Raw genomic sequence first — 56,319 nt, 5'->3', positions numbered from 1 at the left:
ACGAGTGGATCCGACGCCGAACCGGCATCGTCACGCGGCGCCGCGCCCCGCGCGACGTGCTCGTGCAGGATCTCGCCGAACAGGCCGGCGCCGCGGCGCTCGAAGCCGCCGCGGTCGATCCCGATGACATCGACGCGGTCATCGTGGCCACGACTTCGTGGCTGCAGCCGACACCTGGAATGGCGCCCGTCGTCGCCGCACGGCTCGGAGCGTCGCCGTCGGCCGCGGCCTACGATGTCAACGCCGGTTGTGCAGGATTCTGCTATGGCATCGGTCAGGCGGACGCGATGATCCGAACCGGCCTTGCGCGGCACGTGCTCGTGATCGGCGCGGAGAAGCTCTCGGACTTCAGCGACCCGACGGACCGCACGATCTCGTTCATCATCGGCGACGGCGGCGGGGCGGTCGTCCTCGGGCCGTCCGATGTGCCTCGCATCGGGCCGACGGTGTGGGGCTCCGACGGGACGCATGCGGATGCGATCACGGTCACGCACTCCTGGCTCGACTACAAGTACGCGGGCGACGAGCCTGTCGAATGGCCGACGGCCCGGCAGGAGGGGCCCAGCGTCTTCCGCTGGGCGACCTCGGTCGTGCCGCAGTTCGCCGCGCAGGCGATTGAGGCCGCCGGGGTGCGCCCGGAGGACATCGACGTGTTCATCCCGCACCAGGCGAACCTGCGCATCATCGAGTCGGTGACCGCCGCGCTCGGACTGCGCGACGACGTCGTCATCGCGCGGGATGTCATCGACACCGGGAACACCTCCGCCGCCTCGGTGCCACTCGCGATGGAGCGGCTGCTGCGCGAAGGCGCCGCACGGGGCGGGCAGCTGGCATTGCAGTTCGGGTTCGGAGCGGGGCTGTGCTACGCCGCCCAAGTCGTGGAGCTGCCGGAGTCGGTCGGCGGAGACGGCGAATCGCGCTAGAGGCGTAGCATTTCGAGGTCGGGAACCACTCCCGAACACCACGCAGAGCGAGGTATAGCAACTACACCACCGCAACCGAGGGAGGGCACGTACTCATGACCATGAACACCAGTCAGACCGCTCAGCCGCATGACCTGGGTCCGCACACTGCGGCAGATCGTGACAGGTACTACGCGGAGGGATGGTGGCAGGACCGCGTACTGTACGACTTCCTGGATGCGGGGGCGGCGCAGCATCCGGAGCGCGTGTTCGTCTCGGACGGCACATCGACGGCCACCTACGGCAGTCTCCGCGACGACGTCGTGCGACTCGCGACCGGCCTGAGGTCGCTTGGCGTCGAACGTGGTGACCGCGTCGCTGTGCAGCTGCCCAACTGGGTCGAGTTCGCGACGATCATGCTCGCCTTGTCCCGCCTCGGCGCGGTCCTCGTGCCGATCATGCCGATCTTCCGGCAGGAGGAGGTCGGCTACATCCTGCGCCACTCGGAGGCGGTCGTCGTGATCGGCCCGGCGTTCTTCCACAAGTTCGCCTACGGCGCGCTGTATCAGGAGCTGCTTCCGAGCGCGCCGGCGCTGCGCGATATCGTGCTCGTGCGTTCGGACGACCCCGTGCTTGCGGACGACTTCATCGCGTTCGACACCTTGTTCGCCGACGGCGACGTCGGAGAGCTGGATGCGGCGCTCGGTGGCACGGCGACGGCCGACGATGGATTCCTCCTCGTCTACACCTCCGGCACGACCTCCCGCCCGAAGGGGTGCTATCACACGTTCAACACGATGCACGCGGCCGCGAGAGGGATCATCGACCTGCTCGGGATCACCCCGGACGACGTCGCCTTCAACCCGTCGCCGGTGGCGCACTCGACGGGTCTGGAGACCGGGATCGTCTTGCCGCTGATCGCGGGCGCCGGGACCCATTTCCAGCCGGAGTGGAACGCCGAGGAGGGGCTGCAGCGCATCGAACGGTACGGCTGCACGTTCACCTTCACCGCGACGACCTTCCTGAGCACGGCGATGGAGGCCTATCAGGAGGGTCGGCACGACGTCTCGACCATGCGCTACTGGGTCTGTGCGGGCGCGCCGATCCCCGGCCCGGTCGTGCAAGCCGCGCGCGCGTTGTTCCCGACGATCTCGGTCCTGAGCCTGTACGGGCGCTCCGAGAACTTCGCCACGACGATGTGCGGGCCGGACGATGCGCCCGAGCGCTCGGTGACCTCGGACGGCCGCGTCGTTCCGGGCGGGGTCCTGAAGGTCGTCGGCCCCGACGACACCGAAGTGCCGATCGGCGAGGAAGGGGACCTCGCGTTCCGTGGTCCCTCGCTCATGCTCGGCTACTACCGGGAGCCCGCTGAGACCGAACTCACCTACACGCCCGACGGGTTCTCGAAGTCCGGCGACCTCGGCTACGTCGACGAGGCCGGATACGCGCGGGTGAGCGGCCGTGTGAAGGACATCATCATCCGCGGCGGTCTGAACATCAGCGCTCGCGAGGTCGAGGATCTGCTCAGCGGCCACCCGGGGATCCGCGCGATCGCGGTCGTCGCGATGCCGGACCCGCGGGTGGGCGAGAAGGCGTGCGCATTCATCGTCGTGAACGAGGGCCACGATCTGACGCTCGAAGTGGTGACCGGCTTCCTGCTCGAGCGACGTGTCGCGGTGCAGAAGCTGCCCGAACGTCTGGAGATCGTGGACGCTCTGCCCATGACCGCCGTCGGCAAGGTCCGCAAGAACGTGCTGCGCGAGGTGATCGCGGAGAAGCTCACGGTGGAGGGCGTCATCCGGGCCTGATCCGGCTCAGGTCGAGACGTCCACGACCACCTTGCCGATCGTCGTGCCGCGCTCGACGAGCCGTACCGCGTCGGCGGCGCGATCGAACGGGAGCCTCGCCCCCACGTGCGGGTGGAGCATCCCCGTGTCGAGGAGCCGCTGGACGGCGTCGCGGACCATGACGAGCGTGCCCGGATGCTCCCGGTCCATGGTGTCCGCCGAGATGCCGGTGATCGTGAGGTTGCGCAGCAGCAGGCGGTTCACGCGAACCTCGGGGATGCCTCCGCCGACGAATCCGATCACGACGAGGGTGCCGCCGATCCGCAGCGCACGCAGGGAGTCGGTGAATCGGTCGCCGCCGACCGGATCGAGCACCGCGTCGACGCCGCGCCCGCCGGTGAGTTCGCGCACCCGCTCGAGCCACGCGCTATCGCTGCGGACGACCGCCCACGCGCCGGCCCGCTCGGCGAAAGCCGCCTTCGCGTCACTGGAGACCACGGCGATGGCACGCGCGCCGAACTGCGCTGCGAGGTCGAGCGCCGCGGCACCGACGCCGCCGGCGGCGCCGTGGACGAGAACGGTCTGCCCGGGCTGGACTGCGGCGCGATGGTAGGCGTACCAGGCGGTCGAGTAGTTGAGGTACACGGCGGCGCCCTCGGCGAACGACACCGAGTCGGGCAGGCGGATCGTGTACTCGGGAGCGACGAGACAGCGCTCGGCGAGCGCACCCCAGAAGACGATGCCGGCGACCCGGTCACCCGGGGCGAATCCGGAGGCCGGATCCGCCTCCCGAACCACCCCGGCGGCCTCGCTCCCGGGCGTGTAGGGCGGCGGCGCGCCGTACTGGTAGGCGCCGCGCGACTGGAGCACGTCGATCGGGGACAGACCAGCCGCACGAACGTCGACGAGCACCCGCAGCCCGCCCGCCCGCCCGTGGCTGCCGGCCGGCTCGAGCACGTCGCCGACGTGGATCGCGTCGGGGCCGTCGAGTCGGTTGACGACGAACGCGCGCATCCCGCTCCTCCCTCGCCGTGCGGGGCCGGACGAACCTTCCCGGTCTGCCACCGCATAGGGTGATTGTATGCGAGTCGCGATCACCGGCTTCGGCGCGGTCACCCCAGTCGGCGGCGATGCCGCGTCCACGTGGGCCGCACTCCTCGATGGACGGTCGGGGGTGACGGAGCTCGACGAGCCGTGGGCGGAGCAGTTGCCGGTGCGGCTGGCGGCGACCGTCGGCGCCGAGGCGTTGGCCGGGCTCACCGTGCGCGAGCAGCGTCGCATGGACCGGGTCGAGCAGTTCGCGATCCTCGCGGGGCGCGAGGCCTGGCGGCACGCGGGAAGTCCGGAGGCGGACCGTGATCGTGTCGCCGTCGTGATCGGCTCGGCGATCGGCGGCCTGACGAGCATGCTCGAGCAGTCCGCGCGTCTCAGGGATGCCGGTCCGCGCCGGGTCTCGCCGCACACCGTGACGATGATGATGGGCAACGGCGCGGCGGCATGGCTCTCCATGGCCGTCGGCGCGCGGGCCGGCGCGCGCGCGCCCGTGAGCGCCTGCGCGTCCGGCTCCGAGGCCATCCTGATGGCGAGGCAGATGATCCTGGCGGGAGACGCCGACCTCGTGCTCGCGGGCGGCGCCGAGGCGTGCGTGACCGATCTCACCCTTGCCGCGCTCGCGCAGACCGGCGCCCTCTCCACGCGCAACGACGATCCGACGGCGGCCTCCCGCCCGTTCGCCGTCGGCCGCGACGGCTTCGTGCTCGGCGAGGGCGCCGGGGTGCTCGTGCTCGAACGGGAGGACCATGCCCGGGCGCGGGGCGTCCCCATCCATGCCTTCCTGGAGGGAGCCGCGCTCACCTCCGACGCATTCGACATCGTGGCCGCCGACCCGGAGAACCAGGCGCGCACGATGTCGCTCGCGCTGCGTTCGGCCGGGCTGGCCCCCGACGACATCGCGTTCGTGCACGCGCACGCAACCTCGACCCCGCTCGGCGACGCGAACGAGAGTCGCGCCATCGCGGCGGCGCTGGGCCGCACGACGGTCACCTCGACGAAGTCGATGGTCGGCCACCTGCTCGGGGCATCCGGCGCACTCGGTGCCATGGTCGCGGCGCAGGCGCTGCGCGACGGCCGGGTACCCGGGACGATCAACGCGGACGAGCTCGACCCGGAGATCGAGGTCGATGTCATCCGGAGCACGCGCGAGGGCGACTTCCCGGCGGCGCTCGTCAACGCGTTCGGATTCGGCGGCCACAACGTCTCGCTCGTGCTGACGCGGGCCTGACGGGCTCGGGGAAGCGCTCAGGCGGTCGCCGCGCCCAGACCCTGGTCGCGCTTCTCGGCGGGCGGGAATGCTGAGGCTTTGGTTGACTCGGTTCCGTCTGCCGCCCATGTGACGGCGTCCTTCATGATGGTCTCGAACTCGATGGGGGTCAACTTCCTGAGTCGGCGTTGTCGGCGGCGGCTATGGTAGCGGGCCTCGATCCAGTGCACGATCGCGAGCCTGAGTTGCTTGCGGGTGGCCCAGGAGTGCTGGTTCGGGACGTTCTTCTGCAGGAGTGAGGAGCCTTCCATCGCGGCATTGCCGGATGCTCGCAGGATACGCGGCGTACGCACGAGAAGCTCCGAGCGACACTCTTCCTGACTGAAATACCAGATGTGGGTGTCAAGCGAGGTATCGAGGTGTGCGGCGGCGCACCGGAGGCTGTGAATCACATGGAGTGCTTCGGTGTCGTTGGCTCCAGCCACGCAGCGGCTCTGTCAGGGTCCGATCGCTGCCAGCGCGGCACGGGCCTGCGCGGAGTCGGCCCCGTCGGCGACCGCGGCGAGAGCCTCCCGCCAGGCGGCTGCCAAGACACGGCCGAGCAGCGGGGACGTGCTGTGCGCGGCGAGCAGTTCGGTAAGCCGGTCGCGCTCCGCCCCGGCGGGTGGGGTGCCGAGCAGCCGTGGGAAGCCTTCGCGCACCGCGAAGTCGAAGCCGACGAGCAGTGCCGAGCGGACGCCTGCCGTCGGCTCGGCCGCGGCATCGGCCGCTCCCTCCATCCGGTCTAGCAGGCGCCGCTCCACATCCGCCCGCACGAACTCGTACAAGCCGAGCTTGCTGCCGAAGTGGTGGTAGATCGCTCCGGTTGTCACCCCAGCGTCAGCCGCGAGCGCGCCGACCGTGACCTCGTCGAACGAGCGCGTGCCGAACTGCCGCACTGCGGCCAGAGCGAGCCTGCCCCTCGGGGAAGTCGATATCGGAATCCACTCGCGCATGGTCACATAATGCCGTTATGCTCTCAGCATATCGAGTTACGACACGGAAAGGGTCCACCATGAAGCTCGAGTTCTTGTTCGTCCCGACCGCCGACCTCGGCGCCTCGCTGGCCCTTTATCGCGACGGGCTCGGTTTCACAGAGTTGTGGCGTGAGGGCGACACCACCGTCGCATTGGCCCTGCCCGGCTGTGAGGTTCAGATCATGCTCGACGCGAATGACCCGACTGCGCCGGTCGGCCCGATCTTCGTGGTCGAGTCCGTCGCCACGTTCCACGCCAACCGTCCGGGCGCCCTGGTCGTGGTCGAGGAACCGGCCGCGATTCCCGGCGGCTTCCAAGTGACCTACCGCGAACCGGGCGGGGCCACGATCCAGGTCATCGACCAGTCGACTGACGCGGCCTCAGAGTAGCGCCAACGTGGGCCCGAGCCAGGAGCGGGCTGGTTTTCGTCGGGCGACTCGCCGCCGCTCGCGTGGACGCCTGAGGATGTCACCGTGCGCGAAGTTCCGTCAGACGCCGACGATAGCCGCCTGGTGTGATCCCGGCGACGGCCCGGAAGTCGGCCGTAAGGTGGGACTGGTCGGCGTAGCCGAGTTCGGCGGCGATGGCTGCGAGGCTTGCATCGGGTCTTGTTGCGAGAGCGAGTGCGACTTCCTGAAGTCGGATGCGTCGGCTGATCCATTTCGGGCCGTGCCCGACCGTGTCCATGAGCGCGCGCTCGACGGTGCGCTCGCTGACGCCGAAGTGCTGCGGGAGCGTTGTCCCCGTCCGGTGGCGGACACGGGCGCGAAGCTCATCGAGCACCGCATTCGCGAGCAGTCCTTTCTCCGATACCGGCTGCTCGATCAGCAGGCCGGCGACTACTCGCTCGGCGGAGCGGGCGCGCTCGGCAGGGGTCGGCGTGGTCGCGACCTCCCGCATGAACTCGTACAGGCGCGCATCGAGCGAAGGGGTCACTGGGATCGTCGCGTCCCTTACTGATGAGGGAGCGAGGTCGCTGACGATCGCAAGCCCAGCCGGTCGCAGGCGGATCGCGAACACCCGCCCTCGGCCGTGGATCATGCGCCGCCAGGCGCCGGTCTGCACGCCGGTCACGACCAGCGGGGCGGGCGTGTCGCCGTCCTCGATGGTCACCGTAACGGCGGGCAGATCGATGATCCGCTGATCGGCGCTCTCGCCGTCAGGGAACGCCCAGGAGACGTGCCAGAACTGATCGACTACGGCGTCGACCTCCGCGGCCGGGGCGATCCAGTTCGCGGCATAGCGTTCGAGATTGTCGGGCAGCAGCACGCCGGAACGCTCGTCCGGCAGGATTGGGCGATCCTCGGCCTGTCGTGACGAGTGATCGGTCATGGCATCCAGCCTGTCGGAAATCTCCTAGCCCAGCACTCGCGCGTCCGCCATGTTCGAGGTATGGGCACCACGAACTACTCGAACACCTTCATCCAGGTGGCTGAGGACTGTCCAGTTCAGGAGGCGCAGGAGCCCCCGGTCGGCGGCGAGGCTCCGACGATCGCGGAGTTACAGCACCGGCTCATCGTCGATCACACCTATGAGTTCACCTCCGACGATGTGCTGTTCGCCGTGCACGCGATCCGCCAGGACATCCCAGACGACGCGAGAGCACGGGAACGAGAAGCGTTCTTCGCCAGGGATCAGGCGTGCCTGCGCTCGTCTCCATTGGGCAAGCGGTACGGATGGGGCGTCCACCACAACGACGACGGCCGGATCGCCCTCGTCCCGCTCGGCTCAGACGAGTACCTTGCTTTGGCCGCCGATCCTGGCGTGAAGCAACTCAAAGCGATGCGTTCCAAGCGCACCTGAGGTCGACCGCTCATGTTCGACGCCCTCGCGCAGCTCAACTGGCTCGCCATCGCACTCGCAACGCTCGCCTACTACCTCCTCTGACCCAGATCCGCGGGTAGTAACTACTCGCGGATCTGGGTCTGAGCAGTCTGGTTCTCCCCGCTGCTCGGCGAGGCGTGGGACCGGTCCATCGGATACGAACGAGCCCGGGGCAGCCGCTTCGGGCTCGCCCACTTCGTCGTCCCGCTGGGGAGCTCACTGCTCGTGTCCCCAGCGATGGCGATCCTCATCACCGTGCTCGCCCCCTCACCATCGCGGAATCACTTGCGCTCGGAGTCATTGTCGGCCTCGGCGTGGCAGCCGCGATATCGGTCAACAACGGCCTGACACCACACACGCCACGACCCTTTCTGTTCGGCGCCGTCACGGGCGGCTACCACCTCGTCGGGATCGTGATGGTCTCCGCGACCATCGGAGCCTTCGCCACCACTTGACCTGGCTTATCCGAACGACCGTCTTGGGTGCGAGTCCTCCGGTGCCTAGTCGCGTGTCGCTCCTAGTCCGTGAGGCCGAGCTACGCCGTGAGCCCGAGCGCGTCCATGCGACGCGTGTGGTCGGCGATGAGCTCGGTGAACACGGGCTCCACCTGCTCGCCGGTCCGCACCGAGGCATCCGCCCCGCTGAGCGCCGACCGCGCGACCAGGAGGGTGTCGCCCACGAGGCTGCGCCCCCAGAGGGCGAGCCGGTCGGCAAGGCCTGGATGGCCCTGGATCGCCGAACGCAGTTCGGATTCCAGCACCACCGACGCACCCTCCTCATCGAGGATGGCGCGCACGCGCGCGCCGAGCTCGACCGGCAGACCCTCTGCGAGGCGCGAGAAGAACGAGTCGAGCATGCCGGCGGTGATGTGGATGCCGAGCAGCAGCTCGTACCAATCGGCTCCCGCCGTCGCCTGGCGGAACCGGTCGGTGGCCGGCGCGAACGGCGCCATCACGTCGTCGGGTTCAACGTCGAGCCGGCGGAGCTCCGCGATGAGCGCGTGGTGCTTGCGCAGCGCGACGCCGGCGGCCGCGCTCAGCCCCTCCTTCGACGGCAGGGTCGGGGCGGTGGCCACGGCCTTCGCGAGCCCCTCGAAGAACTCGAGCTGGATGTAGGCGGCCTGCCCGAGGAAGGGCACGGGCTCCGGTACGAGCTCGTGGAAGTCGACGCGCGCGAGGTCGGTCGGCGCGACGCGCGGACGCTGGCGCGGCGTCTCGGGACGCGGGCCGCGTCGATTCGTCCGGAACACCACGGGCACAGCCTATCGGAGGCTCTCAGGGAGTCTCCGATAGGCTGGAGGTGCCATGCGGGCGTTGGACCCGCGGCCGTGCGCCTGAAGTCGAGACGAGGCGCACCCTCATCAGCGACATTCGACAGGCAGATCTTTGACCACTTTCAGTGACCTCGGCGTCGCGTCCGACATCGTCGACGCCCTCGCCGGGAAGGGCATCACCGATGCCTTCCCCATCCAGGAACAGACCATCCCCCTCGCCCTCTCGGGCCAGGACATCATCGGGCAGGCCAAGACCGGCACCGGAAAGACCTTCGGGTTCGGCCTTCCCATCATCCAGCGACTCGGCGACGACCCCGGACCCGGAGTCAAGGTGCTCGTCGTCGTGCCCACGCGGGAGCTGTGCGTGCAGGTCACCGAGGACCTCGAGCTCGCCGCCTCGAACCGCCCGACGAAGATCGTCTCGATCTACGGCGGCAAGGCGTACGAGGGCCAGATCGAGCAGCTCAAGGCCGGCGCGCAGATCGTCGTCGGCACCCCGGGGCGCCTGCTCGACCTCGCGTCGCAGCGCCTCCTCTCGCTGGCGAACGTCAGCGAGATGGTGCTCGACGAGGCCGACAAGATGCTCGACCTCGGCTTCCTCCCCGACATCGAGAAGATCATGGCGCAGACGCCGGGCACGCGTCACACGATGCTCTTCTCGGCCACCATGCCGGGTCCCATCGTCGCACTGGCCCGTCGATTCATGACCCGGCCGATCCACATCCGCGCGACCGATCCCGACGAGGGCCTCACCCAGGCGAACATCAAGCACCTCGTCTATCGGGCGCACTCGCTCGACAAGGACGAGGTGATCGCGCGCATCCTGCAGGCCGACGGCCGCGGCAGGACCGTCATCTTCACGCGCACGAAGCGTGCGGCGGCCAAGCTCGTCGAGGAGCTGAACGACCGCGGCTTCAATGCCGCGGCGGTGCACGGCGACCTCAACCAGGACCAGCGCGAGCGGGCCATGGCGGAGTTCAAGGCGGGCAAGAAGGACGTGCTCATCGCCACGGATGTCGCGGCACGCGGCATCGACGTCGACGACGTCACGCACGTCATCAACCACACCATCCCCGACGATGACAAGGCGTACCTGCACCGCGTCGGCCGCACGGGCCGTGCGGGCAAGACCGGCATCGCCGTCACGTTCGTCGACTGGGACGACCTGCACAAGTGGGCACTGATCAACCGGGCGCTCGACTTCGGGCAGCCCGAGCCGACCGAGACGTACTCGTCGAGCCCTCACCTGTATTCCGATCTCGACATCCCCCAGGGCACCAAGGGCCGCCTGAAGCCCACGGCCACGGCCGCACCGGCGCGTTCGAGCGTCGCGGGCCGCAGCGAGGGCCGTGCCGAGGGCGACGCCGAGCGCGCGCCGCGTTCGCGTTCGCGCCGGCGCACGCGCGGCGGCGCGCCGACGGGCGAGCCGGTCGCCACGGGCGAGAAGGCCGACACGGCGGCGGTCGCGAAGGAGCCGGGTACCGGAACGCACGACGGCAAGGGCTACGAGCACCACGACGGCAACGCCGCGCCGCGCCGTCGCCGTCGTCGTCGCGGCGGTTCGGCCGGCGGGTCCGCGCCTGCGGCGTGACGCGCCGGGTGACGCCCGCCGGGTGACGCCCGTGGAGACCGGCTACCGCGCGACCGGCTCAGGCACGACCGGCGCCGCGCCGCGCCCCTCGCCGATGATCCGCTCGACCACCTCGGGTGCGGTGCGGCATTCGCCGAGCACGTTCGGCTTGCCCGCACCGTGGTAGTCGCTCGACCCCGTGACGGCGAGGCCGAACCGGCGCGCGAGCTCGCGCAGTCGCGGCTTCGCGTCCTCACGGTTCTCGGGGTGGTCGATCTCGAGGCCGAACAGGCCCGCGTCGACGAGACGCCTCAGTCGTTCGGGCGGCATGATCCGTTCGGCGCCACGCGTGCCGGGGTGGGCCAGCACCGGCACGCCACCGGCCGCGCGGATGAGCCGCACGCCCGTGAGCGGGTCGGGCGCGTAGTGCGGCTGCGCGTAGCCGGCGTCCGGATCCAGGATGCCGGCGAATGCCGCCGACCGCGTGGCCACGTGTCCGCGGGCCACGAGCGCGTCGGCGATGTGCGGGCGCCCGATGGTGGCGCCCTCCGTGGTCTGGGCGAGCACGTCGTCCCAGCTCAGCTCGTAGTCGCGGCCGATGCGGCGCACGATCTCCTCGGCACGCGTGAGCCGGGACTCGCGGATGTGGGCCGTCTCGGCGAGGAGCGCTTCGTCCAGCGGGTCGATGAGGTAGCCGAGCACGTGCACGCTCATGAACCCCTCGCGCGTGGAGAGCTCCATGCCCGGGATCAGCACCACGCCCGTCTCGGGCACGGCGGCCGCGGCCTCGGCCCATCCGCCCGTCGAGTCGTGGTCGGTGAGGCCGATCCCCCAGAGTCCCGCCGCCGCAGCCTGCCGCATCAGCGTCGCCGGCGACTGCGTTCCGTCCGAGACCGTCGAGTGCGTGTGCAGGTCGGCTTCACCGGCGGCGACGGGGGTCTCGGACACCCCTTCATGCTAGTCGCGGCATCCTCACCGCCGACTCCCAGCCGACCCGGGGCGAGGCCCCGGCCGGAGCAGGGCGTGCTCGCCTAGGGTTGGTGGAATGCTCCGCTTCCTCGGCTGGATGGTCGTCCTCGGCACGGCCGCGCTCGCCGCCGTGCTGGTGTGGCCGCAGGGCGTCGGGCTCCAGAACCAGTGGATCGCCGCCCACGTCGTCGCCCTGCGGGGCGCGGCCGCCGTGGGCGGCTTCATCTTCGCGGCGGCGTTCACGCTCTTCGCGATCCCGCGACCCACGCGCCGGTTCGGCATCGCCATGGCGATCGTCCTCGCGCTCTTCGCCGCGGGCAACGTCGCGGCGCTCGCCACGCGCGGCGCGAGCGGAACGGATGCCGCGGCCGGCGAGGCATCCGTCACCGTCATGTCCTGGAACACCCTCGGCGAGGTCCCTGACGCCACCGGCATCGCCGCGCTCGCACTCGAGGAGGGGGCGGACGTGATCGTGCTGCCCGAGACCACGGGCCCGCTCGGCGAGGAGGTCGCGATCGCGATGCGCGACGGCGGAAGCCCGATGTGGGTGCACACCGTGGCCTTCGACGAGGTCGCCAAGGCTCGATCGACGACTATCCTCATCTCGCCCGAGCTGGGCGACTACACCGTCACGTCGGAACTCGTGCCGGGTCCGCCCGGCAACACCAACACGCTGCCGTCGATCGTCGCCGACCCGGTCGACGGCGACGGCCCGCGCATCGTCGCCGTGCACGCCGTCGCGCCCATCCGCTGGGAGCTCCGCAACTGGCGCAGCGACCTCGACTGGCTCGCCGAGCAGTGCGCGGGCGAGAACGTCATCATGGCGGGCGACTTCAACGCCACCGTCGACCACTTCGCCGGCCGGGGCGTCGACGGCGGCGACCTCGGACGATGCCGGGATGCCGCGGTCGTGGCCGGCGCCGGGGCGATCGGCACGTGGCCGACGTTCCTGCCGAAGCTGCTCGGGAGCCCGATCGACCACGTCCTGGCGACGCCCGGATGGCGGGTCGACGCGTTCCACGTCATCGGCGAGGTCGACGGTTCGGGCAGCGACCACCGCCCCGTGGTGGCGACGCTGAGCCCCGCCGGGTAGCGCGCAACGGGCGGCATCCGCTCATCGGTGCGGTGCGAGAATGGACGGCATGGCGAACACGACCGACACGAGCACCTCGACCGCGCGCCCCTCGTTGGAGGACGACGAGCGGAACGCGAGCCGCTCGACGACGCCCTCGTCGGAGGGCTTCAAGCGGTACATCGGCGATGGCTGGGCCGAGCGCGACGAGTCGCTGCCGGCGGCGCGCGAGCAGGCGTCGTTCGCCGCGGCACGGCGCTCGAAGGTCTCGGCCGCGTTCACCGGGATCCGCCTGATCATCCCGGCCGGCGACATGAAGCAGCGTGCCAACGACACCGACTACCCGTTCCGCGCCCACTCGGCGTTCGCGCATCTCACGGGCTGGGGCGCCGACTCCGAGCCGGGCGCGGTGCTCGTGCTCGAGCCGAACGGCGACGCCCACGACGCCACGGTGTACTTCCGCGAGCGCGCCGGGCGCGACACCGAGGAGTTCTACGCCGACGCCTCGATCGGCGAGTTCTGGATCGGTCCGCGCCCCTGGCTCGCGCACGTCGCCGCCGACCTCGGCATCGCCACGCGCGCGATCGCCGACTTCGACCACGTGATCGACTCGGTCGACACCGCCACGCTCGTGCTGCGCGAGGCCGACCAGGCGGTCACCGACCGCGTCGACCGCGCGCGCATCCGGTACGCCGCCGAGGCGGCCCTGTCGACGAATGCGACGGATGCCCCGTTCTCGCTCGAGGTCGGCGCCCAACACGAGCCCGACGCCGAGCTCGCGCGCGTGCTGTCCGAGCTGCGACTCGTGAAGGACGGGTTCGAGGTCGCCGAGCTGCGCGCCGCGATCGACGCGACGGCGCGCGGGTTCACCGAGGTGCTCTCGGAGCTGCCCCGCATCACCGCCGAGGTGCGCGGCGAGCGCGTCATCGAGGGCGTCTTCGCAACGCGCGCCCGAATCGAGGGCAACGACGTCGGCTACGGCTCGATCGCGGCGGCCGGCCCGCACGCGACCATCCTGCACTGGACCCGCAACGACGGCCCCGTCGTGCCGGGCGACCTCGTGCTCCTCGACGCGGGCGTCGAGCGCGACACCTACTACACGGCCGACATCACGCGCACGTTCCCGGTGAACGGCACGTTCTCGGCCGTGCAGCGCCAGGTGTACGAGGCGGTGCTCGAGGCAGCGGATGCCGCGTTCCAGGTCGTGAAGCCCGGCGCGATCTTCCGCGAGGTGCACGCCGCCGCCATGGAGGTCATCGCGCGGAAGACCGCCGAGTGGGGCTTCCTGCCCGTCTCCGCCGAGGAGTCGTTGCAGCCCGAGAATCAGTTCCACCGCCGCTACATGGTGCACGGCACGAGCCATCACCTGGGCCTCGACGTGCACGACTGTGCGCAGGCGCGGCGCTCCATGTACCTGGACGGCGTGCTCGAGGCGGGCATGGTGTTCACCATCGAGCCGGGCCTGTACTTCCAGCCCGACGATCTCACGGTGCCCGAGGAGTTCCGCGGCATCGGCGTGCGCATCGAGGACGACGTCCTCGTCACCGACGGCGGGGCGGAGAACCTGTCCGCGGCGATCCCGCGCACGGCCGACGAGGTCGAGGCGTGGGTGCGCGGCGCCGCGAGCTGACGCCCTCACGCTTCGTACGCCACTTCGGCGGCCTCCGCACCAGCACAACTGGCGCAGCGCCCGCGCAAGTGGCGCAGGCAGGCGGTCACGGGCGCGTCAGGCCCGGGCGGTGCGGCGTGTCAGGACCCACTCGCGTCGCGTCGCTCACGGGCGGCGCGACGCGCCGCGTCCTGGGCCTCGCCGTACGTGCGGCCGCGCGGCTCGTCTGGCTTGGCCGGCGCCTCGGATGCCTCCGGCCGATCGTCGGCCGGGGGCGGCGTGGCGGTCGGCGGCGTGGGTTCGGAGGCCGGACCGGCCTCTGGTGCGGCGGACGGCACGCCCGCGGCCGCGACATCCGTGGTTCCGAGCACCTGCCGCGCCCGCGTGACGTGTGCGGGTTCCGCGACGATCGAGTACCGGGTCGCGAGCACCTGGGCGATCGACGTGAAGTCGCGGCGCCGCCGGTTCACCGAGTACGAGACCACGCTGAAGATCATGCCGAATCCCGCACCGATGAGGATCGCGGCGCCGAGGATGCCGAGCGAGGCGCCGGTCGGCGCGAAGATGAAGAACAGCAGGCCGAGGAAGGTGCCGAACCAGGCGCCCGACAGGGCACCGGCACCTGCGGCTCGACCCCAGCTGAGGGTGCCCGTGATGCGCTCGACGCTCGTGAGGCCGGTGCCCACGATCGCGAGTTCCCTCACGGGGAACGCGGCCTTCGCGAGCGCGTCGACGGCGGCCTGGGCCTCGGCGTAGGTCTCGAAGCTCGCCACGGTCTCGCCCTTCGGCAGGGTCGGGTACGCGCGCGCCGTACGGCCGCCGAACGGGGATTGGTTGCTCACGTGGCCATTCTCCCATGGGGCGCGCGCCGACACCCGGAACCGGCCGGGAATCCGGCTTCGGGGGCTAAGTTGGTGGTGTGAGTGCCACGAGAGTCTTCGTCGCCCGACTCGCCGGGTGCGCGGTCTTCGACCCCGCCGGCGACCGGGTCGGCAAGGTGCGCGACGTCCTCGTCGTGTACCGCAAGAACGACCCTCCGCGCGTGGTCGGACTCATCGTCGAGATCCCCGGCAAGCGCCGGGTGTTCCTCTCGATCGGGCGCGTCACGTCGATCGGCGGTGGCCAGATCATCACGACGGGCCTCATCAACCTGCGTCGCTTCGAGCAGCGCGGCGGCGAGGTGCGCGTGATCGCCGAGATGCTCGGTCGCAAGGTGGTCTTCAACGATGGCTCCGGCCAGGCGACCATCGAGGACGTCGCGATCGAGGAGCGCGAGCCCGGCGAGTGGGAGGTCGACCAGCTCTTCGTGCGCCGCCCCAAGGGCGCCTCGCCGTTCTCGAAGGGGCAGTCGGCGTACGTGACGTGGCGCGAGGTGCGCGAGTTCACGGCGAAGGGCGAGGCGCAGTCGGCCGAGCAGCTCATCGCGACCTACTCCGAGCTGAAGCCCGCCGACCTCGCGAACACGCTGCTCGACCTGCCGCCGCAGCGCCGGCAGGAGGTTGCCGCCGAACTGCCCGACGACCGGCTCGCCGACGTGCTCGAGGAGATGCCCGAGTCAGATCAGGTCGACATCCTCGCGAAGCTCGGCGACGACCGCGCGGCCGACGTGCTCGACCACATGCAGCCCGACGACGCGGCCGACCTCATCGCCCAGCTCCCCGAGGAGCGCGGCGAGCACCTCCTCGAGCTCATGGAGCCCGAGGAGGCCGACGACGTGCGGTTCCTCCTCTCCTACGGCCCCGACACCGCCGGGGGGCTCATGACGACCGAGCCGATCATCGTCTCGGCCGATGCGACCGTGGCCGAGGGGCTCGCCCTCATCCGGCGGCACGACCTCCCACCGGCGCTCGGCGCCGCGGTGTGCGTCACCCTGCCGCCGTACGAGCCGCCGACGGGACGCTTCCTCGGCCTCGTGCACTTCCAGCGGATGCTCCGCTACCCGCCGCACGAGCGGCTCGGCACGCTCATCGACCAGGGCCTCGAACCCGTACGCGCCGACACCTCGGCCGCAGAGGTCAGCCGCATCCTCGCGAGCTACGACCTCGTCTCGGTGCCGGTCGTCGACGAGAAGCACCGACTCGTCGGGGTGGTGACGATTGACGACGTGCTCGACTACCTCCTGCCAGATGACTGGCGAAGTCATCCCGAGGAGACCGAGGTGGGGCGCCGCGCCGCGGCGCGCGCACAGCTGACCACGGGAAGCATCCCGATCCCGCATGGAAGGAGGGCAGGAGATGGCACGCGTTGACGTCGAGAACCGCCGGTTCGACATCCCGAAGGGCATCCGCCGATCGCCCGCCTTCCGCGGATCGGGCGACAATGACCGATTCGGCCGCTTCACCGAGTGGGTCGCCCGCGCGATGGGGACACCGGGCTTCCTCCTGGGACTGTCGCTCTTCGCGATCGGCTGGATGGCCTGGAACACGTTCGCGCCCGAGCCGCTGCGATTCGACTCGATCGCGATCGGATTCACGGCGCTCACGCTCGTGCTCTCGCTGCAGGCCTCCTACGCCGCCCCGCTCATCCTGCTCGCACAGAACCGGCAGGACGACCGCGACCGCGTGCAGATCGAGCAGGACCGCCAGCGCGCCGAACGCAACCTCGCCGACACCGAGTACCTCGCCCGTGAGGTGGTGGCGCTCCGCCTCGTCGTGAAGGAACTGGCGACGAAGGACTTCATCCGCGCCGAGCTCCGGGCCGCGCTGGAGGACCTCGACCGGCAGCCCGACGAGGAGACCGAGCATGCCGGGCGCTGACGCCACGGCGATCGAGCAGGGGGTCCGCGCCGCACTGACGGGCGTCATCGATCCCGAGATCCGCAAGCCCATCACCGAACTCGACATGGTCGATTCGGTCGCGGTCGACGACGACGGCCGGGTGCAGGTCGGCATCCGGCTGACGATCGTCGGATGCCCCGCCAGCGACCGCATCGAACGCGACGTGCGGCAGGCGGCCGAGACGGTCGCCGGGCCGGGCCGGGCCGACGTGTTGCTCACCGTGATGACACCCGAGCAGCGCCAGGCCCTCACGGAGCGCCTGCGCGGCGGCCGCGCGGCGCGCGGCAACCCGTTCGGCCCGGGCACCCTCACCCGCGTGGTCGCGATCACGAGCGGCAAGGGCGGGGTGGGCAAGTCGACGATCACCGCGAACCTCGCGGTCGCGCTCGCCGCGCGCGGCCTCACCGTCGGGCTCGTCGACGCCGACGTGCACGGCTTCTCGATCCCGGGACTGCTGGGCCTCGTCGACGAGCACGGCACCGCCGCCCGCCCGACGCGCGTCGACGACATGATCCTGCCGCCGGTCGCCCACGGCGTGAAGGTCATCTCGATCGGCATGTTCGTGGAGCCCACCGAGCCCGGCGGCCGCGCGTCCTCGGTGGCCGTGGCGTGGCGCGGTCCGATGCTGCACCGCACGCTCAACCAGTTCCTCACCGACGTGTACTTCGGCGACCTCGACGTGCTCCTGGTCGACCTGCCGCCGGGCACGGGCGACGTGGCCATCTCGCTCGGGCAACTGCTGCCGAACGCCGAGGTCGTCGTCGTCACGACGCCGCAGCCGGCCGCGGCCGACGTCGCCGAGCGGTCGGGAGTCGTCGCGCGCCAGACCGGCCAGCGCATCGTGGGCGTCGTCGAGAACATGGCGGGGTTCGCCGGGCCCGACGGCGGCGTCGTCGAGTTGTTCGGCTCGGGCGGCGGCGCGCTCGTGGCCGAACGGCTCTCGGAGGGTCAGCCCGAGCCGGTGCCGCTGCTCGCGAGCGTGCCGCTCAGCATCGCACTCCGCCAGGGCGGCGATGCCGGTACCCCCGTGGTCGTCTCGGCGCCCGACGATCCGGCCGCGCGCGCGATCGAGCAGGTGGCCGAGCACCTCGCCAACCTCCCCCGCTCACTGGCCGGCCGCCGGCTCGACGTGTCGGTGCGGTGACCGGCCGGTGAGTCGGATGCCCCGCGCCCACCGCCTCCGCTCACTCGCGCTCGTCGCCGCCCTCGCGATCGTGCCGCCCCTGCTCGCGGGGTGCGCGTCGCCCACCGCCGCACCCGCGATGCCCGAGAGGCTCGCGGTCTCCATCAGGCAGGGCCGCCTCGACGTGCCGGCCGGCCGGCTCGTCGTGCGGTTCGAGAACCACGGCCCGACGCCGGTCACGATCGAGTCGTTCATCGTCGAGTCCCCGACGCTCGAGTCCGGTCTCGAGCGATCGGAACCGATCGAGCTCGACGCCGATGACGCCGTCGACATCCGGCTCGACCTGACGGCGAGCGTCTGCGACGCCGCGCCCGGCCCGGTCGAGGTCGACCTCGTCCTCCGCACCGCCGACGGCACGACCGAGGGGCGGCTCACGGCGGACGACCCGTTCGACACGGTCGCCCGGGCGAACGGCGCGGACTGCCTCGGCGAGTCGGTCGCGGCCGTCGCGGCGCTCGTCATGCCCGAGCACCTGCGCTCGACCGGCGCCGGCCCCGACCGGCGCGCGTTCATCGACGTGCGGTTCGAGCCCGTGCCCGGCACGCACGGATCGATGCGCATCGAGCGCGTCTACGGCACGACGCTCCTGAACGCCGAGGACGGCATCGACTGGACCCTCGGCCTCGACGTCGCGGCAGGCGATGCGCCGTTCACGATCAGCCTTCCGGTGCGGCCCGCGCGCTGCGACGCGCACGCCATCGCCGACGACAAGCGGGGCACGATCCTCCCCTTCGAGGTCGCGACCGACGACGGCCGGGCGGGTCGTCTCGACGTGCCCGCCGACAACGGGCTGAAGGCGGAGCTGTACGCCTACTACGGCGAGCGCTGCGGCCTCGACGCCCCCGCCGGCTGACGGGCTGCGCATCGAGAAGTCGCGGATGCCGGGTCGCACCCTGCAAACGCGACGTTTCGATGGGCGCGGGAGCCGCGGTCAGTCGCGCGGCTCGACGACGCGCGCGAGCAGCTCGATGAGCAGCCGCTCGGTGAGCGGGCCGGGCAGGGCCTCGACGAGGGCGAGCACGGGCGCCATCCGGTCGGGCAACGCTCCGCCCGCCCCGCCCGCCCCGTCGCCGCCGAGGAGGCCGAACGCCCGGAGGAGCGCGGCCGCGCCGTCGGAGTCGATGCCCGCGGATGCCGCGGAGAGCGCCTCGGAGCCGCCCGGCAGCTGCGCGGCGAGCCCGGCCACGAGCTCGCGCCCGTCGACCGCGGGCACGCCGCGCACCCGCTCGGCGGCGTCCACGAGCGCGCCCGCGAGCTCCCCCACCACGGCGTCCGTGACGGGCGTCACGGTGAAGTGCGTCGTGTGCGGCAGGCGGGTGCCGTCGGACTGGATGCGGCCGGGCTGCAGCTGCACGTGCCAGCCTGCCTCGCGCGCGGCATCCGCCCAGTGGTGCGGGTCGACCCGTCGGTCGACCGGGACCCGGTCGTCGACGGCGACGGCGAAGAGCGGACCGGTCGGCGCGCCGACGATGCGGAGACCCTCGGTGGCGTCGATCACCTCGCGAAGCTCGCGGGTGGCGGACGCCGCCTGTGACGTGAGCTCAGCGAAGCCGTCGTGGCCGAGCACCCGCGTGATGGCCCAGGCCGCGGCGAGCGGCCCGGCGGGTTTCGAGCCGGCCATCGTGGGGTTCACGACGGGGTAACCCGGCCAGTCGGTGGTCGCGAAGTACTGGTGCCGCTGCCGGTCGCGGCCGCGCGTGAGGAGCACCGACACGCCCTTGGGGGCGTAGCCGTACTTGTGCAGGTCGGCCGACAGGCTCGTGACCCCGGGCACCCGGAAGTCCCAGTGCGGCAGGTCGTCGGGCCAGAACGCGAGCGCGAACCCGCCGATGCAGGCGTCGACGTGCAGGGCGATGCCGCGCGACGCCGTGATCGCGGCGACGTCGGCGATGGGATCGAGGGTCGCGAACGGGTACGACGGGGCGCTGAGCACGACGAGGGCGACATCGTCGCCGAGCCGGTCCTCGATCGCGGCGGGAGGCGGCGCGCCCGTGGCCGGCTCGACGGGCACGAGGTCGAGCTCGAGGCCGAAGTAGTGCGCCGCCTTGTGGAACGCCGCGTGCACCGTCGTTGGGGCCACGATCCGGGGCGTGCGCGTCGTTCCGGCGCGTGCGACGCGCCAGACGTCGCGCGCCGTCTTGACGGCGAGCAGGCAGCTCTCGGTGCCCCCCGACGTGACCGAGCCGACCACGACGTCGTCGGCGCCGGCCTCGCTGGCGCCGACCTCGGCCGCGTCGCCGTGGAAGACCCGCCGCGCGAACCCGACGACGGCCGACTCCATGGCGGCGACCGACGTGAACGTGGTCGGGTCGAGGCCGTTCACCGCCTGCACGAGCCGGGCGGCGCGCGCGGCGAGCTCGTCGAGCTCTGGAAGCCCGGAGTCGTAGACGTACGAGAGCACGCGACCGCCGTGCGTGGGGGCGTCGGCGAGAAGCAGCGCCTCGAGCTCCGCGAGGACGTCGTCGGGGTCCCGCTCGAACGCGCTCACCGCAACGCCGCCCGTGCCACGGCATCCGCGTCGATATCGCCCTTGCGCAGCGGGTACCGGCGCAGCGACACCAGGCTCATGAGCACGAGCGCCGCCGGCAGCAGGCTGAAGGCCACCGTGATGCCGGCGATGGCGGCATCGGGCTGGGCGACGACCGCCGCGCCCACGGACTCGACGTACCCCGTGACGGCGAGCACGATCGTGAAGAGCGTCGCGCCGAGCGCCATTCCCGCCGTCTCGCCGGCCGTCCACACGCCGCCGAAGCTGCCCGCGCGCCCGTCGCCGTGACGCCTGGCGTCGTGCGAGATGACGTCGGGCAGCATGGCCATCGGCAGCGACTGCATGCCCGCGTACGCGGCGCCGGCCAGCGCCACCGGTCCGTAGACCCACGGTCCGGGCGCCCACAGCATGCCGACGAGGCTCGCGGACGCGACGGCGAACAGCACGCCGGCGAACAGGAAGCCCCGCTCCTTGCCGACGCGCCGGGCCACCCGTTCCCACGCCGGGGCGCACACCACGGCGGGCGCGATGAGCGCGACGAACAGCGCCGTGACGAGGCGCTCGTTGCCAAGCACCCAGGTGGCCACGAACTGCGCGCCGGCGAGCATGGCCCCCGTGGCGAGCCCCTGCAGCACGAAGGCGGTGAGCAACGCCCGGAACGGCGCGCTCCGCCGCATCGCGGCGATTCCCTCGGCGTAGCCGGCCCGGATGCTCCGTGCGGGCGCGGCATCCGGTACCGCAACGCCGCGTGCGGCCGTCGCCGTCGCAACGAGCATGCCTGCGCCGATCACGACGCCCGCGACGAGGGCCATCACGAGGTAGCCGAGGCGCTCGTCGCCGGGGAAGGCGGCGCGGATCTCGGGCCCGCCCGCCCCGAACAGCAGGATCGCGACGGTCAGCACCACGACGCGCCACGTGAGGAGCCGCGTGCGTGCGTCGTAGTCGCCGGTCAGCTCGGCGGGCAGCGCGATGTACGGCACCTGGAACAGGCTGAACGCGGTGGCGGTGGCGAGGAACGCCACGAAGACCCAGACGGCGGATGCCGCGGGCACGAGCCCGGCCGGCACGGCGAACGTCAGCAGGAACCCGACCGGCAGCGCGATCGCGCCGATCGTCATCCACGTGCGCCGCGTGCCGGTGCGTGCGAGCGCCCGGTCGCTGCGCTCGCCGATCCAGGGATCGATGACGACGTCCCACACCTTGGCGGCCGTGACCACCAAGCCTGCGACGAGGGCCGTGATCCCGAGCGTGTCGGTGAGGTAGTACACGAGCACGAGTCCGGGCAGCGTCGCGAAGCCGCCCGTGCCGATCGAACCGATCGCATACCGGGTGACGACGCCGCGGGAGAGGGGTTGCTCCGGTGCGGTCATGGTGGCAGTGTACTCATCCCGCGGAGAAGTGGGTCAACTGACCTAGACTGTGCCCATGCGCGCCCCTACGGCCTCCCCCGAACTGTTCGCACGCCTCGCCGACGACGTCGTCGCCTCGGGCTCGGAGTCGATCGCCATGCGTTCGCCGCTCGACGGCGAGGGCATCCACGACCTCCCCCGCTCGAGCGCCGACGACGTGCGCGACGCGGTCGCGCGGGCGCGCCTCGCGCAGCTCGCGTGGGCACGAGCGGGATTCGCCGAGCGGCGCCGGGTGCTCCTCCGGGCGCACGACCTGCTGCTCGACCGGCGCGAGCTGCTGTTCGACCTCGTCCAGCTCGAGAGCGGAAAGACGCGCGGGCAGGCGCTCGAGGAGGTCTTCCAGTCGGCGTCGGTCACGCGGTACAACGCGCTGTCGGCGCGCCGCGTGCTCCGCCGCCGTCGCCGCCGCTCGGGCGTCCCGCTCGCCATGACGACCCGGGTCCGCTATCGGCCGAAGGGGGTCGTCGGCGTCATCACGCCGTGGAACTTCGCGCTGAGCCTCGCCGCGATGGATGTCGTGCCCGCGCTCGCGGCCGGATGCGCGGTCGTGCAGAAGGCGGACGACCAGGGCGCGCTCACCATCCTCGCGCTTCGACGTGCGTTCATCGACGCGGGCGTGCCCGAGGCCCTCTGGGCCGTCGTGACCGGCACGGCCCACGAGGTCGGCGAGGCCCTCACCGACCACGTCGACTACGTCTGCTTCACCGGCTCCACGGCGGTCGGCCGCCGGATCGGCGAGAAGGCCGGGCGTCGCCTCATCGGCGCCTCGCTCGAGCTCGGCGGCAAGAACCCCCTCATCGTGCTCGACGACGTCGACCCCGAACGGGCGGCGGCGGATGCCGCGTACGCGTGCTTCTCGGCCATGGGACAGCTGTGCGTGTCGATCGAGCGCCTCTACGTGCACCGCGCCGTCGCCGGCGAGTTCACGCGCGCCCTCGTCGAACGCCTCCGCACGTCGACGCTCGGCTCGGCGTACGATTACACGATCGACTTCGGATCCCTCACGAGCGCCGAGCAACTCGCGAACGTCGAGGCGACGCTCGACGACGCGATCGCCAAGGGCGCCACCGTGCTGGTCGGCGGCCGGCATCGCCCCGACCTAGGACCGTGGTTCTACGAGCCGACGGTCCTCACCGGCGTCACGCCCGAGATGCGGGTGTACGCCGAGGAGACCTTCGGCGCGATCGTCTCGCTCTACCTCGTCGACACCGAGGACGAGGCGGTGCTCGCCGCGAACGACAGCGAATACGGGCTGAACGCCTCGGTGTTCACGCGATCGGCACGCCGCGGCCGGCGCGTGGCCGAGGCGCTCGAGGCGGCGAGCGTCAATGTCAACGAGGGATACCGGGCCAGCTTCGGCTCGGTGGACGCGCCCATGGGCGGGCTGAAGGCCTCCGGCCTCGGCCGCCGCAACGGCCCAGAGGGTCTGCTCCGCTTCGCGGACGCCATCACGGTGTCGCGGGCGACGGGCCTCATCCAGCTGCCCCGCACGGGGCGGGAGTACGGCGCCCTCGCCGAAGCCTTCGTGCTGCTCGCCCGGGTGCTGCGCGCGGTGCGCCTGCGCTGACGGGTGTCGATCGAGCGGACCGGGTCAGGTCGCCTCGGAGTCGAACGGCGCGGCCTCGTCGGCGCCGAGTGCCTCGAGCTTGCGCTTGCGCTGGAGGTAGGCGGAGTTCTCATTGACCGCCGCCCGTGCCACGACGGGCTTCGCGGGCTCGGCGAACGGGTCGATATCGCTGAGCGCCTCGCGGATGATGCGACGCGGGTCGTACTGGCGCGGGTCCATCTTGCGCCAGTCGACATCGTCGAAGTCGGGGCCCATCTCCTCCTTCACGCGCGACTTCGCTCCGTTCGCCATGTCACGCAGCGAGCGCACGAGACGGCCGAGTTGCGCCGCGTAGTGGGGCAGGCGGTCGGGTCCGAGCAGGAAGACGGCGATCACCCCGATGATGAGGAGTTTCTCGAACGTCAGACCGAACACCACTACAGGATAGTCGGCGGCGAGGCGTGCGGACGCCGTGTTCGCGAGGCCCGTAGGCTATGGGGTCGAGAGCCAGCCACCGGGAGTCGCCACGTGTCCGAGAGAGACCTGAACTGGAAGTACGTCGACGAATCGGTCGTCGAGACCGACGCGGTCGTGAAGGCACGCCAGCAGTCCCTCGAACTCGGCATCGAGCCGGTCGGTCCCGCGGTCGGCGCGCAGCTCGCGGTCATCGCGGCCGCGGCGCGTGCAGAGTCCATCATCGAGGTGGGAACGGGCGTCGGCGTCTCGGGTCTCTGGATGCTGCAGACGGTGGGCGGCGCGATGCTCACGTCGATAGACACCGAGAACGAGTACCAGCAGCACGCGCGCGAGCACTTCGCCGACGCCGGCATCGCCCCGGCGCGTGTGCGCCTCATCGCCGGGCGAGCGAGCGAGGTGCTCCCGCGCATGAACGAGAGCTCCTACGACGTCGTCTTCATCGACGCGGATGCCCCGTCGGTCATCGAGTACGTCGAGCACGGGTTGCGCCTGGCCAAGCCAGGCGGGTGCGTGCTCGTGGCGCGTGCGCTCTGGAAGGGCCGCGTCGCCGACCCGGCCCGGCGCGACGATGCGGCGACCGCGTTCCGTGAGCTCACCGCGGAGCTGTCGGCGTCCCCAGCAGTGGCAACGGCCGTCTCCCCTGCGGGAGACGGCCTGTTGCAGATCGTGAAGTTGGGCGCTTGACCCTCGCCTCAGGCGGGGTTCACGACGCCGCCGAGGACGTCGTAGAGCTCCTTGGCCTCAGCGTCGTTCACCGAGACGACGAGGCGGCCACCCCCCTCGAGCGGAACCCGCACGATGATGAGGCGACCCTCCTTCACAGCCTCCATAGGCCCGTCTCCGGTGCGTGGCTTCATGGCCGCCATTGAGCTACCCCTTTCGTGGCTGACCTGTCCATTATCGGCCATGCCGAGCGGCGCGGGGAAATCGCCGCGGCGTCTGTGGACAACGTTCACGGCGCCGTCACCCGACATCAGGCGCCCCGCGCCCGACCGATTCGAGCCCTCATCAGGGCGACGGGCGCATCGGTCACGGCGGGGTCCAGTCGTATCCATCGATGCCCCAGCAGAGGAGGAGCCAGCCGACCTGGAGCACGAGGAAGAGCCCGACCATGCCCCAGCGGTACCACCTCGCGCGCGGGAGCGCGATCGCGCCGAGCAGCGGGAACAGCGGGGCGAGGATCCGGAACGTGCTCGATTGGGGGAAGAACACGGCCAGCAGGTAGAGCACGTAGCCGATGCTCCAGAACCGGATGTCCACGCCGAGTCGGCGCACCGCCGGCGACGCCATCGCGAGCCCGTACGCGATGACGAGCGCGATCACCGCGATCGTGCCGAGCGGTTGGCCGAGCCACCATCCTCCCGACTGGAACCACGCCGTGAACGGCACCAGCTCCTCGTAGCCGATGTACGCCGCACGCCAGGCCAGCTCGGTCGCGGTGTAGCCGTGCGGCTCCCCGGTCGCCGCCCACACGATCGCGGGCCAGGCCAGGCCCCCGACGGCGGCGAACAGGGCGACGGACGCCGCGAGCACACGCTCTCGCACGCCGAACGCCTCGCGGTCCCGCCTGAGCCACCGCCACACCCAGTGCAGCCCGAGGGCGAGCGCGAAGGCGAGCGCGCCGGGGCGTGTGAACGACCACACGGCGATCACCGGGAACAGCCACGCGTAGCGGCGATCGACGAGCAGCAGCAGGGCGAGGGCGAGCCAGAGGAAGCCGAGCGACTCGGCGTACCCGAACTGCATGATGGGCGCGACCGGGGCGACGCAGAACAGCACGACGGCGAAGAGCGCGCGATCCGGCTCGAGGAATCGCGACATGAGGCGGTGGAACACGAGCGCGGCGCCGAGACCCGCGGCCGTCGACACGAGCACGGCGGCCACGTTCCACGAGGCGCCGAACAGCATCACCGCCCCGACGAGCGCCGGGTACACGGGCAGGAACGCCCAGGCGTTCTCGGCGACGTGCCCGTCTTCGGTGAACGGCAGCTCTGAGGGGTACCCGCTGAAGAGGATGACCTGGTACCAGCGCGCATCCCACAGGTTGGAGTACTCGAAGAGGTCGGGATGCGCCCCGGTCCACGGGTTGGCCTCCTGCACGCTCGCCAGCACGAGCACGAACACGGTGGTGACCGCGCGCGCGGCGAGGAACACGAGCACGACCTTCGCCCACCACGGAGCGAGTCGCCAGCGCACGCGCGGCGACCAGCGCGTCGCGCGGAACGGGTCGCGCTCCCGCTCCGGCGGCGCGGTCGTCACGGTCCGGCCCGTCACGGTCCCGCTCAGGCGGCGCCGGTCAGCCACGCCCGCAGCGCCCGCTCGCAGGAGAGGATCTGGTCGCACGCCACGCGCTCGTCGTCGGCATGCGCCTTGAGGGGGTCGCCGGGCCCGAAGTTCACGGCCGGGATGCCGAGGGCGCTGAAGCGCGCGACATCCGTCCACCCGTACTTCGGCTTCGCCTCGCCGCCCACGGCTCGCACGAACTGCTGCGCGAGCGGGTCGTCGAGGCCGGGCCGTGCGCCCTCGGCCTCGTCGACGACCGTGAGCTCGTACTCGGGGAACAGGTCGGCGACATGCTCGATCGCCTCGGCCACCGTGCGGTTCGGCGCGAAGCGGTAGTTCACGTGCAGCATCGCCTCGTCGGGGATGACGTTGCCCGCGATGCCACCGGTGATGCCCACCGCGTTCAGGCCCTCGCGGTACTCGAGTCCGTCGACCTCGACCGTCGCGGGCTCGTAGGCCGCGAGCCGCTCGAGCGCCGGTGCGAGCTTGTGGATGGCGTTCTCGCCCACCCAGCTGCGCGCGGAGTGGGCGCGGAGCCCGTACGCGCGAAGCTCCACGCGCAGGTTCCCGTTGCATCCGCCCTCGACCCGTCCGTTCGACGGCTCGCCGAGGATCGCGAAGTCGCCAGCGAACAGGTCGGGCCGGTGCCGCGCGACCCGGCCGAGTCCGTTGAGCTCGGCCGAGACCTCCTCGTGGTCGTACCACATCCAGGTGAGGTCGACGATCGGGTCGCTGAGCTCCAGCGCGAGCTTGAGCTGCACGGCGACGCCCGCCTTCATGTCGACGGTGCCGCGACCCCACAGGTAGCGCTGCCCGTCGATGGTCTCGAAGCGGGTCGGCACGTTGCCGTTGATCGGCACCGTGTCGAGATGGCCCGCGATGACCACCCGCCGGTCGCGGCCGAGGTTCGTACGGGCCACGATCGTGTCGCCGTCGCGGATCACCTCGAGATGGGCCGCGCCGGCGAGCGCGTCGACGACGAGGTCGGCGAGCGCCCGCTCGTCACCCGAGACGCTCGGCACGTCGCAGATCGCCTGCGTGATGGCGACCGAGTCGGCGGTGAGGTCGAGCGGGGGCCGGGACGAGGCGGAGGTCGGCATGCCTCGAGTCTACGGATGCCCCGCCCCTGTCCACGTCGTCGTGCAGCCCTCGGGCGCGCGCCCGCGCCGATACGCTTGAGGCATGCCCGCCACCGACTCCGCCTCCTCCCCTGCCCGTCGCGTGGCGTGGGGCCACGGTCTCGAGACGGTCGCCGCCGACGGCACGGTGCTCGACGCCTGGTACCCCGCCCCCGCGCTCGGCACTCCCGACGAGGCATCCGCCTCCTCCGCGGGTCGAACCGCGTTCGCGGACCTTGACGAGTTCGCGGGACCCGACGTGCGGCGAGCCGTCATGGTGCGACCCGTCACGACGACCATCGACCTCGACGCCGCGCCCGCAGGCACCGCCGACGCGTACCTGCGGCTGCACCTGCTCTCGCACCTCGTCGTGCGACCCAACGAGCTGAACCTCGACGGGGTCTTCGGGCACCTGCCCGCCGTGGTCTGGACGAACGCGGGCCCGGTGCATCCGGCCGACTTCGACCGACTCCGCCCGCGGCTCCAGCGGGCCGGCATCCACGCGACGGGGCTCGACAAGTTCCCCCGCCTGCTCGACTACGTGACGCCCGAGCGGGTGCGCATCGCGGATGCCGCGCGCGTGCGCCTCGGCGCGCACCTCGCGCCCGGCACGACCGTCATGCACGAGGGCTTCGTGAACTTCAACGCGGGCACGCTCGGCGCCTCGATGGTCGAGGGTCGGATCTCGCAGGGCGTCGTGGTCGGCGACGGCAGCGACATCGGCGGCGGCGCGTCCATCATGGGCACGCTCTCGGGCGGCGGCACCGAGCGGGTGTCGATCGGCGAGCGCGCCCTGCTGGGCGCGAACTCGGGCATCGGCATCTCGATCGGCGACGACTCGGTCGTCGAGGCAGGCCTCTACGTGACCGCGGGCACGAAGGTCATCGTGCTCGGCCGCTCGGGCGAGCCGGGCCGCACCGTGAAGGCGATCGAGCTCTCGGGAGTGCCGAACCTGCTCTTCCGGCGCAACTCGCTCAACGGGCAGGTCGAGGTGCTCTCGCGCTCGGGCGACGGCGTCGCACTGAACGCCGCGCTGCACGCCTGACGCGGTCTCGAAACGCGCGCCTTCGGCGGCGCTGTTCGACCCTCGGGGCGGGGTACAGTGGTGTGCTCAGGCCCCCGCCGGGCGGTCTTCGTCATGCGCAGCACGAAGGAGTGATGTGGGTACCGACGCACCCCGAACCCGCCGGCATCGGGGCCTCCGGTTCCTGACCGTCCTGCTCGTCGGCGTGCTCGTGCTCGCCGTCGCGGCCGCGGGGTTCGGCTGGTGGACGGTGCAGCGCTCGTTCCCGACGACCGCCGGCCGCATCGAGGCGGCGGGGCTCACGGCCGCCGTCACGGTGTACCGCGACGACGCCGGGGTTCCGCAACTCGTCGCCGAGAGCGACCACGACCTCTTCTTCGCCCAGGGGTACGTGCACGCGCAGGACCGGTTCTGGGAGATGGACTTCCGCCGGCACGTCACGGCGGGTCGGCTCGCCGAGCTCTTCGGCGAATCGCAGGTCGCCACCGACGCGTTCATCCGCGCCCTCGACTGGCGTGGCATCGCCGAACAGGAGTTCGAGCTCCTCGACGACGCATCGCGCGCCCACTACGAGGCCTACGCCGACGGCGTGAACGCCTACATCGCCGAGCACGAGGGCGCCGACCTGTCGCTCGAGTACGTCGTGCTCGGGTTGCAGAACCCCGGCTACTCCCCCGAGCCGTGGTCGCCCGTCGACTCCATCGCGTGGCTGAAGGCGATGGCCTGGGACCTCAGGTCGAACCTCGGCGACGAGATCGACCGCGCCATCCTCGCGACCGCGCTGCCGCCCGAGGAGATCGCACGCCTCCATCCCGAGTTCGCGTGGGGTGCGCGGCCCACGATCGTCGACGGTGCCTCCGCGGCCCCGGCGGCCGCCGACGTGGCTTCGCTCTCCGCCTCCGACGAGGCTGAGACGGCGGCGGATGTCCCTGCCGTCGACGCCGCGGCGTACGCCGCGCCGCTCGCCTCGCTCCGCGCCGTGCTCGACGGCATCCCCGACCTGCTCGGGCCCGAGGGCGGCGACCTCGGCTCCAACTCCTGGGTCGTGTCGGGCGCCCACACGGAGTCGGGGATGCCGCTGCTCGCAAACGACCCCCACCTCGGTCCCGCGCTGCCCTCGATCTGGACGCAGATGGGCCTGCACTGCGTCGAACTCCGAGACGGTTGCGCATTCGATGTCGCCGGCTTCACGTTCTCGGGGCTGCCCGGTGTCGTCATCGGCCACAACGACCGCATCGCCTGGGGTCTCACCAACCTCGGTCCCGACGTCGCCGACCTCTACCTCGAGCGCGTCGAGGGCGACTCCTACGAGCTCGACGGCGCGATGGTGCCGCTCACGATCCGCGAGGAGGTCATCGCCGTCGCGGACAGCGACCCGGTCACCGTGACGGTGCGCTCCACCGCGCGCGGGCCCGTCGTGAGCGACGCCGGAGGCGACTACGCCGCCATCGCCGACGGCCACCCCGCGGCATCCGGCGAGCCCGAGGCCGAGGCCGACTACGCGGTCTCGCTGCAGTGGACGGCGCTCACGCCCGGCAACACCGCTCGAGCCGTCTTCGCCATGAACCGCGCGCGCGACTGGGACGGATTCCGCGAGGCGGCCGCGCTGTTCGAAGTGCCCGCGCAGAACCTGGTCTACGCCGACGTGGACGGCAACATCGGCTACCAGGCACCCGGACGGATCCCCATCAGGAAGGCCGGTGACGGCACGATGCCGCTGCCCGGGTGGACGAGCGCGAACGGCTGGTCGGGAACCGTGCCGTTCGACGAGCTGCCCTCCGTGCGGAACCCCGAACGCGGGTACCTCGTCACCGCGAACAACCCCGTGAGCGCGAACGGCCCGATGCTCACCAAGGACTGGGATCACGGGTACCGCGCCGAGGGCATCGAGCGACTGCTCGACGAGCGCATCGCCGCGGGCGCGAAGCTCACGACCGGCGACCTCGCCGAGATCCAGCTCGACACGCTCGACGCGAACGCCTCCGCCCTGCTCCCCGTGATCGCAGAGCTCGAGTTGGACGGCGACGCCGCACGCGGTGCCGCCCTGCTCGACGGATGGGACGGACGCACCGACACCGACAGCGCCGAGGCGGCGTACTTCGCGGTGTTCTGGCGCAACCTCCTCGACGACATGTTCGGCACGCTCCCGGAGGCCACGAGGCCGAAGGGCGGCGATCGCTGGTTCACGGTCGTCGGCGACCTCCTCGACGAGCCCGACGCCCGCTGGTGGACGAATGAGGCCCACGGGGCGACCGGTCGTGACGCCGTGATCGAGCACGCCCTCGGGGCGGCGTGGGCGGAGGCATCCGACCGAATGGGGACGCGGACCGACTCGTGGCGCTGGGGCCGGCTGCACACGCTGACGCTCACGAACCAGACCTTCGGCGAGTCGGGCATCGCCCCGATCGAGTGGCTCTTCAACCGCGGGCCGTATGAGCTCGGCGGCGGCTCGGACATCGTGAACGCCATCGGCTGGGATGCCAGTGCCGGGTACGAGGTGGACTGGGTTCCGTCGATGCGCATGGTCGTCGACCTGGGCGACTTCGACGCCTCGAGGTGGGTGAACCTCACCGGCGCGTCAGGCCACGCGTTCCACCCGCACTACGACGACCAGGCGACCCTCTGGCAGCGCGGCGAGACACGCGCGTGGCCGTTCACGCTCGCCGCCGTGAAGGACGCCTCGCACGACACGCTGCACCTGCGCCCGGCCGGCACCGACTGACGGCGGTGCGCCGTCGGCCGGCGGCTCAGGCGCCGGGGTAGCGACGCTCGGGCTCGCCCACGTAGAGCTGCTGCGGGCGGCCGATCTTGGTCTGCGGGTCGAGGTTCATCTCGCGCCAGTGCGCCATCCAGCCGGGAAGCCGGCCGATCGCGAAGAGCACGGTGAACATGCGCATCGGGAAGCCCATCGCCTTGTAGATGACACCCGTGTAGAAGTCCACGTTCGGGTAGAGGCGACGCTCCTTGAAGTAGTCGTCCTCGAGGGCGATCTGCTCGAGCTCCTTCGCGAGGTCGAGCAGCTGGTCGTTCACGCCGAGCCCGGCGAGCACCTCGTCGGCCGACTCCTTCACCAGTCGCGCGCGCGGGTCGTAGTTCTTGTAGACGCGGTGGCCGAAGCCCATGAGCTTCACGCCGTCCTCCTTGCGCTTGACGCGCTCGACGAACTTCGCCACGCCCTCGCCCGAGTCGCGGATCTGCGCGAGCATCTGCAGCACCGCCTCGTTCGCCCCGCCGTGCAGGGGGCCCGAGAGGGCCTGGATGCCCGCCGAGATCGAGGCATACAGGTTCGCGCCCGTGGAGCCCACGAGCCGCACCGTCGACGTCGACGCGTTCTGCTCGTGGTCCTCATGGAGGATGAGCAGGCGGTCGAGCGCCTTCGACAGCACCGGGTCGATGACGTACGGCTCGGCCATGTTGCCGAAGTTCAGGCGCAGGAAGTTGTCGACGAAGCTCAGCGAGTTGTCGGGATACAGGAAGGCCTGCCCGATGCTCTTCTTGTGCGCGTACGCGGCGATGACCGGCAGCTTCGCGAGGAGCCGGATCATCGTCAGCTCGATGTCGTGCAGGTCGTGCGGGTCCGACGAGTCCTCGTAGAAGGTGGAGAGCGCAGAGACCGCGCTGGAGAGCACCGACATCGGGTGCGCGGTGTGCGGCAGCGCCGAGAAGAAGCGCTTCAGGTCCTCATGCAGGAGCGTGTGGCGGCGGATCCTCTCGTCGAACTCGCCGAGCTCGTCGGCGGTCGGCAGGCTGCCGTAGAGCAGCAGCCATGCCACCTCGAGGTAGGTCGAGTGCTGGGCGAGCTGCTCGATCGGGAAGCCGCGGTACCGGAGGATCCCCTGCTCGCCGTCGATGTAGGTGATCTCCGACTGCGTCGACGCCGTGTTGACGAAGCCGTAGTCGAGTGCCGTCAGGCCGGTCTGCCGGGTGAGGGTCGACAGGTCGATGCTCGAGTTGCCGTCGACCGCCTGGAGGATGGGGAACTCGGCGGTGCCGCCGGGGAAGCTGAGGGTGGCATTCCCGGGGTGCTGCCCGGTCGCCTGGTTCACGACGTCGCTCACGGCGCCTCCTGTGATCGTCACTTGCGCGGTCACCTGCTTTCCGGTCCGGGGCCGTGGGTGGCCGCCGCCCGAATACAGCCTAGACGCGGTCCGGGCACACTGTGACATCCGCCAAGAGGTGACCGCTTCCGTTGGATCGACTGCACAGGCGGCGTGTCAGGCGCGAGCGGCGGCCCGCAACCGCTCGGCCGCGGACGAGATCCGCTCGTCGGTGGCGGTGAGGGAGAGCCGCACGTGCTCGGGATGGTGCACGCCGTAGAAGTGGCCCGGACCGCCGAGGATGCCGAGGTCGGCGAGCCGGCGGAGGCTGTCCCACGCGTCGCGGCCCTCGGTCGCCCACAGGTAGAGGCCCGCCTCGCTGTGGTCGACGCGGAAGCCGGCCGACTCGACCGCCGACTTCAGCGTGGCGCGGCGTGCGCGATAGCGCTCCTTCTGCTCCGCCACGTGCAGGTCGTCGCGCAGGGCAGCGACCATCGCGTGCTGCAGCGGCTGGGGCAGCATGAGGCCCGCGTGCTTGCGGACGTTCGTGAGCCGGGCGATCACGGTGCGGCATCCGGCGACGAAGGCCGCACGGTAGCCGGCCATGTTGGACTGCTTCGACAGCGAGTAGATGGCAAGCGTGTCGCGGCGGTCGCCGCCGGTCACGGCGGGGTCGAGCAGGCTCGGCACGCGCTCCTCGGCCCAGCGCCCCTCCCAGCCGAGTTCCGCGTAGCACTCGTCGCCGACGATGACGGCGCCGAGCTCGCGTGCACGGGCCCGCGCGGCACGGAGCTCCTCGATCGTGAGCACCCGCCCATCGGGATTGCCCGGGCTGTTCAGCCATACGAGCCGGGTCTGCTCCGGCCACTCCGCCGGGTCGTCGGACGACTTGGCGGTCGCGCCGGCGAGTACCGCACCCATCTCGTAGCTCGGGTAGGCGGCGCGCGGATGCACCACCACATCGCCCTCGCCGAGCCCCAGCAGGAACGGCAGCAGCGCGACGAGCTCCTTCGACCCGATGGTGGGCAGGACGTTCGCCTCCGTGAGTCCGCCGACGCCTCGTCGACGCTCGAACCAGCGCACAATCTCCGCGCGCAGCTCGGGCGTGCCGACGGTGCTCGGGTAGGCGTGCGCGTCCGTCGCCGCCGCGAGCGCGTCCCGCACGACGGCGGGGGTCGGGTCGACGGGCGACCCGATCGACAGGTCCACGAGCCCGTCGCGGTGCGCCGCCGCCCGTTCGCGATACGGACCCATCAGGTCCCACGGATAGTCGGGCAGCTCGCCGCGCGCCATGCTCAGTGCACCTGCGGCGGCAGGGCGGCGACGAGCGGGTGGTCCTTCGGGATCACGCCGACCTTCGCGGCGCCGCCTGGTGAACCGATGTCGTCGAAGAACTCGACGTTCGCCTTGTAGTAGTCGGCCCACTCCTCGGGCAGGTCGTCCTCGTAATAGATCGCCTCGACGGGGCATACGGGCTCGCAGGCCCCGCAGTCGACGCACTCGTCAGGGTGGATGTAGAGCGAGCGTTCACCCTCGTAGATGCAGTCGACGGGGCATTCGTCGACGCAGGCGCGGTCTTTGACATCTACGCACGGCAGGGCGATGACGTAGGTCACGTTGGCTCGCTGTCCTCTCGGAAGGGTGGGACTCCAGTCTATGCGGCCCCGGCTGTCGACCGGCGGCGTGCGGGCAGCTTGGGCCACGCAACCACGAACACGGCGACGAGCGCGGGCGCAACTGCCCAGATCGTGCCGACGAGGTCGCCCGCGATCAGCACCGAGCCGCCGCGGCCCGGCAACGTGAGCAGCGCCACCGTGCCGAGGATGCCGGCCGCGGCGCCTGCCGCGGCGAGACGACCGCCCGCGACGAGTCGTATCCCGACGAGGAGCGCGAGCACGCCGAGGATCGCCGCGACGAGCCCCCACGGGATGACGAGTTCGCCGACCCGCAGCTCGTTGCGATGGCCGATGGTCGCAACCGACCCGTAGATGATCCCCACGACGAACGCCAGTGTGACCGTGCCGGCGCGAGCGGCCCGTGTCGCCGGGGCGCCGGCGCCGGTCACTGCGCCGTCGGCGTCACCGTGTACGAGACGGTGCCGCCCTCGCCCGCGAGCAGCACCAGGTACCCGGAGCCCGTATAGACCTTGGCCCCCAGCTCGCCACCGGAGACGGAGGTGTCCTCCGTGTAGCCGGCCGCCTCCAGCGCGGCGGCCGCCTCGGCCATCGCATCGTTCGACGACGACGTGATCGCGACGATCCAGCCCTCGGTCCCGCCCGCACCGGCGGACAGGCCGATCTTGCCCTCGATCACGGGGACCTCGGTCGGGAAGTCCGCGGGGAGCTCGCCCGTGAGGCTCACGTCGCCGCCCGTGGCGCCCTCGACCGCTTCCTCGACGCTGCGGTTCACGAGCTCCTCCACCGGGTTGGCGAAGCAGCCGGTGAGGAGCGAGGCGGTGACGCCGGCGATCGCGACGGCGATCACGGCACGGGTCGTGGCGGGCAGGGTCGGCATGGCGGACTCCTCGGATGGAAAGGATGGGGATGCACGCGGCGCACACGGCATCCGCTCGTGTCGGATTCTATCGGCCGGAACCTTGCGCATGCGATGGCGTAGCGTGGATGCGGCGCGGCAGGGGCCGCACGGAGAGGATCGATGACGATGTCGCATGCCGCAGCTGGAGGCCTCGCGGAGGACCCCGCCGTACGGGTCGAGCGGGAGGACGAGCTCGCGATCGTCACGATCGATCGGCCGGCCTCGCTCAACGCCCTCTCGGCGTCGGTGCTCACCGAGCTCGAGACCGGGTTCGAGCGACTCGCGACCGAACGCGGCGTGCGCGGCGTGCTGCTCGTCGGCGCCGGTGGCCGCGCGTTCGTGGCCGGGGCTGACATCCGCGGCCTGGCCGGGCTGGAGCCCGGGCCGGCGGCCGAGGTCGCGCGCCTCGGCCATCGCGTCGCCGGGACGATCGAGGCGTTGCCCGCGCCCGTGATCGCGTGTGTCGACGGGTTCGCCCTCGGCGGCGGCCTCGAGCTCGCGCTCGCCTGCGATCTCATCTATGCGACGGATGCCTCGGGCTTCGGCCAGCCCGAGGTGAAGCTCGGGCTCATCCCCGGGTTCGGCGGCACCGTGCGACTCCCCCGCGCGATCGGCCTCGCCCGGGCCAAGGAGCTCATCTACACCGGACGACGCATCGGCATCGACGAGGCGGTCGAGGCCGGGCTCGTGGCACGCCGCTTCGCCGACCGGGACGCCCTGCTCGCCGGCGCGAGGGAGACGCTCGCACAGGTCGCTGCGAACTCGGCGAGCGCCGTCGGGATCGCCAAGCGCGTGCTGGTCGCGGCGACGGGTCGTCCGACCGACGAGGCGTCGGCACTCGAGGTCGAAGGCTTCGAGGACGCGTTCCGCACCGACGACATGCGCGAGGGCGTCACGGCCTTCCTGGAGAAGCGCGTACCCCGCTTCGCAGGCTGAACCGACTCGGCGTCGCCGCCGACCTGCGCGGGGTCAACTGACGTGCGTGCTGAGCCAGGCGAATCCGTCGAACCGCACGCCGTCGGCGCCGAACATCTCGAGGTGCAGGTGCGATCCGGTGGACTGTCCGGTGGAGCCGACGAGGCCGAGCTGCTGGCCCGCGCTCACGCGCTGGCCCTCGGACACCGCGAGCGAGCCGTACTGCATGTGCGCGTACGAGCTCGTGATGAGCTCGCCGCCGATGTTGTGCTGCACCTCGACGTTCACGCCGAGGCCGCCGCCGTTCTCGGTCGCGAGCACGACCACGCCATCGGCGATCGACATGACCGGGGCGCCGTTGCCGGGATTGAAGTCGACGCCGTCGTGGTACGTGGAACAGCCGGAACAGGGCGCCTCGCGCGGGCCGAAGCCCGAGGCGCGTTTCTCGGGATTGCTGACCGGCCACACGATGAGGTCGGACTCGATCACCGCGACGCTGCCGAGGCCCGCGACCTGCGAGACGATGGGCGGCGGTGCGGCCTCGACGGCGTAGCCGTCGGTCGTGAGCGGCCGGAGCTCGGCCTCGCTCGCGACCTCGAGGGCCTGCGGGCGTAGTGAGATGCTGTCGTCCGCGACCGGCGCGTAGACCGAGGCGCGGTGTTCGGGGTCACTCGCGGTGACGGCCAGGGCGGGAACGCTCGTGGCGATCATCATGCTGCCGACGAAGGTCATCGCAACGGCCGAGAACGCGGGGCGCAGGACGCCCGTGTGGGCGCGGCGGGGCGCCCGGGGTTCGGGCGCCTGTGGCGAGAGGGGCGCCCGCGACCCGGCACGCGGCGACGAGTGGGCGGCTCGGGTCGGGCCGGATCGGCGGGGCTGGAGACGGACAGGACCGGGGGCGGCCGCGCGGCGGCCGTGCATCGGGGGAATCATTCGGGTGGCGTCGTGTATCTGGGTCGGGGGAGCCGAGACGAGCTCGGACGGGGGAAATCGAGACAATCTGGAACAAGTTACGCACCGAGTCTGGGAGGTTCCTCCGTTATGCAAACGTGATCTGGCATCGAGTGCCGAAGATCGCCCACGCAAGACGAGCGGATGCCGCGGACTCCAGCCCGCGGCATCCGCTCGTTCTCCGGATCAGGCCTGCTTCTTCAGGCGCGACGCGGCGCGCGCGCGTGCCGTCTGGTCGAGCTCGACCTTGCGGATGCGCACCTTCTCGGGCGTGACCTCGACACACTCGTCCTCGCGCGCGAACTCCAGGCACTCCTCGAGGGTGAGCTGGCGCGACGGCGTCATCGACTCGAAGGTGTCGGCCGTCGACGAACGCATGTTCGTGAGCTTCTTCTCCTTCGTGATGTTCACGTCCATGTCGTCGGTGCGCGAGTTCTCGCCGATGACCATGCCCTCGTAGACCTCTTCGGTCGGGTTCACGAAGAAGTTCATGCGCTCCTGCAGCGCGATGATCGCGAACGGCGTCACAACGCCGGCGCGGTCGGCGACGATCGAGCCGTTGCTGCGCGTCGTGATGGTGCCGGCCCACTCGTCATAGCCGTGCGAGATCGCGTTGGCGATGCCCGTGCCGCGCGTGATGGTGAGGAATTCGGTGCGGAAGCCGATGAGCCCGCGGCTCGGCACGATGAACTCCATGCGCACCCAGCCCGTGCCGTGGTTCGCCATGTTGTCCATGCGGCCCTTGCGTGCGGCCAGCAGCTGGGTGATCGCGCCGAGGTACTCCTCGGGGGCGTCGATCGTGAGGTGCTCGTATGGCTCGTGCACCTTGCCGTCGACGGTCTTCGTGACGACCTGCGGCTTGCCGACCGTGAGCTCGAAGCCCTCGCGGCGCATCTGCTCCACCAGGATCGCGAGGGCGAGCTCGCCGCGGCCCTGCACCTCCCACGCGTCGGGTCGGCCGATGTCGAGGACCTTGAGCGAGACGTTGCCGACGAGCTCCCGGTCGAGCCGGTCCTTCACCATGCGCGCGGTGAGCCGGTGGCCCTTCACCTTGCCGACGAGCGGCGACGTGTTCGTGCCGATCGTCATCGAGATCGCGGGGTCGTCGACGTGGATCGCGGGAAGCGGCCGCACGTCCTCGGGGTCGGCGAGCGTCTCGCCGATCGTGATCTCCTCGATGCCGGCGACCGCGATGATGTCGCCGGGGCCGGCCTCCTCTGCGGGGAAGCGGTCGAGGGCCTTGGTCTTCAGGAGCTCGGTGATGCGCACGTTCGAGTGCGAGCCGTCGTGGCGCACCCAGGCGACCGTCTGGCCCTTGCGGACGGTGCCGTTGAACACGCGGAGCAGGGCGAGGCGACCGAGGAACGGCGACGCGTCGAGGTTCGTGACCCACGCCTGCAGCGGTGCCTCGTCGTCGTACGTCGGTGCGGGGATGTGCTTCAGGATCGCCTCGAAGAGCGGCTCGAGGTCGTCGCTGTCGGGGAGGCTGCCGTTCTCGGGCTTCGTGGTCGAGGCGCGGCCTGCCTTGCCCGACGCGTACACCACCGGCACGTCGAGGATGGCGTCGAGGTCGAGATCGCCGTCCGTGCCGGCAGACACCGCGTCGTCGGCGAGGTCCGACGCGAGGCCGAGCAACAGGTCCTGGCTCTCGGCGACGACCTCGTCGATGCGCGCGTCGGGGCGGTCGGTCTTGTTCACGAGGAGGATCACGGGCAGGCGCGCCTCGAGCGCCTTGCGCAGCACGAACCGCGTCTGCGGCAGCGGGCCCTCGCTCGCGTCGACGAGGAGCACGACGCCGTCGACCATCGAGAGGCCGCGCTCGACCTCGCCGCCGAAGTCGGCGTGGCCCGGCGTGTCGATGACGTTGATGGTCACGGGCCCGGATGTCGCGTGCACGCCGTCGTACTCGATGGCGGTGTTCTTCGCGAGGATCGTGATTCCCTTCTCGCGCTCGAGCTCGTTCGAGTCCATCGCGCGCTCGTCGACGTGGGCGTGCTCGGCGAAGGAGTGGGTCTGCTTGAGCATGGCGTCGACGAGCGTCGTCTTGCCGTGGTCGACGTGGGCGACGATCGCGACGTTGCGCAGGTCGTTGCGGGTGGCGTTGGCCATGGTGGTGGGTCCTCAGTGATGCGTGTCGTCACGTGGCGCCGACGCGTCCCGGTGCGGGCGACACGGCGGCAGCGCGGAAGCGCGGATGAAGTAGGTCGGTGGGATCGCGCGAAGCCGATGCACGGCGCGCGCCCTGCAAGACTACCGTGCGCGGCACGGCTTCGGCTGGGAGCGGCGAACGCCCGGCATCCGGGTGCGGGCTGCCGGGCGTTCGCGCGGTGCGGTCGGTTATGCGCCGAGCTCGATGCCCGCGCCGGGGATGGCCGCGAGCAGGTCACGGGTGTACTGCTCCCTCGGGTTGTCGAACACCTCGTCGGTGGTGGCCGCCTCGACGATGCGCCCATTCTGCATCACGCAGACGTGGTCGGCGATGACGCGCACGACCGCGAGGTCGTGGGTGATGAAGAGGTACGTGAGCCCGAGCTCGGCCTGCAGGTCGGCGAGCAGGCGCAGGATCTGCGCCTGCACGAGCACGTCGAGTGCGGAGACCGCCTCGTCGAGCACGACGATCTCGGGCTTCAGGGCCAGCGCACGCGCGATGGCGATGCGCTGCCGCTGCCCGCCCGAGAGCTCGTTGGGGTAGCGGCTCACGAGCGACTTCGGCAGCGACACCTGCTCGAGCAGCTCGAACACGCGCTCGCGGCGCGACGCGTTCGTGCCCACCTTGTGCGTGTGCAGCGGCTCCGCGATCGTGTTGCCGATGTTGCGCAGCGGGTTCAGCGAGCCGTACGGGTCCTGGAAGACCGGCTGCATGCGGCTGCGGAGGTGGAAGAGCTCCTTGCCTGTGACGCTCGCGAGGTCAATGCCGCCGACCACGATCTTGCCGCTGGTGGTGTCCTCGAGCTTCAGCAGCATCTTCGCGACGGTCGACTTGCCCGAACCCGACTCGCCGACCAGGGCCATCGTGGTGCCCTTGGGGATCTGAAACGACACCTGGTCGACGGCCGTGAATTCGCCCGAGCCGCGGATCTTGAACACCTTGGTGAGGTGCTCGACGACGATCGCGGGCGGGGCGGATGCCGCAGCCTCGAGGACCTCGGCACGGGCCTCGGCGGTGGCGATGAGGTCGATGGTGTCGCCCGCGGCATGCGCGGCGTCCTCGGCCATCGACGACTCCGCCGCCGCGATGCTGCCACTCGCCTGGATGCGGCGCGAGGCGAGGCTCGGCGCCGCGGCCACGAGCCGCTGCGTGTACGGGTGCTGCGGGTTCTGCAGGATCTCGACCGACGGACCCGACTCGACGACCTTGCCCTTGTACATCACCACGAGCTGCTCGGCACGCTCCGCGGCGAGGCCGAGGTCGTGCGTGATGAACAGCAGGGTCGTGCCGAGTTCGCGCGTGAGCGACTCGAGGTGGTCGAGGATCACGCGCTGCACGGTGACGTCGAGCGCCGAGGTGGGCTCGTCGGCGATGAGCAGCTGCGGGTCGGCGGCGAGGCCCATGCCGATGAGCACGCGCTGGCGCATGCCTCCCGAGAACTGATGCGGGAACTGCTTGAGACGCCGGTCGGCGTCCTGCAGGCCTGCCTGCTTCAGCACCTCGATGGCACGCTTCTTGACCTCCTTGCGGCCGGTCGCGATGCCGTTGGCCTTGATGGCCTCCTCGACCTGGAAGCCGATCGACCACACGGGGTTGAGGTTCGACATCGGATCCTGGGGCACGAACCCGATCTTGCGACCGCGGATCGCCTCCATGTCGTGCTTCGAGGCCTTGGTGAGGTCCTGGCCGTCGAGGAGGATCTGGCCGCCGGAGATGTGGCCGGTGCCGGGAAGCAGGTTGATGATCGCGTGCGCGGTCGTGGACTTGCCCGAGCCGGACTCGCCCACGATCGCGAGGCTCTGCCCGCGGTAGAGGGTGATGTTCACGCCGTCGACGGCCTTTACGACGCCGTCTTGGGTGGTGAAGCCGACTTCGAGATCCTTGATCTCGAGGAGCGGACGCTCGCCGACATCGACGGCGGTCCGCTGCTGCATGTTGGTCCCGTTCACGATCTCGGTCATCGCTGTGCCCTCGCCTTCGGGTCGAGCGCGTCGCGGATGACCTCGCCGAGCATGATGAAGCTCAGCACGGTGACCGAGAGTGCGATCGAGGGCAGGATCAGGGTCTGGGGCGCCGTCCGCAGGTCGTTCTGCGCCGCGGAGATGTCGTTGCCCCACGACATCGTCGAGGAGGGCAGCCCGACACCGAGGAAAGACAGGGTCGCCTCGGCCACGATCGCCGACGCGAGCGAGATCGTCGTGATGACGATGACGGGAGCGATCGAGTTCGGCAGCACGTGGCGGAGCAGAATGCGGAAACTCGAGACGCCGAGGGCCGTCGACGCCATCACGAAGTCCGCGTTCTTCACCCTGAGGATCTCCGCTCTCAGCACACGAGCCGTCGCCGGCCAGGCGAAGATGCCGATCGCGATCGAGATGACCCACACGTTCGCGTACTGCGACAGGACCGACATGACGACCACGGCGGCGAGGATGTAGGGGATCGAGAAGAAGATGTCGCCGAGGCGCGAGAGCACCGAGTCGAGCCATCCGCCGTAGAAGCCCGCGAAGGCGCCGAACACGATGCCGAGGAACGCCACGAGGAACGTCACGATGAGGCCGACCGAGAGCGACGTCGACGTGCCGTGGATGATGCGCGAGTAGATGTCGCAGCCCTGCTTCGTGAAGCCGAGGGGGTGACCGTCCGTCGGTCCGGCGTTGCTGTTCGCGAGCTGGCAGTCGTTGTTCGGCGGCACCTGCGTGAACCACCCCGGGAAAAGGGCGACGATGACGACGAGCACGATGAGCGCGGCAGAGATCCAGAACATCGGCCGGCCGCGCACATCGCGCCAGCCGTCGGTCCACAGGTTCGTCGGCTTGCCCTCGGTTTTCACCGCGTCGATCGCGACGAGCGGCGTCTCCTCGATCGGCGCGACGAAGTGCTGCTGATCGGGTCTGGTGTTGACGTTACTTGGCATAGCGGATCCTCGGGTCGAGAACGGCGTACAACAGATCGATCAGCAGGTTCACCACGAGATAGATCAGCACCATGACGGTCACGAAGGCGACGACGGTCGGGTTCTCTCCCCGGATGATTGCCTGGTACACCGTGCGACCGACGCCTGGCACGTTGAAGATGCCCTCCGTGACGACGGCACCGACCATGAGCGTGCCGAAGTCGACCGCGAGGTAGGTGACGACCGGGATCAGCGAGTTGCGCAGGATGTGCACCGGCACGATCCGATTACGAGAGAGGCCCTTGCTCGCGGCGGTGCGAACGAAGTCCTGGCCTTCCGTTTCGATGACCGACGCCCTCGTCAGTCGAACGATCTGGGCGAAGCTCGCGGTCGCGAGCACGAGCGCGGGCAGTATCAGGTCCTGCCATGGCGCACCGACGCCGACGGTGGTCCTGAACCAGCCGAGCTGGATGGCGAAGACGTACTGGGCGACGAAGGCGACGACGAAGATCGGCAGCGAGATGAAGATGAGGCTCACGACGAGCGCGCTCGCATCGAAGACGCCGCCCTTGCGCAGTCCAGAGATGAGACCGACGCCGATGCCGCCCACCATGAGGAAGAAGGTCGAGAGCGCCGCGAGGCGGAGCGTGACCGGGAACGTCTGGGCGAGGATGTCGGCGACCGGCTGCCCCGAGAACGAGACACCGAGGTCACCCCGGAAGATGTTGCCTAGGAAGATCAAGTACTGGACGATGAACGGCTTGTCCAGGTTGTAGCGCTCGCGCAGCTGCTCGACGACCTGCGGCGGCGGCGTCTTCTCTCCGAAGAGTGCGACGACGGGGTCGCCGGGCAGGGCGAAAACCATGAAGTAGATCAGGAAGGTGGTGCCGAGCAGCACAGGGATCGCCTGCAGGACTCGACGCACGATGTAGCCGGCCATGGATCAGGCCTCGCTGTTCGTGGATGTTGACATGTTGAAGGAAACCTCACCGTTTGCGAGTTCGTCCACACGATGCTACGCCGATCGGCTGAGCACCGGGGATGCGTGGGAGTGGGGCGGCAGCCGATCGGCTGCCGCCCCACGGGCGCCTCAGAGTCTAACTCCGACTCGCCCCGGAACGAGAATTACTCGCTCTTGGTGATCTGGTGATACAGCGGAACGGTGTTCCAGCCGAACTCCACGTTCTCGACCTGCTCACCCCATGCGCCAGCCGTGTTGGTGTACCAGAGCGGGATGGCCGGAAGGTCCTCGAAGAGGATCTCCTGAGCCTGCTGGAAACTCTCGATACCGGCCTCGACGTCAGCCGCGCCCAGACCCTCGGACATCAGCGCGTCGAACTCGGGGCTCGAGTAGTCGCCGTCGTTCGAGCCCGCGTCCGTGCCGAAGATCGGCGCGAGGAAGTTCGACAGCGACGGGTAGTCGCCCTGCCAACCGGTACGGAACGGCGTCTGGATCGTGCGATCGGTGACGGCCGTCCGGAGTTCGGCGAACGTCGGGACCGGCGCACCGGCTGCCTCGATGCCGAGATTGTTCTTCAACTGGTTCGCCACCGCGTCGACCCAGCCCTGGTTGGGGCCGTCGGCGTTGTAGGCGAGCTGGAAGGAGCCGTCCCACGGAGCGATCGCGTCGGCCTGCGCCCAGAGGTCCTTCGCCGCGTCGACGTCGAACTCGAGGACCTCGGAGCCCGGGATGTCCTCGGAGTAGCCCGCAATCACCGGCGACGTGAAGTCCTTCGCCGGGGTGCGCGTGCCACTGTAGATCACCTCGGTGATCTCCTCGCGGTTGATCGCGTGCGAGATCGCAGCCCGGCGGAGCTTGCCCTCGTCGCCGTCGAAGTGCGGCAGGCGTGCCGGGATCGTGATCGTGGCGTTCGCCGCGGCCGGCTGGTTGACCGAACGGCCCTCGAACTCCGTCTCGAAGGTCGCGAGCGCGCTCTCGGGGAGGTCCTGGAGCACGTCGACGTTGCCGCCCTGCAGGTCGGCGTACGCGGCGTCCAGGTCGGCGTAGAGGATGACGTCGAGGCCACCGTTCTGCGGCGCGCGGGGACCGTCGTAGTCGGGGTTCACGACGAGGTCGATGCGCTCGTTGTGCGCCCACGCACCCTCGCCGTCGAACATGTACGGGCCGTTGCCGATCGGGTTCTCACCGAACGCCTCGATGTCCTCCCACGCCGCATCGGGCAGCGGAGCGAACGCCGAGTAGCCGAGGCGCAGCGGGAAGTCCGACTCGGGCTGGCTCAGCTTGACCTCGAAGGTGAGGTCGTCGACGACCGTGAGACCCGACATCTCCTCGACGTTCTCGTCGTAGCTGAAGCCCTCGATCGACTCGAAGAAGTAGCTCGAGAGCTGCGCGTTGTCGAGAGCGGCACCGTAGTTCCACGCGTTCACGAACGACTCGGCGGTGACCGGCTCGCCGTTCGTGAAGGTCTGGTCGGGCTTGATCTTGATCGTGTAGGTCTGGCTGTCCTCGGTCTCGATGGACTCGGCGACCTCGTTGTGCACGGCGCCCTCGGCGTCGTAGTAGACCAGGCCCGCGAAGATGTTGTCGACGATGAGACCGCCGCCGACCTCGTTGGTGTTGGTCGGGATCAACGGGTTCTGCGGCTCGGTGCTGTTCGTCGTGATGACCGCAGTCGACGCACCGGCCTCGCCGGTGGACTCAGGCGAGCCGCTGGTGCAGCCCGAGAGCGTGAGCGCTCCCGCAGCTGCAAGAGCAATGGCGGCCACGCCAAATCTCTTGATCTTCAATGTTCCTCCTGTGAGATGTGCGTCGACAGCGCGACTTCTGGCCGCACTGGAGCGCTGGTAGATCGAGACTATGGACCGGTCACCCCCGGCGCAAACGCTCGGGGAAACCGTTACCGACGCGCAATCTACGAGCCGACGGTCTCGCACATTCCAGCCCTCGAGCGCAGGATTCTTGCGTCGTCGGGCGGCATGCGAGGATATCCGCATGTCGACTGCACGCCGCCTGCGGGTCGAGGTCGCCATCGTCCTCGGACTCTCGCTCGGGGCATCCGCCGTCTACGCCGTGGTCTCGCTCATCGCGAAGCTCACCGAGGAGCGCGCGCTCGGCGACCAGTCGGTAGCCCTCAATCCATCGCGATCGACCCGCGAGTGGCTCGACTTCACCTACCAGTTCCTCGACCCGTTCTTCGGCCTGTTCGCCGTCGCGCTCGTGCTGTACCTGCTCTGGCAGCCGGGCGTCGACCCGTTCCGCCGCATCGGCCTCGACCTCTCCCGGCCCGGTCGGGACGCGGCATCCGGCCTGCTGCTCGTCGCCGTCATCGGCCTGCCTGGACTCGCGCTGTACGCGACCGGACGGGCGCTCGGCCTCACGGTGGCCGTGCAGACGTCACCTGCGGACTGGTTCTGGTGGACGGTGCCCATCCTCGTGTTCCGCGCCCTCGAGGCGGCGCTCACCGAGGAGGTCATCGCCGTCGGCTACCTCTTCACCAGGCTCCGGGAGCTCGGTGTCGGGCCGTGGGCCACGATCGTCTCGAGCGCGCTGCTGCGCGGGACCTACCACCTGTACCAGGGTTTCGGCCCGTTCGTCGGCAATGCGGCGATGGGCGTCGTGTTCGGCTGGTGCTACCAGCGCTGGGGGCGAACGATGCCGCTCGTCATCGCGCACTTCGTGCTCGACGTGGTGTCGTTCGTGGGCTACCCGCTCGCGGTCGGCTGGTGGCCCGAGCTCTTCGTGCCCTCCGCGGACTGACGGACGCGAAGCGGATGCCGCGGTCGCGGCGTCTGCGGCACGTGCTCGCCGCGTCCCAGCGCGACGACGGTCGCCGGCATCGGTTGCAGCACCTCCTCAGGCGGCTCGACGCGGAGGTCGGAGTCGGTCGCCCGCACCCTCGCCCCGTCGTGCCAAGTGCGTCGGCTCGGCGTGCAGACGGCGGAGAATCCCTCGTCGCCGAAGACTCCCCCGCTCGGGAAGTCGCTCATGAACTGCGCCCGGCGCAGGGCAGCAGCGGTGCCCGGGTCACGGCGTTCGAGGAGACCGGCGCGTTGTTCGAGCCCGATGCCGCGGGCGGTGAGCACCGAGGTGCCCACGATGAGCCCCACGAACGCGACAGTCGCGAGCGTTGCGATGAGATCGACGGAGATCATGCCCACCCCCAAGACGAGAGAACCTCAGTGTACTCCCGAGGCGCTTCGACGGGGCATCCCCGATGCGCCGCGTCGCCGGGCTCGCGAGCATGGATTCGACCTCGGTCGATCCGCGCCGCGGTCAGGGGGGACGGAACCATGGACCTGGCACACGCCATCATGGCGGGCGGTCTCGCGGCCCGCGCGACGGAGCGTCGCTTCACGACCACCGAGACCGAGATCCGCGAGGCGGAGCGGCGCGTGGCCGCGCGCCGTACGGCAGCGGCCGCGGCATCCGGACGGCCCGAGTACGCCGAGCGGGGCCGTCACGCAGCCAGGCCCGCCCGAGCCTGACCGCGGGGTCGTCGAGGCCAGTCGTACGGGCGGCCATGGCGGCGGCCCACGGGCGACCGCCATGCCGACGGATCAGCCCGCGATCTTCTCCCCCGCCGGCGTGAGCACCCACCACACGTCGTTGACACCCTGGCCGTTGGTGTCGCCCGCGGCCGTATCGCCGGCGAAGGTGTAGAGCGGCCAGCCCGGGTGCGATGCGAAGCTTCATGGTGGAACCCCTCTCCTGTTCTCCTTCTCGGAACCGCGAGGGCGGTCGAAGGAGAACACGAGGCGCCGTCCCGAACGGTTCACCACGGCGGGCGCCGATGCGGCCCGACTCAGTCCGGCGTCCCGAGCAGGAGCATGTCACCGCTCGCCACCGCCCGGATCTCGAGCGAGGCGATGTCGTCGAGATCGACGGCGGTGCCCGCCTCGAGCCGTGCCGTCGCGCCGGGACTCGCACGCCAACTCGACAGCTCCCTGCGCGTCCCGTCGCGGTCGACGACGTAGAGCGCGTACGACCAGCCCTCCTGTGGCGCGTCCGCGTCGGTGCCGTCGGATTCGTAGGTGCAGTCGAGGTCGATTCGGGTTCCCCAGGCGACCGGCGTCAGCTCCGCCGTGGCCGTCACCGGAACCTCGGCGACCGTCTCGAACGCGACGACCTCGACGCCCGGGGGCGTCCGGGTGAGCCCGATCGGCACGACCACCGCCGTGAGCGCGACCGCCCCGGCCGCGGCGGCCACCGCGTACCGCAGTCGCGTACGGCGGATGCGACGACGCCGCGCCTCGTGGCGAACTGCCGCGAGCAGCTCGGGTCGCGGCGCCGGCTTGGCGTCCACGCCCTCGCCGTCGTCGAGCAGCGCCTCGGCACGCTCGGGGGTCAGCCGGGCCAGCAGTCCCGGCATCGGCGCGAGCTCTTCGACGGCCCGCCGGCAGCGCTCGCAGGTCTCGAGGTGACCCTCGTACTCGCGGCGCTCGGCGGGTGAGAGGGCGCCCAGCACGTAGGCGGAGTCCCAGTCGGCGAATCGCTCGTGGTCGGCGTTCATCGGGTCACCCCTTTCTCCTGCAGGGCCAGGCGCAGCGCACGGAGGCCGTAGTGCAACCGCGACTTCACCGTGCCCTCGGGGATGCCGAGCCGGCGGGCGACCTCTGCGATGCTGCGTCCGCCGTAGTACGCGTGCACGATCACGGCGCGATGCTCGTAGTCGAGCCCGGCGAGCGCCTCCTCGACGAGCAGGCTCTCGAAGAGCGCGTCGGTTCCGTCGGAGCTGACCCGTTCGGGCGTCTCCGCGACGCCGATCTCGTGGCGGCGCCGGGCGCTGCGCGCCTCGTCGATCACGAGGTTCCGTGCCACGGTGAACATCCACGCCCTGGTCGACTCGGGCTCCTGGGCGAGGATGCGCGGGCTCCGCCACGCGCGCAGGAGCGTCTCCTGCACGATGTCGTCGGCTCCGACGGGGTCGCCCGTGAGGTGCACGACGTACCGCCACAGCGATGGCGCGTGGGCGTCGTACAGCTCGACGAGCCGGCGATCGTCATCCAGCGGCATCCGTCACCTCCTGCCTGTGACAACGATGCCGAGACCGGTACGGTTCAGCGGCGCGACGCTCCGGACTCCGTTCGCCTACGCGAACGCCTCGATCGGCGGGCAGGCGCACACGAGGTTGCGGTCGCCGTAGGCCTGGTCGATGCGCCGCACCGGCGCCCAGTACTTGTCGCGCACCAGCGAGTGCACGGGGTACACGGCCTGCTCGCGCGTGTAGGGGTGGGTCCACTCCGTCGCCGCGATCGACTCCGCGGTGTGCGGCGCGTTGTGCAGCGGGTTGTCGTCGGCGGGCCACTCGCCCCGGCCCACGGCGTCGGCCTCCGCCTTGATCTGGATCATCGCCTCGACGAACCGGTCGAGCTCGGCGAGGTCCTCCGATTCCGTGGGCTCGACCATCAGCGTGCCGGCGACCGGGAACGACATCGTCGGGGCGTGGAAGCCGTAGTCGATGAGGCGCTTCGCGACGTCGTCGACACTGACGCCGGTCTCGGCGGTGAGCGGGCGCAGGTCGAGGATGCACTCGTGCGCGACGAGCCCGTTCTCACCCGTGTAGAGCACCGGGAAGTGGTCGCGCAGGCGCGCCGCGACGTAATTCGCCGAGAGCACCGCAGCGGCCGTCGCCTGCTTCAGCCCCTCCGCGCCCATCATGCGCACGTACGCCCACGAGATCGGCAGGATCGACGGGCTGCCGTACGGCGCCGCCGACACCGGCCCGCCGCCGTGCGTGATCCCGCCGGCGTGATCGGCGCGCTGCGCCATCGGGTGCCCCGGCAGGAACGGCGCGAGGTGCGCCTTCGCCGCGACCGGGCCGACGCCCGGGCCGCCGCCCCCGTGCGGGATGCAGAACGTCTTGTGCAGGTTGAGGTGCGACACGTCGCCGCCGAAGTCGCCGAACCGCGCGTAGCCGAGCAGGGCGTTGAGGTTCGCACCGTCGATGTACACCTGACCGCCCGCGTCGTGCACGGCCTGTGCGATCTGCCTCACCTCGTGCTCGTACACGCCGTGCGTGGAGGGGTAGGTGATCATGAGCGCAGCGAGGTCGTCGGCGTGCTCGGCGATCTTCGCCCGCAGGTCGCCGAGGTCCACGTTGCCGAGCGCGTCGGTGGCGACCACCACGACCCGCATGCCGGCGAGCACTGCGGATGCTGCGTTGGTCCCGTGTGCGCTCGACGGGATGAGGCACACGTTGCGCGCGTCGTCGCCGTTCGCACGGTGGTAGCCGCGGATGGCGAGGAGTCCCGAGAGCTCGCCCTGGCTGCCGGCGTTCGGCTGCAGTGAGACGGTGTCGTAGCCCGTGACCTCGGCGAGCCAGCTCTCGACCTGCTCGATGAGGCCGAGCGTGCCGACCACGTCGGCCTCGGGCGCGAACGGGTGCAGGTTCGCGAACTCGGGCCAGGTCACCGATTCCATCTCGGTCGCGGCGTTGAGCTTCATGGTGCACGAGCCGAGCGGGATCATGCCGCGGTCGAGCGCGTAGTCGCGGTCGGCGAGCTGTTTCAGGTACCGCATCATCTGCGTCTCGGACTGGTGCGTGTTGAAGACCGGGTGCTCGAGGTACGGGCTCGTGCGGCGCAGGCCTTCGGGCAGGCTGGCGGCGAGCTCGCGCAGCGACACGGGAACCTCGGTGCGGGCGTCGAAGCCGAACGCCTCGACCACGAGCGAGAGCTCCTCGGCAGTAGTGGTCTCGTCGAGCGCGACATGCACGGTCGCCTCGTCGGCCTCCCACAGGTTCAACCCGAGCGCGCGGGCGCGCGCCACCACGTTCCGCGCGAGTCCCGGCACCTGCACGCGGATCGTGTCGAAGTATGCGTCGTGCGCGAGCGTCAGCCCGAAGCCGGTGAGCGTGTCGGCGAGTGCCTTCGCCTTCGCGGCGGTCGTCACGGCGATGTGGCGGATGCCGCGGGGCCCGTGATAGACGGCGTACATCGACGCCATGACGGCGAGGAGGACCTGCGCGGTGCAGATGTTCGACGTCGCCTTCTCGCGGCGGATGTGCTGTTCGCGCGCCTGCAGGCTGAGCCGGTACGCGGGGTGGCCCGCGGCATCCTGCGACACGCCCACGAGTCGTCCCGGCAGCTGCCGCTCGAGGCCCTTTCGCACCGCCATGTACCCCGCGTGCGGCCCGCCGAAGCCCATCGGCACACCGAACCGCTGCGACGTGCCGACCGCGACATCCGCCCCCAGTTCGCCCGGGCTCGTGAGCAGCGCCATCGCGAGCAGGTCGGCCGCGACGACCGCGAGCGCGCCCTGCTCCTTCGACGCGGCGATGACGGATGCCGGGTTCCACACCCGGCCCGACGCGCCCGGGTACTGCACGAAGATGCCGAAGTGCTCGCCGAGGGCGACGACATCCGTGCCCTCGTCGAGTTCGGCGACGACGAGCTCGATGCCCACGGCGGCCGCGCGCGACGCGAGCAGCGCGTGCGTCTGGGGCAGCGCGTCGGCGTCGACCACGAAGCGGTTCGACGGCGACTTCGAGGCACGGCGGGCCAGGAGCATCCCCTCGACGACCGCGGTGCCCTCGTCGAGCATCGACGCGTTCGCCGTGTCGAGGCCCGTGAGGTCGGCGACCATCGTCTGGAAGTTGATGAGCGCCTCGAGCCGGCCCTGCGAGATCTCGGGCTGGTACGGCGTGTACGCCGTGTACCAGCTCGGGTTCTCGAGCACGTTGCGGCGGATCACCGCGGGGGTCTCGGTGCCGAAGTAGCCGAGCCCGATCATCGAGGTGCGCACCGTGTTGGCGTCGGCGAGCGCGCGCAGCTCGGCGATCGCCTCCCGCTCGGTCGCCGCCGCGGGGATCGCGGAGTCGACGACCTCGCGCATCCGGATCGCGGTCGGCACGGCGGCCGTCATGAGCGCGTCGAGCGAGTCGTAGCCGAGCGCCGCGAGCATCCACTCGTGGTCGTGCGGCGTCGTGCCGATGTGCCGCCGCCCGAAGGCGCCGACGTCGAAGGCAGAGGAGGTGCTGGTCATGGGGCTGCGGCTTCCTTATTCGCCGGTGAGGGCGCGGTACTCGTCGTGGCTGAGGAGCTCGGGCAGGGCGGCGGCGCTCACCTTGATGAGCCAGCCCTCGCCGAACGGGTCGCTGTTCACGAGCTCGGGCGAGTCGATCACGGCCTGGTTCGCCTCGACGACCTCGCCGTCGACGGGGGCGAAGAGCTCGCCGACCGACTTCGTCGACTCGATCTCGCCGACGACGCTCCCCGCGGTGACCGCGGTACCGGCGGCGGGCAGGTCGACGTAGACGACGTCGCCGAGCTTCTCGGCGGCGTAGTCGGTGATGCCGATCGTCACGGTGTCGCCGTCGGCGCGCACCCACTCGTGTTCCTCGGTGTACTGCAGGGCGGTCTGGTCGGTCATGCTTCTCTCCTCGGTCACTTGGTGCGCTGGTAGAACGGTGGCTTGACGACGGATGCCGCGACCCGCGTGCCCCGGACGTCGACGTACAGCCCACGGCCGGTCTCCGCGGCATCCGGAGCGACGAACGCCATCCCCACGGGATGCCCGAGCGTCGGCGACGGCGCGCCGCTCGTGATCTCGCCGACCTCGCGGGCGTCGTCGCCCTCGCCGTCGAACACGGCGTAGCCGGCGCGCGGTGCGCGGCGACCCTCGGCGGTGAGGCCGACCAGCACCGGGGCATCCGCCGCCGGTCCCCGCTCGACGGCGGCGCGCCCCACGAAGTCGCCGTCCTTGTCGAGGGCGACGACGCGGCCGAGGCCGGCCTGCACCGGCAGGATGTCGCGGCTGAGCTCGTGGCCGTAGAGCGGCATGCCGGCCTCGAGGCGCAGGGTGTCGCGGCTCGCCAGCCCGCACGGCACGACGCGGGGCCCGCCGGTCTCGCGGAGTGCCTCCCAGAGGGCGGGTGCGCGATCCGGGGCGAGGTAGAGCTCGAAGCCGTCCTCGCCGGTGTACCCGGTGCGTGCGATGAGCACGGGCTCGCCCTCGAACGTCGCGGGGAACGCGCGGTAGTACTTGAGTGCGTCGAGGCTCGCGTCGAAGTCGTCGGCGTCGTTGCCGGGCCCGTCGACGCCGAACCCCGGCGTCTCCCGCAGCACGGTACGTGCATCGGGCCCCTGGAGCGCGACCAGGGCGATGTCGTCGCTCTCGTCGGAGACGAACGTGTCGAAGCGGTCGGCGCGGGCGCGAAGCTCCTCGGCGACCACCCGCGCGTTCGCGGCGTTCGCGACGACCATGTAGCGATCCTCGCCCGTGCGGTACACGACGAGGTCGTCGATGATGCCGCCGTCCTCTGCGAGCAGCAGCGAGTACTTGGCCTGCCCCATCGCGATTGCCGAGAGGCGGCCCGCGAGCGCGTGGTCGAGCGCGGCCGCGGAACCCGGACCGAGCAGCACGATCTCGCCCATGTGCGAGAGGTCGAAGATGCCCGCGTGGGTGCGAACGGCATGGTGCTCGGCGAGGTCGCTCGAGTACCGCACCGGCATCTGCCACCCGGCGAAGTCGGTGAAGCTCGCGCCCGCGGCGCGATGCACCGCATCGAGGGGGCTGCGCCGCTCGGGTGCGGATTCGGTGGTGCCGGGGGCGGTGGTGCCGGGATCGGTCACGGAGTTCTCCAGAGTCGCGTGGGCGGTCGGCGGATGCCGCTGGGAACTCCCCCTCTGTCGTGGGCCTGAGAGATTCACGCGATCGCTCGCGCTTTCACCGTCGGCGGGATATGGGCGGGAATGCCCGATCCGCTTTCCAGAGCGGCCTCGTCATCGCGGTGCGGTTGACCTGAGAGATTGGCGGGGAGGCTTGCTCCTTCGGTGCCGGCGCGAGTTCCTGACGGAACCGGCCGGCTCTCCCGCGACGCGTCGATGGCCCGGTATGAGGTTGTACGGCCGATCCTAGCCGACGCCGCGTGCCGCCGCCTGCCTCGCGGTGCACACGTGCGCTCTGATGCGGCTCCCCGACGCGTCCCGGACAGAAGTCGCAGTCGAGCGCCTCAAACGCCCGCGATCACGTGCACGACTGCGACCTTGCCTGCGCGCCTCTACAGAAGTCGCAGTCGTGCACCCTCAGCTGGGCCCATCGTTCTCGCCCGGGCCCTCGTTGCATCCTCGCGACGAGTCGCAGTCGTGCGCCTGAACGGCCGCGATTGCCTGCACGACTGCGACTTTTGATCTCGGGCTCCGGCCGCGCCGGGTCGGCTGTGGACAACGCGCGCGGGGCGCCCCACGCTCCGGAATGCTGGCGGGATGCGCCGACCCGGGGTGTTGCCCACCGAACTCGCAGCGGTCGGCGTCTTTCCGGTGGCGCGGGCACGGCAGCTCGGCGTCACGCGTGGCCGGCTCGCGGCATCCGACCTCGTGACTCCGAACCGAGGCGTGCGCAGGCTCGTGGACGTGGATCCCGACCTGCGTGCGACCGTGCTGGCGCTCGCCGGACGGATGACGCCGGCGCAGTTCTTCAGCCACTCCACCGCTGCCCGACTGAACGGAGTGCCGCTGCCGTCGGCGGTCGAGGCCGACGGGCGACTCCACGTCTCGGTGCTCGGCAGGGCGCCGATGCCGCGGATCCGCGGTGTGCTCGGCCACCGGCTCGACGCGGAGCGCACCCGGGTCATCACCGCCGGCGGCGTGCGGGTGACGGATGCCGCCACCACCTGGTGTCAGCTCGCCGCGATGCTCTCCCTCGACGACCTCGTGGCCGCGGGCGACCACATGCTCACGGGCAGTGCCGCGAACGGCGGACGGGTCGCGACGGCGACGATCGTGACGCTGACCGCCGCCGCCGAACTGCACCGCGGGTCGCCCGGCGCAGCGCGGACGCGTGAGGCGCTCCCGCTGCTGCGCGTCGGCCCGCTGTCCCCACGCGAGTCGCTCCTGCGGCTCCGGATGCTCCGCCACGGCCTTCCCGAGCCGCAGCTCAACCACCCGGTCCCCGAGTGCCTGGTCGACGGACACGTGCCGCATGTCGACTTCGCGTACCCGGAATACCGGGTCGCCATCGAGTACGAGGGCGACTACCACCGCTCGCCCGAGCAGTTCCGCCGCGACATCCGGCGCTACGAGCGCCTGCAGGATGCCGGCTGGATCGTCATCCGGGCCGCCGCCGATGACGTACCCGACGATCCGGCCGCGCTGCAGGCCGCCGAGCTCGTCGAACGGATCGAACGACGCCTGCGATCGCGGGGTTGGCGACCCTGACCCGGGGACGCGCGCGGGGCGGCATCCGGCGATCGCCTGTGGCCGCGCATGAGTCGCAGTCGTGCGCCCTCTGACAACTCGAGGCGTGCACGACTGCGACTTCTTCGAAGGGGCGGCCGCGACATCCGGCGACCGCAACCGCCGGGCATCACGCGTTTGTGTTCAGGTCATCGTGACTGTAAGCTGGGCGCAGCACACTTCGAGTCCTTCTGACTCTAAGACGAGGGCCCGAACACACGCGGGAGGTGAGGACGGATGCCGCAGCCCAGCGACCTCCTGACGCGCCTCGCCGTGTCCACCGTCATCTTCGCGCTGCGCCCCGACCACTCCGGCCGGTCCGTACTCTGGACGCCCCTCGTACGTCGCACGCGCGAGCCGCAGCGGGGGTACTGGGCGCTGCCCGGCGGCTGGCTCCCGCCGAACGAGGAACTCGAGGTCGCCGCAGCACGCACGCTCCGCGCGACCACGGGACTCGCGCCCAAGTACCTCGAGCAGCTCTACACGTTCGGGCAGGTCGACCGCTCCCCCGGGGCCCGGGTGGTGTCGGTCGTGTACTGGGCACTCGTGCAGAGCGACGAGGCCGCCCGCGCCAGCGCCGGGCCCAACGTGCGCTGGGTGCCGGCCGACACCCTGCCCGCACTCGCGTTCGACCACAACCGAATCATCGAGTACGCCCTCTGGCGCCTGCGCAACAAGGTGGAGTACGCCGAGATCGCGCACGCGTTCCTCGGCGAGACGTTCACCCTCGCCGAGCTCCGCGAGGTGTACGAGGCGGTGCTGCAGCGCAGCCTCGACCCGGCGAACTTCCGGCGCCAGATGATCGCCTCCGGCCGCCTGCGCGAGACGGGCGAGCGGCTCGCCGGCGCACCCCACCGTCCCCCGAGGCTCTACCGCTACGACACCTCCGCCGTGACGGCCGAGTCTCGCGAACCGTTCATGAGAGAGAGGCCAGCGTCATGAGCACCCCCACCATCCCGACCCGAGCCGCGGCATCCGTCGACCGCACGATCCGCCTGATCACCACGGGTGCCGCCGACGGCGCGGCCTGCTCGCCCGACCTCGCGAAGGGCCCCTGGGAGTTCGACTCCGGGCCCGCGGGCTACGGCCCCGGCTCGTCGATGGGCGACGTCATTCCCACCGGCTCGCCGCGCCAGGGCGCACTGCCCGAGGAGTATCGCACGGCGTCCGACGAGGAGCTGCACGCACGCATCCGAGCCGCGAAGGCGACGCTCGGCGACCGGGTCGTGGTGCTCGGCCACTTCTACCAGCGCGACGAGGTCGTCGAGCACGCCGATTTCACGGGCGACTCGTTCCAGCTCGCGAACGCCGCGAAGGGGCGGCCGGATGCCGAGGCCATCGTGTTCTGCGGCGTGCACTTCATGGCCGAGACCGCCGACCTGCTGTCAGGCCCCGAACAGGCCGTGATCCTGCCGAACCTCGCCGCGGGCTGCTCGATGGCCGACATGGCCGACGAGTCGAGCGTCGAGGAGGCCTGGGAGCAGCTCGAGGAGGTCTACGGCGACCTTTCGGCGCCGGGCGCCGATGGCCGCGTGCCGGTCATCCCGGTCACGTACATGAACTCGTCGGCCGCACTCAAGGGGTTCGTGGGCCGCCACGGCGGCATCGTCTGCACCTCCTCGAACGCGAAGACCGTGCTCGAGTGGGCGTTCGAGCGCGGCGAGCGCGTGCTGTTCTTCCCCGACCAGCACCTCGGCCGCAACACCGCCAAGGCCATGGGCGTGCCGCTCGAGCAGATGCCGATGTGGAACCCGCGCAAGCCGCTGGGCGGCAACACGCTCGACGAGCTCGAGGGCGCCCGCGTCATCCTGTGGCACGGCTTCTGCTCGGTGCACAAGCGCTTCACGGTCGACCAGATCGATGCCGCACGTGCGCAGCATCCCGGCGTGCAGGTCATCGTGCACCCCGAGTGCCCCATGCCCGTCGTCGACGCAGCGGATGCCTCGGGGTCGACCGATTTCATCGTCAAGGCGATCCAGGCGGCGCCCGCGGGTTCGACCTTCGCGATCGGCACCGAGATCAACCTCGTGCAGCGCCTCGCCGCCGAGCACCCCGAGCACACGATCTTCTGCCTCGACCCGGTGGTGTGCCCGTGCTCGACGATGTACCGCATC

51 protein-coding genes, 2 pseudogenes and 1 riboswitch (2 of these 54 cut by a window edge) are annotated in these 56,319 nt (G+C 70.9%); of the genes and pseudogenes, 22 read left to right on the top strand and 31 right to left on the bottom strand.

The window, feature by feature from the left end:
* Positions 1–923 carry the 3' portion of a beta-ketoacyl-ACP synthase III gene (locus tag IEX31_RS00850; protein ID WP_188741544.1) on the top strand. Its footprint begins 118 nt before the window's first position, so 923 of the gene's 1,041 nt are visible here — the last part of the coding sequence; its start codon lies beyond the left edge, outside the window; it ends in the stop codon at positions 921–923.
* Positions 924–1,024: 101 nt separating this feature from the next.
* A complete protein-coding gene (locus IEX31_RS00845; protein ID WP_188741543.1) occupies positions 1,025–2,710 on the top strand; it encodes an AMP-binding protein in 1,686 nt (561 codons plus the stop codon).
* 6 nt (positions 2,711–2,716) lie between these two features.
* On the opposite strand, the gene IEX31_RS00840 is transcribed toward IEX31_RS00845, so the two are convergent.
* A complete protein-coding gene (locus IEX31_RS00840; protein WP_188741542.1) occupies positions 2,717–3,703 on the bottom strand; it encodes an NADPH:quinone oxidoreductase family protein in 987 nt (328 codons plus the stop codon).
* A 67-nt stretch (positions 3,704–3,770) separates the two neighbouring features.
* Here IEX31_RS00840 and IEX31_RS00835 point away from each other — a divergent pair, with 67 nt between their 5' ends.
* Positions 3,771–4,970, top strand: coding sequence for a beta-ketoacyl-[acyl-carrier-protein] synthase family protein (locus IEX31_RS00835; protein WP_188741541.1), 1,200 nt, complete (start codon positions 3,771–3,773; stop codon positions 4,968–4,970).
* A gap of 101 nt (positions 4,971–5,071) precedes the next feature.
* Here the strand turns inward: IEX31_RS00835 and IEX31_RS18590 are convergent.
* A pseudogene (locus tag IEX31_RS18590) lies at positions 5,072–5,290 on the bottom strand (IS3 family transposase); the annotation flags it as partial.
* Between the two features lie 156 nt (positions 5,291–5,446).
* Positions 5,447–5,887 carry a TetR/AcrR family transcriptional regulator gene (locus IEX31_RS00825; protein WP_229662009.1) on the bottom strand — a complete coding sequence of 147 codons (441 nt, stop codon included), beginning with the start codon at positions 5,885–5,887 and terminating at the stop codon, positions 5,447–5,449.
* Between the two features lie 116 nt (positions 5,888–6,003).
* Here IEX31_RS00825 and IEX31_RS00820 point away from each other — a divergent pair, with 116 nt between their 5' ends.
* A complete protein-coding gene (locus IEX31_RS00820) occupies positions 6,004–6,354 on the top strand; it encodes a VOC family protein (protein WP_188741538.1) in 351 nt (116 codons plus the stop codon).
* Between the two features lie 79 nt (positions 6,355–6,433).
* Here IEX31_RS00820 and IEX31_RS00815 read toward each other — a convergent pair whose 3' ends face one another.
* Positions 6,434–7,297 (bottom strand): helix-turn-helix domain-containing protein, encoded by an 864-nt coding sequence (locus IEX31_RS00815; protein WP_188741537.1) that lies wholly within the window; start codon positions 7,295–7,297, stop codon positions 6,434–6,436.
* 60 nt (positions 7,298–7,357) lie between these two features.
* On the opposite strand from IEX31_RS00815, the gene IEX31_RS00810 reads away from it, so the two are divergent.
* Positions 7,358–7,768 carry a DUF6157 family protein gene (locus IEX31_RS00810; protein ID WP_188741536.1) on the top strand — a complete coding sequence of 137 codons (411 nt, stop codon included), beginning with the start codon at positions 7,358–7,360 and terminating at the stop codon, positions 7,766–7,768.
* 556 nt (positions 7,769–8,324) lie between these two features.
* Here IEX31_RS00810 and IEX31_RS00805 read toward each other — a convergent pair.
* Positions 8,325–9,041, bottom strand: a complete 717-nt coding sequence (locus IEX31_RS00805; RefSeq protein ID WP_188741535.1) for a ferritin-like fold-containing protein — start codon at positions 9,039–9,041, stop codon at positions 8,325–8,327.
* Between the two features lie 133 nt (positions 9,042–9,174).
* On the opposite strand from IEX31_RS00805, the gene IEX31_RS00800 reads away from it, so the two are divergent.
* Positions 9,175–10,653: a DEAD/DEAH box helicase gene (locus IEX31_RS00800; protein ID WP_188741534.1), complete on the top strand. Its 1,479-nt coding sequence runs from the start codon at positions 9,175–9,177 to the stop codon at positions 10,651–10,653.
* A gap of 42 nt (positions 10,654–10,695) precedes the next feature.
* Here IEX31_RS00800 and IEX31_RS00795 read toward each other — a convergent pair whose 3' ends face one another.
* The gene (locus IEX31_RS00795) at positions 10,696–11,580 is read right to left on the bottom strand and encodes a PHP domain-containing protein (protein ID WP_188741533.1); all 885 of its coding nucleotides are present in this window, start codon (positions 11,578–11,580) and stop codon (positions 10,696–10,698) included.
* Between the two features lie 97 nt (positions 11,581–11,677).
* Between IEX31_RS00795 and IEX31_RS00790 the strand changes: the two genes are divergently transcribed.
* Both IEX31_RS00790 and IEX31_RS00785 read left to right on the top strand, forming a co-directional pair.
* The gene (locus tag IEX31_RS00790; RefSeq protein WP_188741532.1) at positions 11,678–12,694 is read left to right on the top strand and encodes an endonuclease/exonuclease/phosphatase family protein; all 1,017 of its coding nucleotides are present in this window, start codon (positions 11,678–11,680) and stop codon (positions 12,692–12,694) included.
* A 49-nt stretch (positions 12,695–12,743) separates the two neighbouring features.
* The gene (locus IEX31_RS00785) at positions 12,744–14,303 is read left to right on the top strand and encodes an aminopeptidase P family protein (protein ID WP_188741531.1); all 1,560 of its coding nucleotides are present in this window, start codon (positions 12,744–12,746) and stop codon (positions 14,301–14,303) included.
* A gap of 119 nt (positions 14,304–14,422) precedes the next feature.
* Here the strand turns inward: IEX31_RS00785 and IEX31_RS00780 are convergent, their stop codons facing one another.
* Complete coding sequence (locus IEX31_RS00780) at positions 14,423–15,124, bottom strand: YflT domain-containing protein (RefSeq protein WP_188741530.1); 702 nt, start codon at positions 15,122–15,124, stop codon at positions 14,423–14,425.
* A gap of 77 nt (positions 15,125–15,201) precedes the next feature.
* Between IEX31_RS00780 and IEX31_RS00775 the strand changes: the two genes are divergently transcribed.
* From IEX31_RS00775 to IEX31_RS00760, 4 genes are read left to right on the top strand one after another with little or no spacing between them, the layout of a single operon-like run.
* The gene (locus IEX31_RS00775) at positions 15,202–16,530 is read left to right on the top strand and encodes a magnesium transporter MgtE N-terminal domain-containing protein (protein ID WP_188741529.1); all 1,329 of its coding nucleotides are present in this window, start codon (positions 15,202–15,204) and stop codon (positions 16,528–16,530) included.
* Complete coding sequence (locus IEX31_RS00770; RefSeq protein ID WP_229662008.1) at positions 16,517–17,038, top strand: DUF1003 domain-containing protein; 522 nt, start codon at positions 16,517–16,519, stop codon at positions 17,036–17,038. Before IEX31_RS00775 ends, IEX31_RS00770 begins: the two co-directional genes overlap by 14 nt.
* Complete coding sequence (locus tag IEX31_RS00765) at positions 17,025–18,203, top strand: Mrp/NBP35 family ATP-binding protein (RefSeq protein ID WP_188741527.1); 1,179 nt, start codon at positions 17,025–17,027, stop codon at positions 18,201–18,203. Before IEX31_RS00770 ends, IEX31_RS00765 begins: the two co-directional genes overlap by 14 nt.
* Positions 18,204–18,219: 16 nt before the next feature.
* Positions 18,220–19,095, top strand: coding sequence for a cupredoxin domain-containing protein (locus IEX31_RS00760; RefSeq protein ID WP_188741526.1), 876 nt, complete (start codon positions 18,220–18,222; stop codon positions 19,093–19,095).
* Between the two features lie 78 nt (positions 19,096–19,173).
* Here the strand turns inward: IEX31_RS00760 and IEX31_RS00755 are convergent, their stop codons facing one another.
* Positions 19,174–20,730: a pyridoxal phosphate-dependent decarboxylase family protein gene (locus IEX31_RS00755; RefSeq protein WP_188741525.1), complete on the bottom strand. Its 1,557-nt coding sequence runs from the start codon at positions 20,728–20,730 to the stop codon at positions 19,174–19,176.
* A complete protein-coding gene (locus IEX31_RS00750; protein WP_188741524.1) occupies positions 20,727–22,100 on the bottom strand; it encodes an MFS transporter in 1,374 nt (457 codons plus the stop codon). Before IEX31_RS00750 ends, IEX31_RS00755 begins: the two co-directional genes overlap by 4 nt.
* A gap of 55 nt (positions 22,101–22,155) precedes the next feature.
* On the opposite strand from IEX31_RS00750, the gene IEX31_RS00745 reads away from it, so the two are divergent.
* Entirely contained in the window at positions 22,156–23,706 is a 1,551-nt protein-coding gene (locus IEX31_RS00745; RefSeq protein WP_188741523.1) for a succinic semialdehyde dehydrogenase, read from the top strand.
* A 24-nt stretch (positions 23,707–23,730) separates the two neighbouring features.
* Here IEX31_RS00745 and IEX31_RS00740 read toward each other — a convergent pair whose 3' ends face one another.
* Positions 23,731–24,123: a twin-arginine translocase TatA/TatE family subunit gene (locus tag IEX31_RS00740; protein ID WP_188741522.1), complete on the bottom strand. Its 393-nt coding sequence runs from the start codon at positions 24,121–24,123 to the stop codon at positions 23,731–23,733.
* Between the two features lie 90 nt (positions 24,124–24,213).
* On the opposite strand from IEX31_RS00740, the gene IEX31_RS00735 reads away from it, so the two are divergent.
* Positions 24,214–24,846: an O-methyltransferase gene (locus tag IEX31_RS00735; protein WP_188741521.1), complete on the top strand. Its 633-nt coding sequence runs from the start codon at positions 24,214–24,216 to the stop codon at positions 24,844–24,846.
* Between the two features lie 8 nt (positions 24,847–24,854).
* On the opposite strand, the gene IEX31_RS00730 is transcribed toward IEX31_RS00735, so the two are convergent.
* The 3 genes from IEX31_RS00730 to dapE all read right to left on the bottom strand — a co-directional run bounded on the left by IEX31_RS00730 (position 24,855) and on the right by dapE (position 27,545).
* Entirely contained in the window at positions 24,855–25,028 is a 174-nt protein-coding gene (locus IEX31_RS00730) for a DUF3117 domain-containing protein (protein WP_067875042.1), read from the bottom strand.
* A gap of 163 nt (positions 25,029–25,191) precedes the next feature.
* The gene (locus IEX31_RS00725) at positions 25,192–26,421 is read right to left on the bottom strand and encodes a putative hexosyltransferase (protein WP_229662007.1); all 1,230 of its coding nucleotides are present in this window, start codon (positions 26,419–26,421) and stop codon (positions 25,192–25,194) included.
* A gap of 23 nt (positions 26,422–26,444) precedes the next feature.
* Complete coding sequence (gene dapE, locus IEX31_RS00720) at positions 26,445–27,545, bottom strand: succinyl-diaminopimelate desuccinylase (RefSeq protein ID WP_188741520.1); 1,101 nt, start codon at positions 27,543–27,545, stop codon at positions 26,445–26,447.
* An 82-nt stretch (positions 27,546–27,627) separates the two neighbouring features.
* On the opposite strand from dapE, the gene dapD reads away from it, so the two are divergent.
* Complete coding sequence (gene dapD / locus IEX31_RS00715; RefSeq protein WP_188741519.1) at positions 27,628–28,608, top strand: 2,3,4,5-tetrahydropyridine-2,6-dicarboxylate N-succinyltransferase; 981 nt, start codon at positions 27,628–27,630, stop codon at positions 28,606–28,608.
* A 115-nt stretch (positions 28,609–28,723) separates the two neighbouring features.
* Positions 28,724–31,309 carry a penicillin acylase family protein gene (locus IEX31_RS00710; RefSeq protein ID WP_188741518.1) on the top strand — a complete coding sequence of 862 codons (2,586 nt, stop codon included), beginning with the start codon at positions 28,724–28,726 and terminating at the stop codon, positions 31,307–31,309.
* Positions 31,310–31,334: 25 nt separating this feature from the next.
* On the opposite strand, the gene IEX31_RS00705 is transcribed toward IEX31_RS00710, so the two are convergent.
* From IEX31_RS00705 to IEX31_RS00685, 5 genes are all read right to left on the bottom strand, one after another.
* On the bottom strand, positions 31,335–32,633 hold the full coding sequence (locus IEX31_RS00705; protein ID WP_229662046.1) for a citrate synthase: 1,299 nt from the start codon (positions 32,631–32,633) through the stop codon (positions 31,335–31,337).
* Positions 32,634–32,801: 168 nt separating this feature from the next.
* Entirely contained in the window at positions 32,802–33,917 is a 1,116-nt protein-coding gene (gene dapC / locus IEX31_RS00700) for a succinyldiaminopimelate transaminase (protein WP_188741516.1), read from the bottom strand.
* Between the two features lie 2 nt (positions 33,918–33,919).
* A complete protein-coding gene (gene fdxA, locus IEX31_RS00695) occupies positions 33,920–34,240 on the bottom strand; it encodes a ferredoxin (protein ID WP_188741515.1) in 321 nt (106 codons plus the stop codon).
* Positions 34,241–34,278: 38 nt separating this feature from the next.
* Positions 34,279–34,689 (bottom strand): hypothetical protein, encoded by a 411-nt coding sequence (locus IEX31_RS00690; RefSeq protein ID WP_188741514.1) that lies wholly within the window; start codon positions 34,687–34,689, stop codon positions 34,279–34,281.
* The gene (locus IEX31_RS00685; RefSeq protein ID WP_188741513.1) at positions 34,686–35,138 is read right to left on the bottom strand and encodes a hypothetical protein; all 453 of its coding nucleotides are present in this window, start codon (positions 35,136–35,138) and stop codon (positions 34,686–34,688) included. Before IEX31_RS00685 ends, IEX31_RS00690 begins: the two co-directional genes overlap by 4 nt.
* 147 nt (positions 35,139–35,285) lie before the next feature.
* Between IEX31_RS00685 and IEX31_RS00680 the strand changes: the two genes are divergently transcribed.
* Entirely contained in the window at positions 35,286–36,095 is an 810-nt protein-coding gene (locus tag IEX31_RS00680) for an enoyl-CoA hydratase/isomerase family protein (protein ID WP_188741512.1), read from the top strand.
* 33 nt (positions 36,096–36,128) lie between these two features.
* On the opposite strand, the gene IEX31_RS00675 is transcribed toward IEX31_RS00680, so the two are convergent.
* From IEX31_RS00675 to IEX31_RS00650, 6 genes are all read right to left on the bottom strand, one after another.
* Positions 36,129–36,806: a M23 family metallopeptidase gene (locus IEX31_RS00675; RefSeq protein ID WP_188741511.1), complete on the bottom strand. Its 678-nt coding sequence runs from the start codon at positions 36,804–36,806 to the stop codon at positions 36,129–36,131.
* Between the two features lie 405 nt (positions 36,807–37,211).
* Complete coding sequence (typA, locus tag IEX31_RS00670) at positions 37,212–39,134, bottom strand: translational GTPase TypA (RefSeq protein ID WP_188741510.1); 1,923 nt, start codon at positions 39,132–39,134, stop codon at positions 37,212–37,214.
* 228 nt (positions 39,135–39,362) lie between these two features.
* Positions 39,363–41,135 carry a dipeptide ABC transporter ATP-binding protein gene (locus tag IEX31_RS00665; protein ID WP_188741509.1) on the bottom strand — a complete coding sequence of 591 codons (1,773 nt, stop codon included), beginning with the start codon at positions 41,133–41,135 and terminating at the stop codon, positions 39,363–39,365.
* Complete coding sequence (locus tag IEX31_RS00660; RefSeq protein WP_188741508.1) at positions 41,132–42,091, bottom strand: ABC transporter permease; 960 nt, start codon at positions 42,089–42,091, stop codon at positions 41,132–41,134. The genes IEX31_RS00665 and IEX31_RS00660 overlap by 4 nt, the downstream gene beginning before the upstream one ends.
* A complete protein-coding gene (locus IEX31_RS00655; protein ID WP_188741507.1) occupies positions 42,081–43,010 on the bottom strand; it encodes an ABC transporter permease in 930 nt (309 codons plus the stop codon). The genes IEX31_RS00660 and IEX31_RS00655 overlap by 11 nt, the downstream gene beginning before the upstream one ends.
* 185 nt (positions 43,011–43,195) lie before the next feature.
* Positions 43,196–44,818, bottom strand: a complete 1,623-nt coding sequence (locus IEX31_RS00650) for a peptide ABC transporter substrate-binding protein (RefSeq protein WP_373285482.1) — start codon at positions 44,816–44,818, stop codon at positions 43,196–43,198.
* 205 nt (positions 44,819–45,023) lie between these two features.
* On the opposite strand from IEX31_RS00650, the gene IEX31_RS00645 reads away from it, so the two are divergent.
* Entirely contained in the window at positions 45,024–45,788 is a 765-nt protein-coding gene (locus IEX31_RS00645) for a CPBP family intramembrane glutamic endopeptidase (RefSeq protein WP_188741505.1), read from the top strand.
* On the opposite strand, the gene IEX31_RS00640 is transcribed toward IEX31_RS00645, so the two are convergent.
* On the bottom strand, positions 45,734–46,183 hold the full coding sequence (locus tag IEX31_RS00640) for a hypothetical protein (protein WP_188741504.1): 450 nt from the start codon (positions 46,181–46,183) through the stop codon (positions 45,734–45,736). The two genes, IEX31_RS00645 and IEX31_RS00640, sit on opposite strands and share 55 nt — an antisense overlap.
* A gap of 138 nt (positions 46,184–46,321) precedes the next feature.
* Between IEX31_RS00640 and IEX31_RS00635 the strand changes: the two genes are divergently transcribed.
* The gene (locus IEX31_RS00635; RefSeq protein WP_188741503.1) at positions 46,322–46,516 is read left to right on the top strand and encodes a hypothetical protein; all 195 of its coding nucleotides are present in this window, start codon (positions 46,322–46,324) and stop codon (positions 46,514–46,516) included.
* Between the two features lie 72 nt (positions 46,517–46,588).
* Here IEX31_RS00635 and IEX31_RS00630 read toward each other — a convergent pair.
* The 6 genes and pseudogenes from IEX31_RS00630 to gcvT form a co-directional block, all read right to left on the bottom strand.
* Positions 46,589–46,693 (bottom strand): annotated as a pseudogene (locus tag IEX31_RS00630) (hypothetical protein); the annotation flags it as partial.
* A 140-nt stretch (positions 46,694–46,833) separates the two neighbouring features.
* Positions 46,834–47,541 (bottom strand): anti-sigma factor family protein, encoded by a 708-nt coding sequence (locus IEX31_RS00625; protein WP_188741502.1) that lies wholly within the window; start codon positions 47,539–47,541, stop codon positions 46,834–46,836.
* Positions 47,538–48,044 (bottom strand): sigma-70 family RNA polymerase sigma factor, encoded by a 507-nt coding sequence (locus IEX31_RS00620; RefSeq protein ID WP_188741501.1) that lies wholly within the window; start codon positions 48,042–48,044, stop codon positions 47,538–47,540. Before IEX31_RS00620 ends, IEX31_RS00625 begins: the two co-directional genes overlap by 4 nt.
* 75 nt (positions 48,045–48,119) lie before the next feature.
* Entirely contained in the window at positions 48,120–51,014 is a 2,895-nt protein-coding gene (gene gcvP / locus IEX31_RS00615) for an aminomethyl-transferring glycine dehydrogenase (protein ID WP_188741500.1), read from the bottom strand.
* A 15-nt stretch (positions 51,015–51,029) separates the two neighbouring features.
* The gene (gcvH, locus tag IEX31_RS00610) at positions 51,030–51,401 is read right to left on the bottom strand and encodes a glycine cleavage system protein GcvH (protein ID WP_188741499.1); all 372 of its coding nucleotides are present in this window, start codon (positions 51,399–51,401) and stop codon (positions 51,030–51,032) included.
* A gap of 14 nt (positions 51,402–51,415) precedes the next feature.
* On the bottom strand, positions 51,416–52,603 hold the full coding sequence (gene gcvT / locus IEX31_RS00605; protein ID WP_188741498.1) for a glycine cleavage system aminomethyltransferase GcvT: 1,188 nt from the start codon (positions 52,601–52,603) through the stop codon (positions 51,416–51,418).
* 146 nt (positions 52,604–52,749) lie between these two features.
* A riboswitch (glycine riboswitch) is annotated at positions 52,750–52,855 on the bottom strand.
* Between the two features lie 381 nt (positions 52,856–53,236).
* On the opposite strand from gcvT, the gene IEX31_RS00600 reads away from it, so the two are divergent.
* The 3 genes from IEX31_RS00600 to nadA form a co-directional block, all read left to right on the top strand.
* Positions 53,237–54,187: a DUF559 domain-containing protein gene (locus IEX31_RS00600; RefSeq protein ID WP_188741497.1), complete on the top strand. Its 951-nt coding sequence runs from the start codon at positions 53,237–53,239 to the stop codon at positions 54,185–54,187.
* Between the two features lie 255 nt (positions 54,188–54,442).
* Entirely contained in the window at positions 54,443–55,147 is a 705-nt protein-coding gene (locus tag IEX31_RS00595) for an NUDIX hydrolase (RefSeq protein ID WP_188741496.1), read from the top strand.
* Positions 55,144–56,319: the 5' portion of a quinolinate synthase NadA gene (gene nadA, locus IEX31_RS00590; RefSeq protein ID WP_188741495.1), read on the top strand. It continues 174 nt past the right edge of the window; 1,176 of the gene's 1,350 nt are visible here — the first part of the coding sequence; its start codon is at positions 55,144–55,146; its stop codon lies beyond the right edge, outside the window. Before IEX31_RS00595 ends, nadA begins: the two co-directional genes overlap by 4 nt.

This window comes from Agromyces bauzanensis (assembly GCF_014645655.1).
Lineage (GTDB): Bacteria > Actinomycetota > Actinomycetes > Actinomycetales > Microbacteriaceae > Agromyces > Agromyces bauzanensis.
Note: the sequence above shows the minus strand (reverse complement) of the source record. Positions and strands in the feature narration are given on the sequence as shown.

Coding starts and splice junctions, on each gene's coding strand:
- IEX31_RS00770 (WP_229662008.1), top strand. CDS start 16,517: ATGGCACGCGTTGACGTCGAGAACCGCCGGTTCGACATCCCGAAGGGC.
- IEX31_RS00685 (WP_188741513.1), bottom strand. CDS start 35,138: ATGCCGACCCTGCCCGCCACGACCCGTGCCGTGATCGCCGTCGCGATC.
- IEX31_RS00660 (WP_188741508.1), bottom strand. CDS start 42,091: ATGCCAAGTAACGTCAACACCAGACCCGATCAGCAGCACTTCGTCGCG.
- IEX31_RS00625 (WP_188741502.1), bottom strand. CDS start 47,541: ATGAACGCCGACCACGAGCGATTCGCCGACTGGGACTCCGCCTACGTG.
- IEX31_RS00645 (WP_188741505.1), top strand. CDS start 45,024: ATGTCGACTGCACGCCGCCTGCGGGTCGAGGTCGCCATCGTCCTCGGA.
- IEX31_RS00665 (WP_188741509.1), bottom strand. CDS start 41,135: ATGACCGAGATCGTGAACGGGACCAACATGCAGCAGCGGACCGCCGTC.
- IEX31_RS00750 (WP_188741524.1), bottom strand. CDS start 22,100: ATGACCGCACCGGAGCAACCCCTCTCCCGCGGCGTCGTCACCCGGTAT.
- IEX31_RS00835 (WP_188741541.1), top strand. CDS start 3,771: ATGCGAGTCGCGATCACCGGCTTCGGCGCGGTCACCCCAGTCGGCGGC.
- IEX31_RS00820 (WP_188741538.1), top strand. CDS start 6,004: ATGAAGCTCGAGTTCTTGTTCGTCCCGACCGCCGACCTCGGCGCCTCG.
- IEX31_RS00840 (WP_188741542.1), bottom strand. CDS start 3,703: ATGCGCGCGTTCGTCGTCAACCGACTCGACGGCCCCGACGCGATCCAC.
- IEX31_RS00815 (WP_188741537.1), bottom strand. CDS start 7,297: ATGACCGATCACTCGTCACGACAGGCCGAGGATCGCCCAATCCTGCCG.
- IEX31_RS00635 (WP_188741503.1), top strand. CDS start 46,322: ATGGACCTGGCACACGCCATCATGGCGGGCGGTCTCGCGGCCCGCGCG.
- IEX31_RS00810 (WP_188741536.1), top strand. CDS start 7,358: ATGGGCACCACGAACTACTCGAACACCTTCATCCAGGTGGCTGAGGAC.
- IEX31_RS00655 (WP_188741507.1), bottom strand. CDS start 43,010: ATGGCCGGCTACATCGTGCGTCGAGTCCTGCAGGCGATCCCTGTGCTG.
- dapE (WP_188741520.1), bottom strand. CDS start 27,545: ATGCCGACCTCCGCCTCGTCCCGGCCCCCGCTCGACCTCACCGCCGAC.
- IEX31_RS00785 (WP_188741531.1), top strand. CDS start 12,744: ATGGCGAACACGACCGACACGAGCACCTCGACCGCGCGCCCCTCGTTG.
- IEX31_RS00620 (WP_188741501.1), bottom strand. CDS start 48,044: ATGCCGCTGGATGACGATCGCCGGCTCGTCGAGCTGTACGACGCCCAC.
- IEX31_RS00640 (WP_188741504.1), bottom strand. CDS start 46,183: ATGATCTCCGTCGATCTCATCGCAACGCTCGCGACTGTCGCGTTCGTG.
- IEX31_RS00765 (WP_188741527.1), top strand. CDS start 17,025: ATGCCGGGCGCTGACGCCACGGCGATCGAGCAGGGGGTCCGCGCCGCA.
- IEX31_RS00600 (WP_188741497.1), top strand. CDS start 53,237: ATGCGCCGACCCGGGGTGTTGCCCACCGAACTCGCAGCGGTCGGCGTC.
- dapD (WP_188741519.1), top strand. CDS start 27,628: ATGCCCGCCACCGACTCCGCCTCCTCCCCTGCCCGTCGCGTGGCGTGG.
- IEX31_RS00730 (WP_067875042.1), bottom strand. CDS start 25,028: ATGGCGGCCATGAAGCCACGCACCGGAGACGGGCCTATGGAGGCTGTG.
- dapC (WP_188741516.1), bottom strand. CDS start 33,917: ATGGCGCGCGGCGAGCTGCCCGACTATCCGTGGGACCTGATGGGTCCG.
- IEX31_RS00760 (WP_188741526.1), top strand. CDS start 18,220: ATGCCCCGCGCCCACCGCCTCCGCTCACTCGCGCTCGTCGCCGCCCTC.
- IEX31_RS00675 (WP_188741511.1), bottom strand. CDS start 36,806: ATGACCTTCGTCGGCAGCATGATGATCGCCACGAGCGTTCCCGCCCTG.
- IEX31_RS00845 (WP_188741543.1), top strand. CDS start 1,025: ATGAACACCAGTCAGACCGCTCAGCCGCATGACCTGGGTCCGCACACT.
- gcvP (WP_188741500.1), bottom strand. CDS start 51,014: ATGACCAGCACCTCCTCTGCCTTCGACGTCGGCGCCTTCGGGCGGCGG.
- IEX31_RS00680 (WP_188741512.1), top strand. CDS start 35,286: ATGTCGCATGCCGCAGCTGGAGGCCTCGCGGAGGACCCCGCCGTACGG.
- IEX31_RS00745 (WP_188741523.1), top strand. CDS start 22,156: ATGCGCGCCCCTACGGCCTCCCCCGAACTGTTCGCACGCCTCGCCGAC.
- IEX31_RS00595 (WP_188741496.1), top strand. CDS start 54,443: ATGCCGCAGCCCAGCGACCTCCTGACGCGCCTCGCCGTGTCCACCGTC.
- gcvH (WP_188741499.1), bottom strand. CDS start 51,401: ATGACCGACCAGACCGCCCTGCAGTACACCGAGGAACACGAGTGGGTG.
- IEX31_RS00790 (WP_188741532.1), top strand. CDS start 11,678: ATGCTCCGCTTCCTCGGCTGGATGGTCGTCCTCGGCACGGCCGCGCTC.
- typA (WP_188741510.1), bottom strand. CDS start 39,134: ATGGCCAACGCCACCCGCAACGACCTGCGCAACGTCGCGATCGTCGCC.